Below are 57,671 nucleotides of genomic sequence, written 5' to 3' on the forward strand. Positions count from 1 at the left end.
CCTTTCCCATGTCTACGCTGCTGGCGACTTTGATGACATACAGTCGTCTTTCTAGCGAGAGCGAACTAATTGCCCTGCGAGGCTGTGGGGTGAGTGTCTATCGCATGGTGCTAACTGCTGTGATGTTGAGTCTTGTGGTTACAGGAATGACATTTGTGTTTAACGAACAAATTGCACCAGCAGCAAATTACCAAGCGGCGATGACTTTAGAAAAAGCCCTCAAATCAGACAAGCCAACTTTCAAACAGCAAAATATTTTCTATCCTGAGTATCAGGATGTTACACAGAAGGATGGCTCTAAGAATAGGATATTGACACGCTTATTTTACGCCGACCAATTTGATGGTAAACGGATGTCAGGTTTGACGATTATAGATCGTTCAACAAAAAATCTGAATCAAATTGTGGTATCAGAATCTGCCCAGTGGAATGCTTCTCAAAATGTCTGGGATTTTTACAATGGAACCATCTATTTTGTCGCTGCTGATCGCTCTTATCGTAACATCGTCAGATTTGAACACCAGCAACTACAACTACCGCGCACGCCGTTAAGTCTGGCAGAAAAAAGCCGCGACTATGGTGAGATGAATATCGCCGAATCACTAGATCAACTAGAAGTAGAATATCTTGGTGGCGATCGCGCAAAAATTCGTAAACTCCAAGTACGGATTCAACAGAAAATCTCCCTACCCTTTGTATGTGTAGTTTTTGGCTTGGTAGGTGCAGTGATGGGAAGCATACCCCAGCGAACTGGGAGAGGAACCAGCTTTGGGATTAGTGTTATTGTTATTTTTTCGTATTACTTAATTTTCTTTATTAGCGGTGCGATCGCGCAAGCAGGTGTCCTCTCTCCCTTTATGGGGGCTTGGTTGCCCAACTTTGTTTTTTTAGGAATAGGTCTATTCTTATTGATGCGAGTTGCTAAACGTTAAGGAGAAAGAAGGCAGGATGAATCCCCCAGAAAAAATTTAGTTCTGCCTTTTTGCCCCCTTTCTCTTCATCCTTACACTTCAATTAGGGATGATAATTTCGACATTCCGGTGCATCTGGGTTTTCCTTACAGTATTCTTCAAAAGAGACTTTGGCTGATACCATCCCCTCAGCTTTTTGATGAGCTGCTTCTGCTTGAAGTTCTTCTACCTCATCCCAGGCGGCTGCACAGGCTTTAGAATAAGCACCTTGTTCGGTGCAAATAGACCGAGACTGCTCAATGGCTTTTTGAATTCTTTCCTCCAGCAGTAGGGCTTTTGGCGCTTCCACAAAGTCGCTTTTGGTCAAAATATCGGTAATCGAGATGATGCCCAATAGCTTACCTTGAATTACAGGTGCTCGATGAATACCAGTGTTAGCAAATAACCGCGCTACATATTCCACACCCAAATCAGGATTTACGACAATGCAAGGCTTGCTCATAATTTCGTAAACCCACACTTGCTTTGGATCTTTACCGTAGGCTGTTACCTTATAAACAATATCTGTTTCTGTGACAATGCCATAGGCATCATTGTCATGGCGAATATCTACAACTAGCGCCCGTAGTTTTTTTTCTTTCATCAGCCCCACTGCTTCAGCAACAGTCGCCGAACCACGAATGGTAACTACGTTTTTAGTCATGATATCTTCAGCTTTCATCATTGCTGTAGTCTCCTGGTTAATAGTACGGTGCAGCACAGCGCCCTCAAAGGCGTATGTATCGAAGCATTGCAGCGCACGGTTTGCTAACTAGAAAGTAAAAAAGTTGAACTTTTGTCTTGCCACAACAATAAATTAGACCAGTTGTCAACTCCTGATGTTATCCAATGTGACCGATACCCAAAAAATAATCATAAATTATCATAACTTTCTAGAAAATCTCCTCAACGAAGAGGACAGGAGACAGGTGGTTACTGAGCGTAGCCGAAGTCAAGCAGGGAGCAAGGGGGAGAACTCCATAAATAAATGTAGGGCTGCTAAAACCCTCGATTGCAGGGGAATTTCAGAATCTTTCTACCCTGCTCCCTTGCCTCTTTGGTCAAAGAACTCCAGCCGCTAAAAAGTAAATTTTTGACTAGTATATGTCTATTGGAAATGACTAATAACTCATAGAGAAGTTAGGATGAAAGTTAATATCCAACTTCAGTTAAAATACTTCCTGTTGGAAAAAGCAAAAGAATTAAACAGCAACGCCTTCAACTTGCGTCAAGTTTTACCGATTTCGAGTAAATTTCAATAACCAATCCCATGCCAAATCGTCATTATCCCCCCGCCTACTTACGCTATCTCAAAGCCAGGTTATGGAATCTAGGGCGACCTGGTTTTTGGGGCACTGCAATTTTTTTATCAGTAGTAGGGTTAACAACTTGGGAATACTGGTCAAACCCAAATATTTTCGTTTATAAGCAAAAAAACCAAGTCGCTTCACAAAACCCTGTTGATTCTTCACTGTCAGAAGAAAACAGAGCCATTGCAGCAGATATTGATAACCTGCCAGTTTTATTTAATGACTTTCAGCAACCAATTCCTTCAGGAACGGCAAATAACCCCAAGGAAAATACTGAAGGAAATAGCCAAAACTCATTAGAGGCTGTCATTAATAAACAAAAGCCTGCTACTGATACCAAATTAAATCCTGGTTTAGCTATTAATGGTGGAACCTCCCCAGCTGTGCAAAATCCTTTTGTTGTACAAACAGAAAATTTATTGCGGACTGGCATGCTTGATCGTAATAACCAGTTTTCAGGTCTTAAGACCTTAACTACGGCATCTGAACCAACAGGGGCAGAACAAACATCTTCTAGCCCAGGAAGTGGATTCGCTAATCAAACCAATAAGAATCAAAATTCTGTCTCCATTAGCCCTCTGCAAGCAGCACTCAACCAATCCACAAACCAGAAGTTTTCTACCTTCAATGGGACTGTAACTCAGACAAATGCCTTGGGTCGAGTCTCTGAACCAGGAACAACGTTAATGCCACCCATTAACAGCTTATCCAGTCAGAATTCTCTACCAAATGGTGGGTTAACTACTGGGACAGGCTACACGTCAACGGGTACGAACTTACAGCAAAATCCCTACAGTAATTTAAATAACGGTCAGGTATTGCCTAGTAATGGTTTAAATACTGGTACAGGTTATACATCAACGGGTACGAATTTACCACAAAATCCCTACAGTAATTTAAATAATGGTCAGGTAGTGCCTAATGTAGCACCATTAACGCCCCCAAATAATATTGCACCTTACTCTAGCCAGATTCCGAGTCAAAGTGTTGTCACTCCCACAAACCCTGTAGGATATGGAAATTATGGGTTGCAGCAACCAACGCAACCACCACAATCTAATTATGGAAATTATGGGTTGCAGCAACCAACGCAACCACCACAATCTAATTATGGAAATTATGGGTTGCAGCAACCAACACAATCTAATTCCTTATATCTTCGCCAGATTAGAGATAGGTATAGAGAATCGGGTCAAAGGTGAGTTTAAGGACTTGATTGAGTAAAGTCTAGCTAAGGTGATTGTGGGCTATTTGGAATAATCGGAACTTCTGGTGTTTCAGGTTGTTGCTGTTGTCGTTGTAAATATCTACTCAATACATAAGCCATATCTCCACGGGTAACGGGTCGTAATGGGGAAATATTACCTTGAGCATCTGTATTGAGAAATCCTTCAGTAGCTACTGTAGCGATCGCTTTTCTAGCCCAAGCTGGGATAGACTTTTCATCTGGGTATGAAGCCAGAATTTCATTAACAGCCTCATCGGGAAACTGAAATACACCGTAAGCCTGAGCGAAAATAGCAAGAGCTTCAGCCCTTGTCACTCTTTGGTTAGGGAAAAATTGATTGCCCCGATAGCCTTTCATGATGTCAGTTTTTAAGACTGTCTGTATATCATTAAATGCCCAATGAGAACGAGAAACATCTGGAATAACTAAATTTTCTTTGCTAACAGCTTGCCTGTTATTTAGTCCAAATACTTTTACCATAATTGACGCTAATTCAGCCCTACTCAGTAACCTTTCTGGATAAAACTTGCCATCGGAAAAGTTTGTCATCCATTTGACAGCAGTTACTTGTTGAATCGAATCAGATGGGGTTCCAGAAGTAGTTTCTGGCACTTGGGTCTGAGCAATTGCTGGTAATTGTAATAGTGCCACTAAAGATAGAGCAATTGAAAGCTGACGCATCACCATAATCACTTTTAGCTGCTAACGTGAATTTAAAAAACTACGTTACTGAGGTTAACGTAAAATTTAGTGTTTTTAATAACCTGTAACTCAGCTAATGACGAATTTAGACTGGGCAATGTTGCTCCCCCGAAGTAGGGTGTAGCTATAAATTTTAAAAATTAGGGCTGTGTTCAGAATCCCAGCACTTCCCATCATCCCAGATTCTACCAGTGTGTTCACATTCTGATTTATCGTAAATCCAAGGAATTGAAGTAGGGTAATTGGAGCTAGATACGGGAGTAAATGAAGACACTGTAAAAGAAAATATAGTGTAGCTACAAGCCAATATAATAATTAGAAATCCTATAAGAAACAAGATATTCCCAGGTGTCCAAAAAGGATATAAACCTTTTTCAGAGCTTAAACGCACTTTAGGGCGACGTTCTTGACCTGCTAACAACACCACATAAAACCTTAATCCCGGAATTGGCACTGAAACTCTTATGTCTAAAGAATGACGAGTCCAAGTACGAGAGGCAAAACCCTTTTTTATTGCTTCTAATTGCTCCTCCGTGAAGGTGTTTGCTACTTCCGGGGCAATCTTAGCAAAAAATTGCTCAAAATTAGGCTCAGTATATTGCGAGCTTTTCATATTTCTCGTATATTAATATACATTAATATTACATTGATCATCTCCTTTGTTCCGGATACTAGGATGTTTTATTTTTTGTAAGTCCCTAAGTAAGGAAGCAAAAACCAGTAAAAACTTGTTTTTTACCTTTCATCTTTTGACGTTATCTGCCTACTACTATGGACTATGGACTATAGTCAGTTTTTTAGGAGCTTTCGGAATGACAGCAACAGATCCCGTCAAGTTGATGAAGCAAGAAGTTGGCAAAGCCGCCGCAGCCCTGGTAAAGTCGGGTTCTATTGTGGGGTTGGGTACGGGGTCAACGACAGCGTATACAATTCAGTTTTTAGGCGATCGCCTCAAGTCTGGTGAACTCCAAGATATTATTGGTATACCTACCTCATTTCAGTCAGAAGTACTGGCGAAGCAATACGGTGTACCTCTCGCCACTTTGGATGCTATTGACCACATTGATATTGCCATTGATGGCGCAGATGAAGTCGATCCGCAAAAGAATTTGATTAAAGGCGGTGGTGCAGCACATACCCGCGAAAAAGTCGTAGACTACCTGGCAGAACAGTTCATCGTCGTGGTAGATAGTGGTAAATTAGTAGACCGCTTAGGTTCTAGTTTCGCTGTACCTGTGGAAGTGATTCCAATGGCAATTACTCCTGTTACCAATGCCATCAAAAAACTTGGTGGCAAACCAGAACTCCGCATGGGTGTTAAAAAAGCTGGCCCAGTAATTACTGATCAAGGTAACTTTGTCTTAGATGTCAGATTTGACTCTATTGAAGATCCAGTCAGCCTAGAAAAGACATTGAATAATATTCCCGGCGTTCTAGAAAATGGTATTTTTGTTAACTGTGTCGATTTAGTTTTGATTGGTGAAGTCAAAGACGGTCAGCCATTAGTGCGGCAACTGTAAGACTTATAGATTTTGGATTTTAGATTTTAGATCATCTAAAATCCAAAATTAAGCAATAGCTCCTGTTCAAAGTTTTCATCGCCCCAGTGTGCGAAGCCGCTATAGACTAGAATTGAGCGCTAGACGATGACGTTAGTACCAACTACCAAATTTGTAGCAGTGAAATTATTCAAAGTTGCAAAGGTATAAAAATTATTGTCACCAAAATAGGCAAATTGAACTTCTGTAGAAGTACCCGATTGCACAAACTGTAGATAACCATCTGAGATGGGATTGCTATTACTGTAGCCTTGACTTTTAAACAAATCAGTAAGGATTAACTTATCCTCGCTTTTATTAAAGTCAGTGATTGTATCACTATTGCTAAAGGTTTGGTAGATGAACTGGTCATTACCGCTATTGCCAGTCAGGGTATCACTCAAATTACCGCTAATTAGGATGTCATTACCAGTACCTCCGACCAGGCTATTAAGGCCTGTACCATCAAGCAGCGTATCATTACCAACACCACCAAGCAGGGTATCATTACCAGCGCCACCGCGCAGCAGGTCGTTGCCACTCTTGCCGTCGATGCGGTCATCGCCCTCTTGACCATTAATAACATCTGCTGAGTTGTCAAAGCCATTGATATTGTTGTTCAGGTCATTGAGAAAGGTGACTGTGTTTTTGTTCGAGATGGTGCTTTGGGTAGAGTTGGCATCGAAGACATCAAAGCTTTCACTAATGCTGGTTTGCCCATTAAACAGGATATTGCCTACTGCCGATACGTTTTCTAGATTTTCCAAAGGAAAGTTTTGCAGAATAACTTTGTCATCAGCTACTCCTTCAAAGGTGATTTCTAGATTGTTACCATTCTGGGTGAGTAGTAGATTTTGGGCAGTCAATCCAGCACCTTGGAATTTCAGGGTATCCACTTCGGCGATGATTGCTGCTAATGGATTCAAGCCTTTACCTAGCCCACCGAAATCGGTAATGATATCAACATCGTCACCTAAGTTGTAAACAAATTTATCTTTGCCGCCGCCACCACTTAGGATGTCGTTACCTTGATTACCTGTGATGGTATCGTTCCCAGCTTGAGCGTTAATTATGTCATTGGAGTTCTTGCCCACTAAATTATCAGCGCCATTGGTTCCATTCAGCCCGTTAAACTCTAATGCACCGATATCAACTGTACCCTTAGATATTCTGTTAAATCCAGCGCCGCGTTGGTCGGTGGTGATACCTGCGGGAATCAGAGTATTATTGCCAGCATTAATAGCGGGACTATCGCTAAGTAAGGCATTAGTAAAGGTTGTACCACCATTATTTTGCAGGGGGCTGAGTTTTGCTTCAATGGGGTTGGTTCTGGTGCCGACGATGCTTTTGGCACTAAAACCAGTGCTACCAGTGCGATCGCCAATTAGGTTATTACCAGCGTCGGTGAAGTTACCGGAAACGTCGCGGGAAAAACCGATATCGCGGGGATCATCAGGATAAACTGTGTAGGAGTTGCCTGCAATGATGGTATTGGCAACGTTAACAGTGCCGCCATTATTGACAACGCCCCCACCGTTGCCAAGAACACCGTTATAGCTAAAGCCCTCTGCTATGTTATTGGTAATGGTGTCATTGGTAAGGGTGAGAGTGCCGCTATTCAAGATGCCGCCGCCAGTATAATATGCACTATTATCAGAGATAGTGCTGTTAATCAGCTTAAAAGTACCTGAGTTAAAGATGCCACCGCCGTCTGCGGCACCATTATTAGAGATAGTACTGCTAGTGATATCGAAAGAGCCTAAGTTATAAATGCCACCGCCGTAAGATGGGTAAGGGTCAGGGCCTCCCCGATTAAGACCGCTAGCGAACGCACCATTATTAGAGATAATGCTGTTCTTTATACTGACTTTGCCTGCGTTGAATATGCCGCCGCCATAGGCTGTGTTGAAACTGACGCTTGCATTATTGCTTGAGACAGTGCTGTTAGTTAGGCTAAGGTTGCCTTTGTTAAAAATACCGCCGCCTAAGGATGACCCACTATTGCCAGAGAGAGTGGTGTTAGTCAGGCTGAGGGTGCCTTTGTTAAAGATGCCGCCTACCTCCCCTTTATTGTCAGAGATAGTGCTGTTAGTCAAGCTAAGGCTGGTATTGCTATTAAGCAAAATACTGCCTAAGGGATCATTAGCATTAGCAATCTTCAAGCCATCAATGCTGGCATCTGTCCCAGAACGCGATATCTCGAACACGCCCGATGAATTATTCCCACTCACAATCAGGTTAGATGCCCCAGTTCCCAAAATGGTAATATCATCGGTAATGGTTAGTTTCCCAGAGGTGAGGGTGATGATATCTGGGGTAGCATCGGTGAACACGCCCGCAAAGGTAATTGTATCTGCCCCAACAGTCGCATTGGCATTGAGGATAGCCTGTCGTAATGACCCTGAGCCAGAATCATTGGTATTAGTCACCACTGTGCCAGCATTAACAGGTGGCGGGGTGATGGGAGGCTGGACTTCGTAAGCACCAATATCAACAACACCGTTGAATATCCGGTTAAATCTACCGCCGCGTTGGTCAGTGGTGACACCATTAGGAACTAGGGAATTCTTGCCAGCATCAATAGCAGGGCTACCCGCAAGTAACGCCTGGGTAAAGGTTGCACCACCATTATTTTGCAGCAGTCCGAGTTTGGGATTGATGGGGTTAGCACTTGTGCCGACGAGGGTGCTGGTGGTAAAGGCAGTGCTACCAGTATTATTGCCAATCAGGTTATTGCCAGAGTCAATCAGCCCACCACTCACGTCAGGGTGTATATCACCAGAGGTGGACTTGTCGAAGTTGCCTGCAATGATGGTGTTACTAACCTTGACGTTAGCAGAGGAATCAGAGGAACTAAAAACACCCCCGCCATTGCCAGTACCATTACTATCTGAGTCAGATGTATTGTTATTAATTGTAGTGCTGATTATGGTAAGGCTGTTGTCACCGACGTAGGCTCTGTCATTGTATATGCCACCGCCATCTTCTAACGCTGTATTGCCAGAGATGGTGCTGTTAGTTAAAGTAGCTGAACCGGAAGAATAACCATCATCATTTCCGTTAAAAATGCCACCGCCAGAGGTTGCCGTATTGCCAGAGACACTGCTATTGGTTAGGCTGAGAGTGCCGCCTTGGTTATAGATGCCACCGCCGGAGTTTGCCGTATTGCCAGAGACACTGCTATTGATTAGGCTGAGAGTACCAGTTTTACCAACGGAAGCGTCATTAAAAATGCCGCCTCCGGCATTGCCATTAAAAACCGTGCTTCCCCCAGTGTTGCCATAAACACTGCTTCCCGTTAAGCTAAGAGTCCCAGCATTATAGATACCGCCTTGCGTATTGCCAAAGACGCTAGTGTTAGCAAGACTGAGGATGCCGCTATTAGAGATGCCAGTTCCTGCTGTATTACCAGATACGCTGGTCTTAGCTAGGCTGACGATGGAAGTTCTATTAACCTTAATACCGCCGCTAGCGATCGCCAAGCCATCAATGGTAACACCTGTCGCTAGTCCTGATATCTCGAATACTGTAGAGGCATTATTTCCACTCACAGTAAGCTTAGATGTCCCAGTCCTCAAGATGCTCAGATCATCGGTAATCGTCAGTTGCCCAGAAGTCAGGGTGATAACATCCGGGGTAGCATCAGTAAAAATTCCTCCAAAGGCGATCGTATCGCCCCCAGCAGTAGCATTGGCTAAGTTAATAGCCTCTCGGAGTGTCGTGAGACCGTTTTTCGGATCGCCATCATCTTTGTCTCCAGTATTATTCACTGTGAAGGTAGCCAGTACCCCTGCGTAAGCCTGCCGCGTCGTTTCTGCAAACACCAAACTCACTTCCATATCAACGGTGCGGATTTCTAACTCCCAGTTGCCGCCTAATGCTGCATTACCAATTCGCTGACGAGAAGCGGCAATATTCGCTCCGGTGAGTTGGTGCAGTTTGTTTATAAATTCTGCTCCCGCATCACCCAAAGCCACATTGCAACCATAGATGAGTAAGTTCCAGGGGTTATTGCTTTTAGCAGAGGTTGAAAATATATTTTGCCATTGTTGCAGTTGCTGGCTATATTCGTCGAGGGTATCGAGTCCTAAATGGGTGTTGCCCAATTGCAAGTAACCTGGGGCAGCGTGGCACACAATATGAATATTAGTCAAATTCGGGCGATTGCAACTCGTCAGAATTTTCGTAATTTCTTCAACACCGTTCTGTGTTGAGTCAAGCACGAACACTTGGGTATTATCAAACACGCCATTGACTAAATCGCTATAGTCTTCGACTGCCATGTCAATAAAGACTAAATTATGGCTAGAGGAGGTGGAAGTTGCGGAATTTACTTGGAAGTGTGAGGTATATAGTGTTGTCATTTTTTTACTTTGAGCTAAGGCGATGAGGGAAACTCAAACTGACTCCAGCCGCGTAATTACAGGATTTTCACACAACTACCGATAGTTAAAAATACTATATTTTTACTAATTATGTTCCCTTTCGTTGCTATCATCTAGCAAGTTGATGCTTTTGTAAAGCAATAATGAGTATGTAATTTTACATGACTTTGCAACTTACATATAGCATGGGAATCAAAAACCCAATTTTATGCTGGTTAAACTTGAAAATTTAAATTTTTTACCTATAAATTAGTTTATCAATTTTGTTGGAAATCGTACCAAAATGGAGGAAATTCTATTTAAATATATATCTTTTCTGCAAATTCATACTATTAATTAACATATGTATTACAAAATGTTTAAAAATGTAACTGTTAAATATTTAAACAAAAATAACTATTGCCACGTTTTAATAGACATTAATTTTTTAATAATGTTAATCATGCAGAATCTAAAAAAATATTACAAGTAATAATATGGAAAAAAGTGTTATTAATGCCAGTCTTTCTACTCAAAACCTAACTTTTCGTCCAGGTGATGCTCCTGTTTCTTTTGAGGTAACTGTCAATAATGACAGCGATCGCTTTGTCAATTTTCAGATAGAAATGGCCGCCGCAGGAGAAACCCGGAATACAGGATATCGCTGGTATCAGCTTGAGCCAGAGGTGGCAGCAGCTAAACCACCAGGCAGTAGTACTATATTCCAAATCTTTGTATTCAATACACCCATTCCGGGATTTATCGGTACTGTCAATCTGATGGTGAGGATTTTTTCACCGCAATTAGCACAACAGTGCAGACTTGTGCTGCGCCTAAAAATCGAGCGAGACAATAGACCAACACATTTAAGTGTAGAATTGCCTGTGCGAGAGTTCCAAGTTTATCCTCGCAATTCTGTGGATATACCAGTACGGGTGCGGAACCTGGGTCAACAACCGACTGAGGTAGTACTACGTTTTACAGGCGTTGATCCATCTTGGCTAACTGGCAGTACAGAACGGCGATTATCTTTAGATCCAGGTGGTTTAGCAGAAGCCATATTTCAATGCCAACCTCCTTCTGTTGTGCAAGCGCCCAGTCAAAATTATCCTTTTACTATTGAAGCTGTTAGCAATAATGGTTATCCAACTAGTGCTGAAGGCAACATAGAAGTTTTGCCTGTGGGTTTTATAGACTTTACCATCACACAAAAACATCTCAAAATTCCAAGTAAATCAGCATGGTTACCTGACTGGAAGTCTGATACAGCTTCTTTTGAATTACTATTTAAAAATGCTAGCAACCTCAACCAGCAAATTAATGTGCAAGTACAGGGTAGAGACTGGCGAAAATGTAGTTTTAAAAAGCTTCCCAAAATTGCTAATCTCCATCTAGGAGAAACAAGTAAAGTTATCCTCGATGTTAAAACAAAACGTCCTTGGGTAGGAATCGGCAAAACTCTACTATTAGAGGCTAAATCGGAATTATCTGACCAACGTTTAGGGAGTACAGACCCAGCTACGCAGACATTAGAAGTAGAGACTCTGCCAATCATACCTTTATGGTTACAATTGGCTGCGATCGCACTATTAGCTGCACTCCTCGCATGGATACTGCAACCAAGAGGTGTAATGCATACACGTTCTGTAAATTCAGTGCGTTTTAGTGGCATTGGCTCATCTGTGCTTAGTGGTTCAGATGATTGCACTTTAAGATTTTGGAGAATCGGTGCTGATAGCTTAGACCCCGATGATACAGTAACATCCACTGAGCGACTTGCGTGTGATAAATCTCAACAGCCCAAGGGTTTGATGGCGATTACCGATGACGCAGTACAAGTCTTACGCTTCATGCCGGTACAAAATAATCGTGCTGCTGTTGGTCTAGATAATGGTGTAATTGAACTAAGAGATGTACCCTCAGGTGAAAAGATCAGTGAACTTCAAGACCTTAAAGATCATAAAGCAAAAGGCGATCGCGTCTTTGATTTAGCTTTCACCTCAAACTCACTTAACTTATTCAGTGGTTATGGCAGTGGTAAAGTTAGAGTATGGTCAAGACTAGCGACTAACAGTAATTTTCTACCAGAACCGCGAGTGATCGATGTACAAAATACATTGAAACTATCAGGTTTCCAAGTCCGGGCATTAAATCTCAGCCCAGATGCAAAAACTCTAGTAATTTCCGGAAACTTTAAGCGTTTCATGTTATGGCAGTGGAATCTAACTCAATCTGATAAACAATTCCCAAATTTATCAGTGCAAAATCTAGAAAAGCTAGACCCATTAATTGGGCGTGAAGACTATATTTGGGGGTTAGCTTTTGTTCCTAACTCAGCAGAAAAAATTCTAGCAACTTCCGATTCTGCGGGATTCATTACAATTTGGAATTTAAATCAATGCCAAACTCTCAAAAATCCGAATCTACAAGAAAAATTTAATGAACTTAATTGTTCACCACTAGACCGATGGTCAGCATCAAAAATATCTGTGCGTAGTCTGGCATTTAGTGAAGATGGTAATCTCTTAGTAAGTGGTGGCGATGATGGACGAGTGGTGGTTTGGTATTTAACCCCCGAACATAAACTCGATAAAACAAAAGCAGCAGAAGGTAAAACAATTTACCAAAGCTCTAAAAAGATCAATAATATCGACTTGAAAACTAATCAAGGAACCATGATTGTAAGTGGTGGTGAAGATTTTCAGGTCAAACTACACCGCATCAAATAAGGGAGTCGATCAGATGCAAGCTAAATTCAATCCACTGCAAGTTATTATCAACCCACCTGGAATTCAATTTGGGATGCCAGGAGATACCATTCAACTTTATGTTGTTGTAATCAATCAGGGAGATCAGAGTGCGGTTATTGACTTATATTTTGTTTTTGACGAAGTATTTCAAAATTTAACTGGCTGGTCTAGTTCTCCTAGAGAAAGTTTAGCATTAGCTCCCCAACAGAATAGCGACGAAGTAACATTTGAGTTTAAAATCGCTGCAAATGCTCTTCCAGGAACCTATGACTATACATTAGTCGTAGATTCCCCTCTACATTATCCACAAGATACTCCCATAACCTTTCCAAATGAAATTAAGGTTCTGCTAAAAGAACAGACTGCAATTCGGGCAAATGACCCGACATTTTCCATTAGACCTAACACCAATCCCAACAAGCCACTAATTTTTAATCCTAGTGAGCCTCTGCAAGTGGAGGTAATAGTTGACAATCGCTCTTATCTTGTAGACAGGTTCCGGTTGAGTTGCCCAGATATAGATGATGACTGGTTTACAATCAATTATCCTACAACTGGATTTGAGGGCTTAGGGTTAGTGTCTGATGTAACGGCACTAGAACTCAACCCTGGTACTCAAGGTCAAATATTGTTGAAATTTCACCCACCTGGAGATACCCTTGCGGGAAGCTATTCTCCAACAATCCGCTTGTATTCAGAAAGCTCTCCAGACTTAGTGCTGTTGGATTTGGTGTACATCCAAATTCCGACAAATTATCGCTTAGATATAGAACTTAATACTATTTTAGGAAAAGTTAGCCGTAGTCTTGGCAAGTACGAATTATCACTAGCTAACCAGGGTAATATTGTCCGCGAACTGATATTAAGTTTAAAAAGTCGAGACGAAGAAGAACTATATACTTACAAATTTGATCCGACTGAGGTAAGATTATTACCTAATAGAAGCGCTGTGGCTAATTTGACAGTCAAACCCAGACCTTGGTGGCGACGGCCGTGGTTTGGTGCAGGGCTAGTGGTCAACTTTCAACTAGATATCAAAGATCAACAAAATTTACCTTTACCTAACACATTGCCTCAAGGAAATTTGGTATGGAAACCCCGTCCTTGGTGGCAATTTATTCTGTTACTTTTGGTACTTTTGGGGTTACTAGGAGGGATAGGGTTCATCATTTGGCGAATTTTAAACCCCGAACCTTTGAGATTAGAAAATTTTAGTGCAAGTAACTCTCAAATTACTGAAGGTGATGAGGTAACTTTGAATTGGGACATTCACAATTATAAACAGTTACAAAAGTTGGTTTTAACAGGCAAAGGTTCGCAATCCATTCAGCCTATTTCCTATGACTTTAGCAATGGCATTCCTGAAACACTAGGCAAAGGAAGTGCTAATGAAATACCTCCTTGTCAGGTGAAAGAAAAACAAGAACTAAGTTGTAGCAATGTTAAGACTGGAGTAAGAACAAAAGGGAATTATACTTTTGATTTACAAGCTTCTTATCGGAATGGTATACAATTATTTTCTCGAAATAACCAAGTAGCCAACCAAACAACCGAAGTAGAGGTAGTTGAAAAGCAAATTGCGGAAGTCGTTAGTTTCCAAGCAAATAAACCACAGTATACAAAAGGTGAAAATATTTTTTTAAGCTGGACAATTGCTCGTCCATTTTTGTTGGAACAAATCCAAATTTCTGGCAGTGCAGATGACGGTACATCTTATAGTGAACCAATTACTTATAAATTTAATCAAGGTAATATTGCTGATCCTAAACTTCAAAAACTGTGTAAACAACAAAATACACAGATGCAATGTACAAATATTTCTATACCAGCTATTAAAGCCGGGAACTTTGCCTTTGAAATAAAAGCTTTTCCTAATAATGGAAGTGAAAAAGTTAGTTCTAAAAAGACTGATTCAAAAATTGCTATATTACCGAAACCATTTAAAATTGTCTCTTTCAGAATCAACGGTAGTGAGCAACCGAATCTGGTTTTCAACGAAGGGGAATCTGCTACTCTGAGTTGGAGAGTAGAGGGAGAAAATATTCAAGTTAAACTTCTACCATACGGCAATGATGTTAAACCAGTTGGCTCAATAAAGCTTCCAGTCAATCAAGCTTTTCCGCCTCGAATCGGACTGTTAGTGAATGATATATCAGGTAAACAGCAATCTCAGGAAAGAGGATTTGCAATCACAGTCATCAAAAAAGTAGAGCCTACTCCTACACCTAGTATTAACCCACTTGCGCCTAATCTTCCATCCAACAGTAGTCCATTTAAAAGTCCTTTACCTCTGAGATAACTTTTTGAGCGATGTGAAAAGCAGAGATATATGAAAGTTGCAGACTGCCCCCAAAATCATCTTCTATGCAATGTCTTAATCCCGAAAATAAAGGTTCTTTGTTATGTGGAGCTAATTTTATATATGGCGAGTAGGTGGTCAAAAGTGTTAAATATTCATCAGCAGTGTAGGTTACTTCTGATATAACTTGTCCTGATATCAAGTCTTTGAATTTCCCCGAATCAATAGCCATATTTCCTAATTGTCTCAAGATATATTCTTGAGTTTTTTGGTCTTCATATCGGTCAAGAGATGGAGTATGTACTTGATAGACTTGTGATAAACTTTGATACACTTCGTAGCTGGGTTGAAGTTCCTTGTTCCACAATAAAATTAGGTAGCCATTATCTTGTAAGGCATTTGCTGCTTTTGGATAACCAACTTCTGGTGATATCCAATGAAAAGAACTTGCTGCTAAAACGGCATCAAATTCAAATGGCTTGAGTTCCCACTCTTCAAACGATGTATTCTGAATCTCTACATTGGAATATGGTTGACAATTCTGTTGAGCTAAGTGGAAAAAATCTGGGTTGGGTTCTAAGCAGATTATAGAGCAACCCAATGGAGCGATCGCTACCGTTGCAGTTCCAGGCCCACATCCAACTTCTAGAATTTTGGAGTCTGTCGAGAGTTGAGCAATTTCCACAACTTGCTTAATTAGCTCCTGAGGATAGCGGGGTCTTGCCTTGTTGTAAGCTTCTGCTGCCGGGGAATACCAATTTTTGCGCTGTTCGAGGTCTGTGCTGGAGTAGTTGATTATTGTTTGTTTTAGGTCTTTCATAATCTATTGAATTCCTGCAAAGAGCTTTTGCTAGCTCAATTCCTATTTTTCTGAAAAGCTCGACTTCTACGACCACTTTCAACTAGGGGTTTTCGCAACGGTACTACCTCAGCTTCACTACTCTCGCGTGCTACCCGAACCAGCAACCCAGCAGCTATTAAGCTAGCAATCATAGAATTACCACCATAACTAAACATGGGCAAGGGTAAGCCAGTAGTTGGTAGAGAACCTGTAGCAACACCGACGTGGAGCAATGACTGTCCTACCATCAAAATTGTCACACCGATCGCCACCAATCGATGTACTGTATTTTTAGCCTTCAGAGCTACAATTAATCCGAGAGTGGCGAATGTAGCTAAAAGTGCCAACAGTACCATACTGCCGGCAAAGCCAAACTCTTCGGCGAACACCGCAAAAATAAAATCAGTATCCTGAATTGGTAAATAAAATAGCTTTTGTTGAGAAAGCCCAAATCCAGAACCCCAAGTTCTACCAGAACCCACAGCTAGTAGACTTTGCACCAACTGATAGCCATCTCCTCTCGCATCTGCCCACGGATTGAGGAATGACATCACCCGCCTACGCTGATACTCTTTAATACTAATACTAAGTAGTGCCAACATCACTCCACCAATTGCTGTTCCTCCAAGATACTTGTAAGGTAAGCCAGCTGCTAGAGCAATTAGCCAAATCGTCATGCCGCAAAGTGCTGTTGTACTCAAGTTAGGCTGGGCAAGAATTCCTAAAAGTACCAGACTGAATATACCCAACCAAGCCAAGCGAACCCGCCAACTGATTCGTTCCCACTGGCCAAAAAGCCGCGCACTTTGCAGCACCAAAAAGGGTTTAATTAATTCTGAAGGTTGAATCGGAATTGGTCCGATCGCTATCCAACGCGCTGCGTCAAAAGCCTTCTTTCCCAATCCTGGGATCAGTGTCATGAAAATTAATGTCAAAAACACTAATAAAAACCAATGGGATTGTCCCAAAATTTTCTGCAATGGCAAATTAACAATAATATTGAATCCAATTAAGGAAACTAAGACCCAAAGCAGTTGACGCTTAAAGTAGTACAAGCCATTATCATGACGGGCATCAGCGACAGGATAGGATGCTGAAAATAGCATTATCAAGCCGACGAACAGCCAAATGAACGTTAACCAGCGCAACAGCCGCGCTTCTAATGCCCAGTTGGAGACTGAACTATCAAAAATTGGAATCAGGCGGCGTAGATTCACGAGCAGTATAGGTAAAAAGTTAGGAATTAGGAGTTAACAGTAAAACTCATAAATCATAATTTATAACTCATAAGTAAGCTTTACAACCATAAATCTTAAAATAGTAAACTTCAATACACCGCTCGATCAATTTTTGCGATCGCTGCATTGAAAATTAACAGGCATAATTTAATACATCAAATACAGTAATTTAAAGAATAATTTAGACTTCTCCTGAATCTAAAGCTTCTTTACTTCAGAAGCTCGGAGAGCCAAAATAATCAAGTGGTGAGTCTTACTCCCCCACTGCAAGCATTGCTGAATTCTGGCAATTCATAAGACTCAAGGATTTAACGCAATTAACTGCTTGTTTCTCTATAGACAGGGGAATTTCAATCCAGAACTCAGTTCCTTGTCCAGGTTCTGATACACATCTCAGTGTTCCCCCATGTTTTTCAACTACAATTTGATAGCTAATTGATAAACCTAATCCTGTACCCTTACCTACAGGCTTAGTTGTGAAAAATGGATCAAACAGTCGTTCCTTAACTGCTTCTGTCATTCCTGAACCATTATCAGCAATTCGGATAACACACTGTGTTTCGATGACTTGCGTAGTAATTGTAATTTTATTAGGATTAGCCTGAATTTCTGCGATCGTTCGTTTATCGTTATAATTTTCGAGCGCATCGATGGCATTACTGATAATATTCATGAATACTTGATTGAGTTGGCCAGGGTAGCAATCGACCAAAGGCAAATTTCCATAATTTTTGACCACTTTGATCCCAGGATGATCAATGTTATTCTTAAACCGATTCTGTAAAATCAGCAAAGTACTATCCAGTCCCTGGTGAATATCAACAGTTTTCTTCTCCGCTTCATCAAGACGAGAGAAATTCCGAAGAGACAAGACAATTTCAGAGATCCTTTCGGCTCCTACTTGCATCGAACTTAGGATTTTGGGTAAATCATTTAGTAAAAAGTCTAACTCAATTTCCTCAGTGTATTCTTGAATTTCTAATACAGGATTAGCATAAAACTGTTGGTAAAGATGCACAAGCCTTAACAGAGACTGTGTATAATCTTTTGCATATTTTAGATTTCCGTAAATAAAGTTAACGGGGTTGTTAATTTCGTGAGCAACTCCAGCAACTAACTGTCCCAAACTAGACATTTTCTCAGCCTGAACTAGTTGGGCTTGAGTTTGCTGTAGCTCCTGGAGGGATTTTTCTAATTTTTTAGTCTGAGCCTCAGCAATTTCCGCTAGATTCTCCTTGATTTGCAATGCACTCCGTAGTTGTGCCCTTTGCTGTTTAAGTTCGCTTGTTAAGTTTCTAGCATCAGCCAAAGCGGTGTTCTGGGCTTGCAGTAGAAATAGGAAATCAACAATCGGGTCGTGAATCGCAAAGTCTTTGAGTTTAAGACCCAGAGGAGCCAGACTAATTGTATCTGTAATCCAGGGAGAACCTAGAAAAAATATAACTTCCTGCTCTGGTTGATACATCATCTGACCCTTGAGCTGCATTCCATTGTGGAGAAACTCTAAAATAAACAGTGCACGAGACTGTTGACTAATAGCATCAAAATCAACCAAAATTTTTGGACGATTTATTTGGAAATGCTGCTCAATCAATTTACCAACTAGTGGTTCAGGACTAATCCGCCCTAAAACATCACCAGCTTGTACAATTTCTCGATTACGGCTAAAGGCAAAGTGGAAGGGAAAAGCTTTCGCCAGAAGCTCTGGCGAAAGCGTAAGGTGAGGAGAAGCCATGCTACACTCAATTTGGTTTATAAATCACTAAAAATTCATCATGTTCAGCACCCTCATCCCGATTCTGGGTTTGAGTAATATCAACTTCTGTATCAAACCTGTTTCCCAATCCCTGAACTAGTCCAAGAATCATTGGCGTTAGCCCTTCTCTATCAGAGCGATAATGTAAGCTCAAAGAATTTTCTTCCATATCAGTACACTCAAATGATGGGGGCTGGAGGTTGGGAAAGCTAACTCCCACACGAGCATGAAGATTATCAAGGTTTTCTAAAAATTCAGGTAGTGTATCTCCACTCATATCCATCATTTCGCCATAGCCTTCTTGGGCTGTGTACTGAACCCAGAATTCTCCAAAAGCTTGCATAATTTGTTGGGTAGATAAGCTCAGAACGACACTACCAGCTTTGACGAGCTTGTGGGTCATGTCATCGGGATAGCCTTCCATATTGAGAAAAACATCTATGTCGACCTCTGCTTTGTGCTTAATTTCTTTCCAAGTCTCTTCGCCAAAGCGACTGCATACCATGTCTTGAATTGCTTTATTTACTAACCCGTACATGGAAGCCTCCTCATGACTGTACCTAATTTTGCTTTGTAAATTTAAGCGAAACTTAACAACTGATTCCCTAAAAGGGTTATTTAAATCACAAGGTTTTCTGTAGTTAAACCTTGAAATGTTTTATTACAGCTTTAAAAGCCCAAAAAATAAGGAAAACTGTTCGCATTTTAATGCTAAAAATACTCATTCTTACAACCGTATTTTCACTTATTCGGTTTTCCCACTACTTTGCTATTTTAATTTTCAAAAATACAAGCAGCAAAAAAAAGAGGTCTTTACTGACCTCTTACCAATTCTCTAAAATAATGTTTTATCTACAGTAATTACGACAAGCCAGCATTAGTACCTTGCTTACCAGTTGCCAGTTCCACCTTGATGATTGTGCCGCCTGCTTTTTGAATGCGTTGCTGTTCACGGAACCAGTTCTCATAAGGAACTAATTTAGTAAAGTAAGTATTTTGGAGTTCGCGTTGGGTACGAATTCTGGTTTGGCTGGGAACTAGAGCAGTAATTTTAAACAAACGGGACATATTTTCAAAATCTCCTGTAAACTTTGTGAAAACTTTTTTATCTCAAAATCTTGAGTGCAAATCTTTTAATTATTCAAAGGCTGGAAATCAAACATCAATACTAGACCACCAACACTCATCAATGATAATTTACCAAGATAAGCAATATAACGTTCTAGCACTCACGGTTGATTTCCAGACCTTAATAAAGTCGCACCTAAATTTTTAAGCGCAAACTAGTTCTTAGCTTAAGCCAGAAGAGATATAGTCTAGGTAAACACCCATTTCCTTACCAGCATCAGAACCAACCAAGCTAGCGGTTACTTCCTTGATTGCTTGGATAGCTTGCACGGTAGCACCAACGGGAACTCCTAAAGAGTTGTAGGTTTCCTTCAAGCCATTTAATACACGCTCATCCAAAATGGAAGGATCGCCAGCTAACATAGCGTAGGTGGCATAGCGGAGGTAATAGTCCAAATCACGGATGCAAGCTGCATAGCGGCGAGTGGTGTACATGTTGCCGCCGGGACGGGTGATGTCAGAGTATAGCAAAGATTTTGCTACAGCTTCTTTAACGATCGCAGCAGCGTTAGCGCTGATGGTGCTAGCAGCACGTACCCGCAGTTCGCCAGTTGCGAAGTAGCCTTTTAGCTTTTGTAAAGCAGAAGAGTCTAGGTATTTACCTTGAACGTCTGCGGAGTTAATTACAGCGGTAATTGCGTCTTGAGCCATGTTGTTAATTCCTTATTTCCAACCGTATTGCAATACTTCTGTTTCGGCAGAGAAACAGCATCACCTTATAGCAGGGCACCAACTAAGTAGTCGAAGTAACTACCAGCTTCAGCAGCATCATCACCAGACATCAATGTAGTAGCTACATTCTTGAGTCCACGGATACCTTCAGCAACACCATCGATAGGAGTTCCTAAGGACTTGTACATTTCGCGGACACCGATAACACCAATTTCTTCGATGGGGGTAACATCACCAGCAACGATACCGTAGGTAACGAGGCGGAGGTAATAATCTAGGTCACGCAGACAAGTAGCGGTCAATTCTTGACCGTAAGCGTTACCACCAGGAGATACAACATCAGGACGCTTTTGGAACAGTTGATCGCCAGCTTGCTTAACCAGCCGTTCGCGATTTTCTGTCAAAACTTGAGCAATCCGCACACGGCGCTCACCACTAGCAACAAAGGATTTGATCCGATCCAATTCACCAGGGCTGAGGTAGCGAGCTTCTGCGTCAGCATTCACGATAGCTTTCGTGACGATACTCATTAATGGATTCCTCCAAATACGAATGAAACCAGGATTTGATTATACTAGTGCGACTTTAAATTCGGTTCACTGAGTTCCTTTTCTCGTTCTTTTAGATACAACAGTTCAATAACTGTTACGGCTAATGAATTACGAGTTTTCTTTAGTCAACACAAGTAAACAAGCTTTGAAACTCAGTTACCTTCCGCAAAACATTTTCCGGCATTCTGTTGAGCATTTATTACTGCTCTTAACACTTTGTAATATTGTTTTTCAGAATTTCGGGTTTTAGCCCTAATCTGAGAGCAATATTACGAAAGGTTACGAAGGAGAGAGGGGGAAGGGAACAGTAAATAATTTGTACCCTACTCCCTACTCCCTACTCCACCGATATGTTACCTGCTTGATGGGAAGCGGTTGTAAGGTACAACATCTTCACCGAAGTAGCGGCTATATTCTGGGCTATCGATTATTGCTTCTACAGCAGCCGACAAACCACTATTAGCTAGCAGATTGTTATACTGGGAGATTTCTTCCTGATCTGCGGGTGTACGCCCCAACAGATGGCGGAAGAGGAACTCAATCACCTTGGCATGAGGATAAGGTAATAAGAAGCGCTGGCGATAGATTTCGGAACTAGCTAGTTCACGTACAAACTCCCGGACGGAAATTTCACCATTCTGGAGTTTGCTGTCTAAGTCAGTACGGCGGAAATTATCAGGCACTTCACTGCTAAATACATCCAATACCTGACAGTAAATGGCGTTGATTGCCTGTTGTCTTTCGGCTTGGTTTGTGTTTTCAGTTAGACGGTAAATGCGTGCATGTTTACGCACAGCCACTTCCACAGGTTGTTCGCTACCATCGTTGTAGGAACGACCCAGTTCAGCAAATGAGGGCTTACCATTTGTTTGCGCTGCTATATCTGCGATCGCCTGCACCAAAAGCGGAGTATCGTTGCTAACTCCTACACGCGGTTGCACTGGCTTAAAGCTCGGTACAACTACGTCATCGTTTTGCTTGGTAAGCTGGTTGTACAGTTTCTCCGTATTCGGGAAGTTTGCCGCAGGTAGAGTCGGGAAGCGACGGTAAGGCACCGTATCTTCACCAAATACCTGGTTATATTCCACACTATTTACCAAAGCAGCAATAAAGGCACGAATACCTTGAGTAGCCAAAATCTGGTTATACTTGCGGATTTCTGCCTGGTCTAGTGGCGCACGTCCCAAGAAATGTTTGGTTCCCAACTCAATCACCTTGGTGTTGGGGTAAGGTGTGTAGAACTCTTTCAGGTAGAGGTTAGAATAACCCAAACCTTCAATAAACTCCTTCACACTAATTTCGCCATTCCCCAGCTTGCTTTCCCATTTTGTAAATTCGTTTTTGGCGATGTAGGGTGCAACATCCCGCTCAAAAATTTGACGATATGCAGCACTGATCAAAGTTTGCACTGCAACTTTGTCACTGATATTCGCTACCAGCTTGAAGATTTTGGTTTGTTCGCGTTGCTTGCTGACGCCTTGGTTAACGCGGAACTGAACATCTGGTTCTGACCGTTTTTCTGTAACACTACCCAATGTCACAAAGCTCGGTGTTACTTCTTTCTGAACTTTCGCCGCAACATCTTCACGAATGCTACCAACGCGCAATTGCCGCCCTGATACACCACCAGGAGTCAGATACCGTTCGTAAGGAATTGTGTCTTCACCAAATGCTTCAGTGTATTCTACGCTGTCAATAATGGCATCAACCACCGCGTAAAAGCCTTGTTTTGAAGCAATGTCAAAGTACTTGTTGAGTTCTTGACGACCATAAGTCGGGCGACCCAACAAGCGACGGTGAATATACTCGATCGCTTTACAAACATAGAGCGATGTCCAGTACAGATTACGGAATACATCCGACTTAGCCAAAGCACGGATAAACTCCCGTACAGAGATATCGCCGTTTTCCAGCTTGATTTCCAATACCTTCGGACGCTGACCTTCGTAGAGATCACGACCGAAAACTTGCAAGTAAGCAGCTTTAATCACTGCCTGCGTAGAGCTTTCGGAGAATTTGACACTAGAACCTTTGGCAGCCTTTCTACCAATAGTACCAGGCAGTTGATCTAATTTGAACACCTTGGGCCCAAGAGTACCAGGAGCTTCACCCCGCGCTTTGGGATTGCTATTTTGGTTATTAATCCCTGCCCCTTGGTGAATTAGGATGCGCTTGGTATCCTTGCCAAAAGGAGCCGGACTGGTGCTGGGGTTGCGAGTTTCTTTCGGGAAAATCGCCCCAAACTGAATTTCCAAGGGGTCATTTCCAGAACCATAGGGATGTTGGTCTGGTAGTGGTTGCTCGTAAGCAGCAAATGTGGTAATAAACTGAGGTATCTTGCGGAAAGGCGCACTGTAGTTAAACAGGTCTTGCTGCGGTCCCCAGTTGCGACATTCTTGTGCCTCTTGACCAAGACCCCGGAGGTAAGGTACTGTTTCTTCGCCAAAATAGTCGCTGTATTCAGCAGAATCTACTAAGGCATCTACTAAGGCTGGCAGACCACCATTAGAAACAATCGAGAAGTATTTTTGTACTTCTTCGCGGCTACTCGGACCCCGTCCCAAAATGTGACGGAAAGCTAGTTCAATGACTCGGCTGTTAATAAAAGGCTGGTAAAACTGTTTTTGGTAAAGGGGAGATTTAGCTAGACGACGAACAAACTCCTTCATGGAAATGTCGCCATTTTTCACCTTGGATTCTAGGTCAGATATCGACAAGCTATAAGCACGGGTAATATCGCGCTCAAAAATTTGCCGATATGCAGCCTTGATTACCTCATTTTTTTCGCTACTTGACAACCCAGTTTTCATCACAAACTTGGGACGCCGTTCTGCCGCATTAAAGTAAATTTGCGGCAGTTCCAACCCTTGCTGGTCGCTAGAGGGGCGTTGGCGAACTTTAGTTGAAGGTGTGGCTGCTTTGAATTCTGTTAGCAAAACATCCATGTACTGAGACACAATTTCTGTAGCCTCAGCATCTTTGCGGAAAAAGGAAAGTGACCCGGCTTTGATTTCTTGCAAAGCTACCAGCGTTGCTTCACCAGAGCAGGCATTTTCAATGATTTCCCGCAAACCCCGTGTATTCACCGCTATGATGTTGGGGTCGCCAGCAACGATCGCATAAGTAGCGTAGCGCAAGAACCAGGATAAATCCCGCAAGCTCTTGGCCATGTTGCTTGGGCCATATCGAGCAATGTTAATTGGTCTGAAACCTGGAGGTATCGGACCACTGGGGGATGAGTTAAATATTGATCGTAAATTTTCTAGGAACCCACCACGACTTTCAACGTAGGTTACAGTTCCCAGTTGCATCCCTTGCTGAACATTAGCACCAGCACTAACAGGTATTATTTCTACTTCTCTAGGCTTTTCTAAAAAAGCCATAGGCGAACCACCGACAAAAATCCGGTTGGCAGCGCGAGATACAATAATCTCGGCATTATCCGTCAGCGTCTGGGAAATTTCTAGACGCTTTGCACCAGATGCAAAATAGCTTGCCAGTTCATTTAGTTCACCATTTCCCAAAAAGCGGTCTTGCTGCTCGGCTTGGGTAATTGTCGCTACAGCTAGGGTTTGATATAGTTGCGGACGCGCAACTGAGCTTCCACCACTTGCCTTAACACTCATCGGATTTGTAAAACTCCCATCATAATCATTTATGTGTTAAGTCTGGGTCGCTTTGAGGCTTGACACATCGGTGCGTCTGTGCTTTATCAGCTTGAGAGTAGTGCCTGCAAAACTGCCAGTAAATTAACCCGGTTAGCTTTTAGATTAGAACGTTTTGCGTTCTCAAAGCTGGTTTATTAAGAACTGTGTAGAACCGTAGCTTAGATACATCCAATCTTAAGAGTACATACTCTTGTTTGGCTGAGACAATATCTAAGTTTTGTAACCAGGTAATAGGTTAGGCATGGTCTACTAATGCCGCAAACCTCTATTTTGAAGTTTGTGCCTGTGTCTACCCTACGATTATTACAACTTATACAAAATTTTAGTTGAAATCAAATTGCCTACGGTAATGTCGGTGGACAGTAGCCATTAGCCGATGTTAAGTTGTTTTTGCTACTGGCAGCTAAATATTCATAAATAACGCCGACGGCAAATAATTCTTCAATCTCGTTGAATTCAGCTTTAGCTATCAACATTGTATATAGGGAAAATACTATGAACAAAAGTTGTAAATTTAACTATTTATTCAATGCTACACTGTCTGCGATCGCAGTTATTTTGCTTATCACTCCCGTAAATGCGCTTCCAGAGCAAAACATCAGCACCGTTGTGAAGTGGGCAAAGACCAAACCTCAACTACCAACTCTGAGATACAACAACGAAGCCCACGGCTACGACGGTACAAAGGGAAATTTATACTTTTATGCTGATGTCACTTCTCAAAATGGGACAGTGAATAAAGAAGGCATAACCGTTAGTGGTGATAAACGCCTCAAATTCACCACAAAAAATGCCAATGCAATGAAATTGTTACAAAATATTTATAATTCTAATATTGCCAATGACTTCCAGAAGTCGCGATATATCACCAAAGTTGGACGCGACCAGTATTATCGCGGACAAAAGTTTGCTTACATCGCTGCTGAAGTGCAGGGTGGCTCATCATTGCAGATAATTCCCTTGAATAAGTTGCAAGAGTTTATAGATAATGCCAAATATTGCCAAACCAATCAGTGCGACATTTAATTAAGGATTTCCAAGAAATAAACTAACCACAGAGACAAGGCAGCGCGGTCTTGGGGGTTTCCTCCATGAGCGGCTGCCGCGCAGAGAACACAGAGAGAGGAGAAATAGAGAAGATTTTTGTGTCAGTGTTGGGATATTTTTTATTTGGGAGTCTCTTAAGTCTGTAGCCTGTAATTTACATACGCATTATTAGTAAATAAAGGCACGCAATCACTTACGTTATAGGCGGCGGACAGTTCAACATCTGACTCAAAACCTTTTTCAATCAACTCTTTACCCGAACTGCATTTTTTCAAGTACCCCAGTAAATCCTGCTGGAAAGCTTGAAATGTTGTTACAGCGACTTCGGCTTCTGGTGATAGACTGCCATCTAAATAACTGAGAATTGCCCCAGCACCAATTAAATCTTCAAATGCAGGGCGGAGGCTACCATCTTCTTTCCACCTTTCACCGGCAGGAATCACAGCGATTTTATCACCATACTTTTGAGCAAACTGCGCTACAGCTTGGCAATTTCGCAAGCAACCAGCCAAAGTTGGTGTATTCCCTGTATGTAAAGTAAGAATTGAACCATTAGGTGACGGTAAAACTAGTCTAGTTCCAGTAGGAATCTGAGTCATCGATTTTGGCGAGAGAGAATATCCACTTGTTGTCCAACGTTGTCTATGACTTGCTAACTCTGCTTGCACTGATTTGGCATAATCTATGGCTGATTCATCTTTATATGCGTAGGGAAAAATTATCGCGCCGTTGCTGGTGGCAATTTCCACACAGGTAGAAAAAGAGAGAACGTCAACTATTACAATTACATTACTTACGGGAGCAAGTTGAGCAACACCTTGTGAACCCCATTCACAGCGTAAATTAAACTCTGATTGGTTGTAAATCATTGGAGCGATCGCAATTATTTGTCTACCTGAAGTGTCCAGCATTCGCTAAACTCAGAAATGCTGCGTTATTCCTCATCATGTCCGATTCCCAAACTGTTAGTGCTGCTGTTGCCAAACTCTACAATACCTACCCCTTTCCGCCGGAAGCCCTATTGGATGAACCACCCCCAGGTTACAACTGGCGCTGGAATTGGCTAGCCGCTCATAACTTCTGCATAGGTCAAAAACCCCAAAGGCAAGATATTCGGATTTTAGATGCAGGTTGTGGTACTGGTGTGGGTACAGAGTACTTGGTTCACCTCAATCCTCAAGCTTCTGTTGTAGGAATTGATCTCAGTACTGGCGCTTTAGCTGTAGCAAAAGAACGTTGTCAGCGTTCAGGGGCTACCCGCGTTGAATTTCATCACCTCAGCTTGTTTGATGTGGAACAGTTACCGGGTGAGTTTGATTTAATCAATTGTGTTGGTGTTTTGCATCATACCTCCGATCCAATTCGTGGTATTCAAGCTTTAGCGAAAAAGTTAGCCCCAGGCGGGTTAATGCACATTTTTGTGTACGGGGAGTTGGGACGTTGGGAAATTCGACTCATGCAAAAAGCGATCGCACTTCTTCAAGGTGACAAAAAAGGCGACTACCGCGATGGTGTCCAAGTCGGACGACAAATATTTGCTTCTTTACCAGAAAATAATCGAATTGTCAAATACGATAAACAGCGTTGGTCATTAGAAAACCACAAGGATGAAAACTTTGCTGATATGTACGTTCATCCCCAGGAAATTGATTACAACATTGAGACGCTGTTTGAATTAATTGATGCTTCGGGATTGGAGTTTATTGGTTTCTCGAATCCGAGTTTCTGGGATTTGGAGAGACTTTTAGGCAAAGCACCAGAGTTACTAGAACGGGCAAAAGCTTTGAGCGATGCCTGCGGCGGGCAAAGCCAACGCCAGGTTTACCGCCTGATAGAATTACTTGATCCAGAAGTAACTCATTACGAATTTTTCCTCGGTCGTCCTCCCTTAATTAAGTCCGACTGGTCAGACGATAACGCCCTACTGGCAGCGATTCCCGAACTTAATCCTTGTATTGAAGGATTTCCTAGCCAATGTTTCTTTAATTACGATTACCAGATTGTTAATTTATCTGTACCAGAGTTTGAATTTATGCAAAAGTGTGATGCTAATTCAACAGTGGCAGAGATTCTAGCAGGTGTGCAACTGGGATTGGATGGGGTAAGAACGCTTCTTCAGCAGCAGCTGATTTTATTGACACCTGTTTAATTACACTTGACGTTGATACTAAGTTAAGATTTGTCAATTTATACTCGTGGTGAAGAGCGATCGCCGATCACCACTTTTGGCAAATTAATGTAAATTAGGAAAGTGCCTAAGAAACTAGGGTATTGTACATCCCAAAAGTTGGAGCTTTCTGGAATTCAGCAGTGGTGCGATATTTAATGACTTGCCGCTACTCTACAATTTCTGATTTGCGGTACGTTCATACGCTCCTCAAGCACCAGTTGATTTTATTGACACCAACTTAATTCAAACTTTGGAGGATAATTATTCACTCAAAAAAACTGGAATTGGAAGAAATTTTGAATTTTCAGGCAGCACTTATTGATTATTCGTCCACACGCTCCCTCACATGATTAGCCGCTCTCTCGCTTCTGTGAGCGCGATTTTACTGACTGCCTGATGTTGACAAGAAGTTAATTGTTTTTTCCTAAAGTATTGTTACCGGATCGTGATATGATTCAGCTGACTGAATGTGCAGTCATCATATTTAACTGTACTGGTTTCAAGTCCCGTGAGCTTGTCAGACGAATCAATTGCGCCCACTCCGACAACGCAACAAGATGCTAAAACTGGTTCTGGAGACACAGAATCAGGTAACTCCATGCAAGAGTTCCATCAACTCTTCCAGCGATTATTGGTAATCACGCTTGTCTTGACGGGGGTTATTTTTATCTCTGTGTGGATTTTTTATTCCTTAAACATTGCCCTAAATTATTTAATTGGGGCGTGTACAGGTGTGGTTTACTTAAAAATGTTGGCTAGAGACGTTGAGCAGCTTGGTAGTGAGAAAACCAGTCTGAGCAAAACTCGTTTTGCTCTGTTTATTGGAGTGATGATCGTGGCAAGTCGATGGCGTGAGCTACAGATTCTGCCCATTTTTTTGGGATTTCTAACTTACAAAGCCACGCTCTTCGTCTATATGGTGCAAATTGCGTTCATTCCTGATTCTTAAAAAGTCAGGCTCACAAAGATAGTAATCCCATCCTCGCTCGTTGGGGAAAATGCTTGAAGAATGCAAATGCTTAGTGTCTTAAACGCCTTTAATTCTTTTCCCCTCGCCGCATTAGAAGTAGGTCATCATTTCTATTGGCAGTTGGGCAATCTTAAAATTCATGGGCAAGTTTTTCTCACCTCATGGTTTGTGATTAGTATTCTAGTAGTGGCTTCAATAGCTGCTACTCGCAACGCACAAAGAATTCCCAAGGGCATCCAGAATTTGATGGAATATGCCTTAGAATTTATTCGTGATTTGGCAAAAAACCAACTTGGTGAGAAAGAGTACCGCCCTTGGGTGCCATTCATTGGCACACTGTTCTTGTTTATTTTCGTATCGAACTGGTCAGGCGCACTAATTCCCTGGAAGCTCATCAGGCTACCTTCGGGCGAATTGGCAGCTCCCACCAATGACATCAATACGACTGTTGCATTGGCATTGCTAACCTCCTTAGCGTATTTTTACGCAGGTTTTAGCAAACGGGGTTTAGGCTACTTTAAGAAATATATAGAGCCAACACCTGTTTTATTGCCGATCGCAATTCTAGAAGATTTCACCAAGCCCCTCTCCCTAAGCTTCCGTCTATTTGGTAATATTTTGGCGGATGAATTGGTAGTAGCGGTACTGGTGCTGCTAGTTCCTCTATTTGTACCTCTGCCTGTAATGGCCTTGGGTTTATTTACCAGTGCCATTCAAGCCCTGGTTTTTGCCACCCTAGCCGGAGCATACATTCATGAGGCAATGGAGGGGCATGGCGGAGATGAACATGAGGAGCATTAAACTTCTCAGTTGATAGCACAGTTCCAAGAGCATATTCGCTCAAAACATCGCAAAGCGCGATCAAAGCACTTATGTGCAGCGTGAAAACCACGTTTCTAATCGTTAACGTACTTTTGTTAGTTTTGTAATCAAAGCAAGGAAAATCAACATGGATCCATTAGTTCAGGCTGCTTCAGTTCTCGCTGCTGCTTTAGCGATTGGTTTAGCTGCAATTGGCCCTGGTATTGGTCAAGGAAACGCTGCTGGACAAGCAGTAGAAGGTATTGCTCGTCAACCTGAAGCAGAAGGAAAAATTCGCGGTACTCTGCTATTAACCTTGGCATTCATGGAATCCTTGACTATCTATGGTCTAGTAATTGCCCTGGTATTGCTGTTTGCTAATCCTTTCGGCTAATATCTGAAAATTTTTGCGAGTGTGGAGACGTGAATCATCACGCCTCTACAATCGAGAAATGTTTTGGGTATCTCAATAGTTATAATGTTCAGTTGACCCTTGTTGGCTATGGGTCTCTAAAATTATGAAAGGTTGGATGATGTTGCTAGCCATGAAAACTGCTACTCCAGCCAAAGAGGAGACAAATGTTTGATTTCGATGCTACCTTGCCCTTCATGGCATTGCAATTCCTGCTATTAGCAGCTTTGTTGAATGCAATTTTCTATAAGCCACTGACCAAGGTACTAGACGATCGCGATAGTTACATCCGAACGAATACCCTTGAGGCGCGGGAGAGCTTGGCTAAAGCCGAGCGCTTGGCTACCGAATATGAGCAACAACTCGCAGACGCTCGCAGACAATCGCAAGCTACCGTAGAAGCAGCTCAACTTGAAGCTAAGAAAATTACTGCCGAGAAAATTGCTGAAGCCCAAAAGGAAGCTCAGTCTCAACGAGAACAAGCTTCTGTTGAAATAGAACAACAAAAGCAAGAAGCTTTTAGCACCTTAGAGCAACAAGTTGATGCTCTAAGCAGGCAGATTCTAGAAAAACTATTGGGGCCAACTCCAGTTAGATAAGCTAACTAGACTGGCTCTGTGAAAGCATACGCGCAACTGGGCCCTAGTCCAGAGCGCAAAATTTAAGTGTCAAATAAAGGCACTTTTTCCCTTCTGGGGAAAGATACTTAATTTCCTTACGGGGAAAAGATACTTAAAATCTCCTTCCCTTGGAAAAAATACAACGTATTAGCAAGCGAGCAGCGCACTTGTAAATGGGTATCATGGGGACATTCTTATTACTTGCCGCAGAAGCGAACGCTGTTCACTCTGAATTGGCAGAAGGCGCAGCAGAAGGTGGTTTCGGTCTAAACCTAGACATTTTTGAAACCAATCTGATTAATCTAGCGATTCTGGTTGGCATCTTATTCTACTTCGGACGTAAAGTTTTAAGCAATATCCTGAACGAGCGACAATCCAATATTGCCACCGCAATTCAGGAAGCAGAAGGGCGCTTAAAAGAGGCAAAGATATCTCTTTCCCAAGCGCAAGAGCAGTTGAAGCAATCTCAGGCAGAGGCAGAACGCATCCGCCAATCGGCTGTAGAAAACGCCCAAAAGACGAAAGAAGCCTTGTTAACGAAGGCAGCGCAAGACGTAGAACGCTTGAAACAAACAGCAGCAGCAGATTTAAACACCGAAACAGAGCGAGCGATCGCTCAACTACGGCAACGAGTTGCTACACTAGCATTGCAAAAAGTCGAATCGCAACTCAAAGGCGGGATTGCCGACGATGCTCAACAAAGTTTAATTGACCGCAGCATCGCACAACTGGGAGGCAATGTATGACAAGTCAAGTAGCGGCAGCCGAAGTAGCCCAACCTTACGCACAGGCACTTTTGTCAATAGCGCAATCGAAAAATTTGACAGAAGAGTTCGGGGAAGATGCGCGTACTTTCCTGGGACTGCTCAGAGCAGACAAACAGCTACACAACTTCTTCAGCAACCCGTTTATTCAGGCTGAGAACAAAAAAGCTCTCATCAAACAAATACTCGGTGAAGGCTCTAACCCCTACTTACGCAACTTTTTGTTGATATTAGTAGACAAACGCCGCATTGCATTCTTGGAATCTATTTTTCAACAATATCTGGCGCTGTTGCGGCAGCTGAATCAAACCGTATTAGCGGAAGTAATTTCAGCCGTTCCCCTCACAGAAGCTCAACAGCAGGCAATCATTCAAAAGGTTATTGCCATCAGTAATGCTCGCCAGGTAGAACTAGAAACCAAGGTAGACAGCGAGTTAATTGGTGGTGTGATCATTAAAGTAGGCTCGCAAGTAATTGATGCCAGTATCCGGGGTCAGTTGCGTCGCCTTTCATTGCGCTTAACTAATAGCTAGAAAGTTAGGAGTTAGAAGTTAGGAGTTAGGAGTTAGAAGTTAGGAGTTAAGAGTTAAGTAAACAATAATTTATTTTGACTTTTAACTTTTAACCTTTGCTTTTTTAACTCATCGCTCTTAACTCATCACTCTTAACTCATCACTCCTAACTATTGAATTTTCCCGTCTCGAAAGCAAACAAGATAGACACATGAGCATATCAATTAGACCTGACGAAATTAGCAGCATTATCCAACAACAAATCGAGCAATACGATCAAGAGGTCAAAGTTGCTAACGTTGGTACTGTCCTACAAGTAGGCGACGGTATTGCCCGGATTTATGGTCTGGAAAAGGCTATGTCTGGGGAACTTTTGGAATTTGAAGATGGTACAATTGGCATCGCCCAGAACTTAGAAGAAGACAACGTAGGCGCGGTGCTTATGGGTGAAGGGCTAGAAATTCAAGAAGGTAGCTCTGTAACCGCTACCGGTAGAATTGCCCAAGTACCCGTAGGAGAAGCCTTAATTGGACGAGTTGTAGACGCTTTGGGTCGCCCCATTGATGGTAAGGGAGACATCAAATCCTCAGAAAGCCGTTTGATTGAATCTCCAGCACCCGGTATCATTGCTCGTCGGTCAGTACACGAACCCATGCAAACGGGTATCACAGCTATTGACTCAATGATTCCTATCGGTCGTGGTCAACGGGAATTGATTATTGGCGACCGTCAAACAGGTAAAACTGCGATCGCGATCGACACAATCATCAACCAAAAAGAAGAAGATGTAGTTTGTGTATACGTTGCGATCGGTCAAAAAGCTTCCACCGTAGCTAACGTGGTGCAGACATTGCAAGAAAAAGGCGCAATGGATTACACCATCGTTGTCGCAGCTAGTGCCAGTGAACCAGCAACACTACAATACCTAGCTCCTTACACAGGCGCAACTATTGCTGAGTACTTTATGTACAAAGGCAAAGCTACCCTGGTAATTTATGATGATCTTTCCAAGCAAGCCCAAGCTTATCGCCAAATGTCACTACTGCTGCGTCGTCCACCCGGACGCGAAGCTTACCCCGGAGATGTATTCTACATTCACTCCCGCTTGTTAGAAAGAGCCGCCAAGCTGAGTGATGAATTAGGTAAAGGCAGTATGACCGCCCTACCAATCATCGAAACCCAAGCTGGTGACGTTTCGGCATACATCCCCACCAACGTAATTTCCATTACCGATGGTCAGATATTCCTATCTTCTGACTTGTTCAACGCTGGTATTCGTCCAGCTGTGAACCCAGGTATTTCTGTATCCCGCGTGGGTTCTGCGGCGCAAACCAAGGCAATGAAAAAAGTTGCCGGTAAGATTAAATTGGAACTAGCCCAATTTGACGACTTGCAAGCCTTCGCTCAATTTGCTTCTGACTTAGATAAAGCCACTCAAGACCAGTTGGCACGGGGTCAACGGTTACGCGAACTTCTCAAGCAGCCACAAAATTCGCCACTCTCAGTATATGAGCAAGTAGCAATTCTTTACGCTGGTATCAATGGTTATTTGGATGACGTTCCCGTAGATAAAGTCACAACCTTTACCCAAGGTCTGCGGGAGTACTTAAAGACTGGTAAAACCCAGTATGCCGAAGGAGTAAGAGCCTCCAAAGCACTAGGTGATGCAGAAGAAACTGCCTTGAAGGAAGCACTTACCGAATACAAGAAGACCTTCAAAGCAGCAGCGTAATTAGTCATCAGTCATTAGTCATTAGTCATTGGTAAATAACTAATGACTAGTGACAAAGCGCAAAGTCTGAGCGGAGGTTTCCTCCGTTCCCCGAAGGGGTTGCCGCAGGCATCAGAACTTTGTAAGAGAGGACAAATGACAAATGACTAAGGACTAAGGAAAAAAATATGGCCAATCTAAAAGCAATACGCGATCGCATTCAGTCGGTCAAAAATACCAAAAAAATCACAGAAGCCATGCGTCTCGTAGCTGCGGCTAGAGTGCGGCGAGCGCAAGAACAAGTGCTAGCGACTCGCCCCTTTGCCGATCGCTTGGCACAAGTATTGTATGGTTTGCAAAGCCGTCTGCGCTTTGAAGAAGCAAACCTGCCACTGCTGAGAAAAAGAGAAGTTAAGTCAGTCGGGCTATTGGTAATTTCAGGCGATCGCGGTCTATGCGGCGGCTACAATAATAACGTTATCCGTCGTGCAGAAAACCGCGCCAAAGAAATCAAGGCAGAAGGTTTAAATTATAAATTTGTGTTAGTCGGACGCAAATCTACACAATACTTTCAACGCCGTGATCAGCCTATTGATGCTACCTATAGCGGCTTAGAGCAAATTCCCACCGCAGCAGAAGCAAATCAGATTGCCGACCAACTACTTTCCTTGTTCCTTTCCGAAGAAGTAGACCGCATCGAATTAATCTACACCAGATTCCTTTCCTTGGTTAGCTCCCGTCCTGTGATACAAACCTTACTGCCCCTCGATCCGCAAGGTCTAGAAGCAGCCGATGATGAAATCTTCCGCTTGACAACCCGTGGCGGTAAATTTGAAGTCGAACGGGAGAAAGTGACTAGCCAAGTCCGCCCGTTAGCCCCTGACATGATTTTCGAGCAAGATCCAGTGCAGATTCTCGATTCACTGTTGCCCCTGTATCTTAGTAACCAGCTATTGCGAGCGCTCCAAGAATCGGCAGCTAGTGAACTAGCAGCCCGGATGACAGCTATGAGTAATGCTAGTGAAAATGCTGGTGAATTGATTAACACCCTCACGCTGTCTTACAACAAAGCCCGACAAGCTGCAATTACCCAGGAACTCTTAGAGGTTGTTGGTGGTGCTGAAGCACTAACTTAGGTACAGCTAATTATTTATTTGTAGTGCTTTGTAATATATAGCCAATTGCTAATTATTTTAAGATTAGTAATTGGCTGTTTTTAGTATTTGGGACTTTTGATAGATCACATTGACGATATATGGTAATATGCTCAACTCAACCTACGCCGATTTAGCTTTTAGCCTTAACCCAAGCGTAGTGCGGGATATAGATATAGGTCGCCAATACGCTTGGATTAAGCAAATTTATCTGTTAAGGCAGGTAGAGAGAGTAGCGGAGGCTGGCATTGCAGGGGGAGAAAAAAAGCTTAACTGAACTGTATTGGTATATAGGCAATTATGCACTGAGGTTTATAAAGATACCCTGTATTTCTCAGCAGTGCTGGCATTAACCAAAAATTTTTTGTCGGTGACACATTTCCCAAACTGCGTATTATAATTGAATTATGAAGCGCATGGGTCCGTCACGGTTTCGACAGGTTGGCGAACGCTGCTCTGTGATTCAGGTCGAGAGTGAGTCTCCTCTCGGAAATCAAAGGCTCAAACAAAAAGTAAATGCGAATAACATCGTTAGCTTTGCTCGTAAGCCTGCTCTAGTAGCAGCTGCCTAAAAACCTCTTACAGGTTCGAGCGTCTTTAGTTTGACTCCGTTAAGGACTGAAGACCAACCCCCAACGGATGCTCTAGCAAGCGTTCTCTGGTTGGCTTGTTAGCTAAGATTAAATCAGAGCATCCTACGTTCGGGATAATGAACGATTCCCGCCTTGAGGGTCAGAAAGGCTAAACCTGTGAATGAGCGGGGGGTCAATACCCAATTTGGACAGCAGTTCGACTCTGCTCGGATCCACTAAAAACAGTTAACAAGTCCACCTGGTATCTACTATCCAGGTGGATTTTGTTTTTTGCCATGTAAAGACAGCTAGTTATACAGCAGTTTTCCTTTGCATAAAGTGCAAAGCTACGGGCTTTGAGGCAGGAGGTAGAAACTTTTTATATTTAAACCTTAAGTCTTGCATTTTGTACCTTACTTACTTGCAACCTGCTGTATTTCCCCTTATTGACCTGACTTCAACCCCATTGAAATGTTATGGTCACAACTAAAAGCTTTTCTGTGTCGTTTTGCACCAAAGACTTCGGAAGTGATTCATAAGTTGCTAATTGCTATGTTACTCAGCTTTCCTCAACACTTCCAAAATTGGTTTACCTATTGTTGTTATTGTATCTCCTAACAGCAAAATCCTCTGTAAGTGGGATAAATTCTAGGATAGATTTAGGCTTTAATTATTCTGTTCCTGGGGTTGTTTACGTGGGCTTCCAAACCTTCTTCCCCTTGTTTTAAGTACCCGTCTTAATCGGTCTGCACTCAAGCTTACTTGACGCTCAGATGCCAGTTTTTTTGCGAGTTGTTTTGAATTATAACTCTGCGGTTCTTGGGCTAAACAATTTTCTAGATAGACCAAGTCTGATTCCGAATATCGGGGTTTTCCTCCTCGACCAGGAGCGTCCCACAGACCTGCTAAACCCATCTTTTCCCAACGATGAAGGGTTTGACGTACTGTTGAAATTGCCCAGTTCAAGCCTTTAGCAATTTGCTCATTTTTTAAGCCACGAGTATTCAGGAGTAAAACTTGAGCACGATCCTTGGTGCGTTGAGGAACATCTTTGGCTTTTCTTAACTCTTCTAAAGTCAGCTTTTCTTCTTCAGTTAAAAAGACTTTCAATCGGCATCCCATAAAAAATAACCTTTCACACAATTAATTTTTGTCATTTTTATGCCTATTCACTGAACAAGGCAAAAATTAAAATTTAGAAAAAGGAGAATTCAATCTATCTGAAAAACCTAAATTTATTTGTGGTGATTTTTTTTACTTTTTAATCCATATACTCATTCTATTGGTATTTAATAACACACTAGAGGCACTAGGCTACAAGTATTAAAGATGCCGACACTTAAAAGGCTACTATTCAATAAGTATTGCCTTGAGAACGCTATCAGAATTTGCCATATATCATTAGTAATAGATTGATGTAAAAAGGTAAGCATATCAAAAATGATGTTATTAGACTGTTTAGGCATATTTATTTAATAGCCAAGCCTCTAGCCTATGCCTACAACGTCAATAATTTGCTGACTTTACCTGATTAATCTCTAAGGTCGATAATACAGAACTGTATCATTAAATTTCTTGGATTATTCGTATGGTTACGGGGATTCATCGAAACTTTAAAAATGGTTTTTACCCTAGTTTAGAGGTTGGATAACCAAAATAAAGATATACAAGCCTAGTTCCTTTTTATTTAAATCAGCTCTGGGAATGTACTTTCATCATCTCCAAAAAAAATCTCTGTTTTCTCAAGTTTACATAAAATTTATATTTTATGTAGCAAAATCCTTATTTGAGGCAAAAACTGTTAAATAGTTATTGAAAGAACAATGCTATCAGCCTATTCTATGCAGATTGAAAACGTGGAGGCAACTTGTCCTACTTTTCCTACTTTTCCTACCTTTCCTACTTTTCCTACTTTTTCAACTTAGTGATAGGAGAGTAATTAAAAAAAATTATTTTTCTACTTTACATATAAACCTATTTTGTTAAGACATTGATTTTGCAATTGCCCAACATTTTGCGTCATAATTACAGGGTATTATTGCGGCTTTTGCTAATTTCTGAGGGTTTATAGGTTATTTGTAAAAATCAATATAGTTATAACAGCCTTGGTTTTTTAAGATATTTTTAATTTTACTTTTCTTAGTGTTTCATGCTAAAACCATAGAATTATGACAATTTTTGACTATAAAATATAAGATAATTAGCATAAATAAAGGGTCAGTATGTATCGGTGAATAAAATAATATTTAGTATATTTTTGGAGTTACAAATATTGCTAAAAAATTGCAATATTTGATACAAGTTAATTTTTTCAAAAACTGACATTCATTACAACTTAAAATAAAAATAATAGGGACAATGGGGGCAGAAGAAAAACCTGTTAATTTGCGCTCGGAGACGAATAATGGTAGCGATGTCTACGACCGGCAATGCCCACGCAGAGAACGTTCAGCATCGGTTAACTATACAAACTGTAGAAATTGCTCCTAATACAACAGCGATTCGCTCTCTTGATTGGGATCGCGATCGCTTCGATATCGAATTCGGACTGCAAAACGGCACAACCTACAATTCATATCTAATTAGAGGCGAACAAACAGTTTTGATCGATACTTCTCACCAGAAGTTTCGCGATCTATATTTAGAGACTCTAAAAGGTCTTGTTAACCCCAAAACAATTGATTACATAATTGTCAGCCACACAGAGCCAGACCATAGCGGCTTGGTGGAAGATGTTCTTCAATTAGCTCCTAGAGCTACCGTTTTAGCATCAAAAGTTGCGCTTCAGTTTTTAGAAGGTTTGGTACACGATCCATTTTCTAAGCGAGTTGTCAAAACCGGCGATCGCATAGATATCGGCAAAGGACACGAAATGGAATTCGTGAGTGCGCCTAACCTGCACTGGCCAGATACAATCTTTAGCTTTGACCGCAAAACCCAAATTCTTTACACCTGTGATGCTTTTGGGATGCATTTTTGTGACGATCGCACCTTCGACGAAGATTTAGAAGCGATCGAAGCTGACTTTAGATTTTACTACGATTGCTTAATGGGCCCTAATGCTCGTTCATTGCTGAATGCGATGAAGCGGATGGGTGATCTTGGGAAGATTAATATTATCGCCAACGGTCACGGTCCGTTATTATACCACCATTTAGATGTTCTAACCGGGTGCTACGAAAATTGGAGCCAAAAACAAGCTAAAGCAGAAACAACAGTTGGCTTGTTTTTTGTCTCAGATTATGGGTATGGCGAACGCCTTGGTCACGCAATTGCCGAAGGTATACTGAAAACTGGCATTGGGGTAGAAGTACTGGATCTGAGTACTGCTGAGAGCCAAGAAATTCAAGAACTAGCCGGGAGAGCAGCTGGCATTATTATTGGTATGCCTCCAACTACTTCTGCCGCCGCCCAAGCTGGTATCAGTTCGGTGTTAGCTGTCGCCAAGAACAAGCAATTGATTGGGCTGTTTGAATGTTACGGTGGGGATGATGAACCCATTGATACACTCCGCAGACAATTTCTCAATTCTGGCATCAAAGAAGCTTTCCCGCCCATTCGGATTAAAGAAGTTCCCACCGCATCAACATTCCAGTTATGTGAAGAAGCGGGTAAAGACATCGGACAATTGCTGGTGCGCGATCGCAACATCAAGCAAATCAAGTCCCTTGATGTCAACATGGAAAAGGCATTGGGTCGGATTAGTAGTGGACTGTATATAGTCACCACTAAAAAAGATAATGCCTCAAGTGCAATGTTGGCGTCCTGGGTAACGCAAGCGAGTTTGCAACCCTTGGGATTGACAATTGCCGTTGCGAAAGACCGCGCCATTGATTCCTTAATGCAAGTAGGCGATCGCTTCGTCCTCAACGTTTTGGAAGAAGGCAATTATCAAGAACTCAAAAAACACTTCCTGAAGCGCTTGCATCCTGGTGCTGATCGCTTTGCTGGGGTAAAAACTCAAACCGCGAAAAACGGTTCCCCAATTCTAACTGATGCTCTGGCATACATGGAATGTGAAATACAGAGCAGCATGGAATGCAGCGACCACTGGATTTTATATTGCACCGTCCAAGAAGGTCGTGTCTCCAAAAACGATGGATTGACAGCCGTTCGCCATCGCAAAGTAGGTAATTACTACTAAGAAAGAGGCAAGAGGTAACAGGAAACAGGGGACAGAAAAGAAAACTATCCCCTGTTTTCTATGATTTATACCCTATAACCTATTCCCTGTTCCCTAACTTTACCCAACAGCTATGACCAATTCCAAGCCACGCGACGTACAAGTTTTACCAATTGCTACAAATACTAAGGCGATCAGAGCACGTAGTTGGTCACGTCTGCGGTTTGAAATTGAATACGCACTTGAAAGAGGTACTACCTCCAACTGCTATTTAATTGAAGCTGATAAAACCGCAATTATTGATCCACCGCCAGAAAGCTTTACCGAAATTTATTTAGAGACATTGCGGCAGACTTTAGATTTGCAAAGTTTGGATTATATAATCTTGGGTCATTTTAGCCCCAATCGAGTTGCAACTCTCAAAGCAATTTTAGAACTGGCACCACAGGTAACTTTTGTCTGTTCTCTTCCCGGTGCGAACAATTTGCGTGCTGCTTTCTTAGATTGTGATTTGAAAGTCTTGGTGATGCGGGGGAAAGAAACTCTGGATTTAGGCAAGGGTCATATTTTAAAATTTTTCCCTACTCCCAGTCCACGTTGGCCAGAAGGGCTTTGTACCTACGATCAGCAAACCCAAATTCTCTACACAGATAAGTTATTTGCAACTCATCTCTGTGGTGATGAAGCGTTTGACGATAACTGGGAAGCGCTTAAAGAAGACCAGCGTTATTATTTTAACTGCTTGATGGCTCCCCAAATTCCTCATGTGCAAGCAGCTTTGGAGAAAATATCAGATTTGCAGGTGAGAATGTATGCTGTGGGTCACGGGCCCTTAGTACGCACCAGCTTAATCGAACTTACCAAAGCTTATGCAGAGTGGAGCCGTTCTCACAACGATCGCGAAATTTCTGTTGCCCTACTTTACGCTTCAGCTTACGGGAATACAGCGACTTTAGCACAAGCGATCGCTCTGGGATTAACTAAAGGTGGAGTCGCAGTCAAATCGATTAACTGCGAATTTGCTACCCCTGATGAAATTCGCATCAACCTAGCACAGTCAGAGGGTTTTATCATTGGTTCTCCTACCATCGGTGGTCATGCGCCAACTCCTATTCATACAGCTTTAGGTATTGTGCTATCAAGTGGTGACAACAGCAAACTCGCTGGGGTTTTTGGTTCCTACGGCTGGAGTGGCGAAGCATTTGACTTAATTGAAGGTAAACTCCGAGATGCTGGATATCGCTTTGGTTTTGACACTCTGAAGGTCAAGTTTAAACCTGATGATGTCACTCTCAAATTTTGTGAAGAATTAGGCACAGACTTTGCCCAAGCACTGAAAAAGGCTAAAAAGGTACGCCTACCACAACAAGCCGCTACTCCAGTGGAACAGGCAGTTGGTCGGATCGTTGGTTCCGTCTGCGTGATCACAGCGAAACTTGGAGAAGTGTCTACTGCAATGTTAGGCGCTTGGGTTTCTCAAGCTACTTTCAACCCACCTGGACTAACTGTTGCGATCGCCAAAGATCGAGCAATTGAATCTTTGATGTATCCAGGCGGTAAGTTTGCCTTAAATATTCTACCTGAAGGCAATCACCAAGACTACATGAAGCATTTCCGTAAATCTTTCGCGCCTGGGGAAGACCGATTCTCCAACTTTAGTACAGCAGTTGCAGATAACGGCTGTACCGTTCTCACCGACGCTTCAGCATATTTGGAATGCTCAGTCAACCAACGTCTGGAATGTGGCGATCACTGGGTTGTGTATGCAACTGTAGATGAAGGTAAATTACTCAAGCCTGATGCTGTGACTGCCATTAACCATCGCAAAACCGGCACTCATTATTAGATAGTGAGAAACTTAACCTAACGAAACCGCTTTAGCTTAAATATAGCCAAGGCGTTTTATAACAAAAATTCTCTTTTTTCTTGTGGGATAGGCATCTTGCCCGTCCCATTTTTTTGTAGATATGCAGATTACTACTTTGTCAAGTTAGTTTTGAGGGTTTGTAACAAGGACTAAAGTTTTTACACGAACTTGCTTATAGCATTTCCAAAATCTTTGCAATTTTAGTACACCCAAGCAAATTTTAGTTATCTACTAGATTATCTATCTAATGATACTATTAAGGGGAGCAAGGTCTTGCTCCCCTTAACATTAAACAATTTTTGTAGAACTAGCCTTCTCATCAAATTGGCTATAAATTTAGAGTTAGTAACAGAAATTACAAGCGTTTTGGAAACCATAACTCCACCCCTCAACGTCAGACTACCCAATTTACTAACAGGCCACCGAGTTAAAATTCTAAATGGTAATGCGATCGCTTCCAAAAATCTTTGTAACAAATAAATTGACTGTAGGGCTATAGATTTATATGCTTTTACCAACGTATCTGTACTAGAAATGTTGTGAAATGGTATGACCTGTTACAGAATGCGAAATCAGAAAAATGCTGTGTGCGATTTCAGTATTAAAGCGGAAACAAGATAAATTCACTTACTGAAATTCCGCAATTGCCGCCAAGACAATTGCAAAAACGCAGTGTAGCCTTTAACTAGAAAAACAGTATGGCACTTGCTAAACAAAATGCCAACTATGGCCGCTAAACTTTTATAATATTTGTTGTTCTTATGGCTCCAAAACACACCAAAATTCAATTTCCTCTTTGGCAGTATCTAAACCAGCCTTTATTTAGTCAGGATACTAAATTAGTATTGAATCCCCAACGCTTTGCATTTATCTGGCGTCTTCGACTTCTAGAACGTTGCTGGGCTAAAGAATGTGATGCCAAAGGGCCTCAACAGCATTAAGTACCTGAAAAGCCGTAAAACTAAGCCTCGTCTACAGAACGAGGCTTTTTACCGTCAAGTAAAGCACTGACAGTTATACCTCCAATAACATTACATTAATTGCAGTACGGCAGCGATCCAAAAACCAGTCTATGGTGACTAGCAAAGCAATGTACTGGGTAGGTAAGCCTATAGAAGTGAACACCAGTATCATTGTTACCAGCCCAGTATTGGGAATATTCGCTACACCTACAGATGCAAAAATCGAGGTAAAAATGACAATTAACTGCTGTTCTAGGCTCAGATGTTGCCCAATCAATTGAGAAATATACAACGCAGACATTACTTCATAGAGGGCAGTACCATCATTATTGAAATTTGCTCCTACTAATGCCCCTAAGGCAACAGAAGATTCCCTTAAACCAACTTTTTTCCAAAACTTCAGAGGTTATGGGCATTGCCGTCGCACAAGAAGAAGTTGAGAAAGCTGTCAAAAAGGCATCAGAACCGCTAGCGAACAATTTTAGTGGGTGTACCCAAGAACCAAATTTTACTCTGGTGAGGTAGTAGCACGCCTGTAATGCCAGTACTAACAGCACCGCCACGATAAATGCATCCAAAGATTTAAACGGTGCAAATCCTTGCATAGCAATTGTACGCAACGCTTGTCGCAGAGGGGAAGGGCTTGCTTCCCCAGCTAATAGCCCCCTTCCCCTCTGCCTCTTTGGTGAGGGGGATACGCTGCCACCAAGGGCTAGCTTTGGTTTCAGGCAAAGAAGTACTCTCTATTTCGCTCATTAGTCAGATGCTGATTAACTGCTGTAAGTATTAAAACAACATTGATGACAGTGGCAATTTCGGAAAAAGAACAGCTTTAATTTTAGGTAAAAACTGCTAATGTAATATTCCGTTGCTTTGCAAAATCCGGCTTGAAAGGGTATACCACAAGGTAGGCCCCTAGAGATATCTTGGCTTGTGGTTGGAGATGCTTATGTCCTTTGTACCTTTACATATTCACAGTGACTACAGTCTACTCGATGGGGCAAGTCAGCTACCAGAGTTGGTAAATCAAGCGATCGCGCTGGGGATGAAAGCGATCGCCCTTACCGATCATGGTGTCATGTATGGAGCCATTGAACTAATCAAAATCTGCCGTAGTCAAAATATTAAGCCGATTATCGGCAATGAAATGTATATAATTAACGGCGATATTGAGAAACAAGAACGCCGACCCAAATATCACCAAGTTGTTTTAGCTAAAAATACTAAAGGTTACAAAAATTTAGTTAAAATAACCACAATTTCTCACCTCAAAGGTGTTCAAGGAAAAGGAATTTTTTCCCGTCCTTGTATTAATAAAGATTTACTGAAACAATATCATGAAGGCTTGATTGTCACTAGTGCTTGTTTAGGTGGAGAAATTCCTCAAGCGATTCTCAGTAATAGACCAGATGCAGCCCGGAAAGTTGCTCAGTGGTATAAAGACGTATTTGGTGATGACTATTATTTAGAAATTCAAGACCACGGCTCCCAAGAAGACCGAATTGTTAATGTTGAAATCGTCAAAATTGCGCGGGAGCTTGGCATTAAAATTGTTGCCACTAATGATTCTCATTTTATTTCTTGTTTTGACGTTGAAGCCCACGATGCTTTGCTATGTATTCAAACTGGCAAGCTAATTATTGAAGATAAGCGGATGCGTTATAGCGGTACAGAATATCTCAAATCTGGTGAGGAGATGCAGCAGCTATTTCGTGACCATTTGCCGGATGATGTGATCAGCGAAGCGATCGCTACTACTGAAGAAGTTGCTGATAAAGTCGAGCCTTACCATATTATGGGTGAGCCTCAGATTCCTACACCTCCAATTCCCTCTGGTCATACTGCTGACACTTACGCCGAAGATGTTGCATGGAGTGGACTTTTAGAACGCTTAAATCGCAAATCTCGCCAAGAAGTCGATTCCGTCTATAAAGAAAGATTGGAATACGAACTGAAAATGATTCAGCAAATGGGTTTTTCCAAATACTTTTTAGTTGTATGGGACTACATCAAATTTGCTAGGGATAATAACATTCCTGTAGGGCCAGGTCGTGGTTCTGCGGCTGGTTCGTTAGTTGCTTATGCGATGCGAATTACTAATATTGACCCTGTGCATCATGGACTACTATTTGAACGTTTTTTGAACCCAGAACGAAAATCCATGCCTGATATTGATACAGATTTCTGTATTGAACAACGGGATAAAGTTATTGATTATGTAACTGAAAAATATGGTGCAGATAGAGTTGCCCAAATTATTACTTTTAACCGCCTCACGTCTAAAGCAGTTTTGAAAGATGTCGCCAGAGTATTGAATATTCCTTATGGGGAAGCTGACAAAATGGCGAAATTAATTCCTGTAGTTCGGGGGAAACCAACGAAACTCAAGGTGATGGTTTCCGATAAAACTCCAGAACCAGAATTTAAAGAGAAATATGATAGAGAACCCCATGTTCGCCATTGGCTTGATATGGCGATGCGAATTGAAGGAACTAACAAAACCTTTGGTGTTCATGCCGCAGGCGTGGTAATTTCAGACGAACCACTTGATGAAATTGTGCCGCTACAGAAAAATAATGACGGTTCTGTAATTACCCAATATTTCATGGAAGACTTGGAATCAATGGGTTTATTGAAAATGGATTTCCTGGGTTTGCGGAACCTGACCCTGATTCAAAAGACTGTTGATTTGATTCAAGAAACAAGAGGATATCGGGTTGATCCTGATGAAATTCCTCGCCAGGAACGAAAAGCCCAGAAGATATTAGCTAAAGGTGAACATAGCAGTTTACCAAAAGATGTCCAAAAAACTTATGAGTTATTAGAAGCAGGTGAATTAGAAGGGATATTTCAATTAGAATCTTCTGGAATGCGTCAGATAGTGCGAGATTTGAAGCCTTCTAATATAGAAGATATTTCTTCAATTTTGGCACTTTATCGACCGGGGCCATTAGATGCAGGGCTGATTCCTAAATTTATTAACCGCAAACATGGTCGAGAAAATATTGATTATCAACACACTGTTTTAGAACCAATATTAGACGAAACTTATGGAATTATGGTCTATCAAGAGCAAATCATGAAAATTGCTCAAGATATGGCTGGATATTCTTTAGGACAAGCTGACTTGCTGCGTCGCGCAATGGGTAAGAAGAAAGTTTCTGAGATGCAAAAGCAGCGAGAAAAATTCGTAGATGGCGCAGCGAAAAATGGTGTTCCGAAAAAAGTTGCGGATGAATTATTTGAGCAAATGTTGAAGTTTGCTGAATATTGTTTAAGCTATGATACGGAAATATTAACAGTAGAATATGGATTGTTGCCGATTGGTAAAATTGTAGAAAAACGCATTGAATGTACTGTGTACAGCGTTGATAATAATGGAAATATTTATACGCAACCTGTAGCACAGTGGCACGATCGCGGACAACAAGAGGTGTTTGAATATTGTTTGGAAGATGGTTCAATAATTCGGGCGACAAAAGACCATAAATTTATGACTGTTGATGGTCAAATGTTGCCAATTGATGAAATTTTTGAACGTGAATTGGATTTGATGCGGGTTGATAATTTGCCGAGTTAGCTAGAATAAAACTGAAGTCAGCAATTGGGGATTTGAAAAATGCTCTCATTCAACACCGATGGCAGGGTTATAAGCAGTTTTTTAAACGCGATCGCTCCATTGATGGATAGAACCCAGCGAGATGTTACAAAAGATATTACGAGTTTTAAATGACTTGGATCAAGTAATACCAATTCTGTATGAAGATGCACATAATCAGTCCCCCCAACGCATCGGGGGGACGGCGTAGCCGGGGGTAAATATATGCAGCTTCACAAAGAAACGGTATAAGTAAGAAAATTTACCGATGTGATATTTTTAAATGGGTTTATACAGGTAGTAAATACGAGTCGTTTACATCGATAAAAATCAATCCCTAAAAAATTATATACATCGATCGAGAATAGTGAAAATAACTGAGGCTCACAAGGATTGAGGTCTGATATTGAAAAAGTTTTTATTTGTCGGTGGCGTGCTGCTAATTCTTTTTATTTATTTTGGTTTAAACTATTCTGGCTTCTGTTTTGCAGAAATGCGTTACCTAAGTAACGAAGAAAAAATTAGAGCAGTATTTGATTATCAAAATAGCCGGGATACATTACCGATAAAAAACTTCCCAGATCCCAAGCACATCAAGTATAAAAGCTTCGATGAATATATAGCATTGTATACAAAATGCTGTTCCGTCAATCCCGGCGGTCCTTATGAAGTTCCTCCTACAAAATTTCTCGATCGCATTCTTGGATATGATTCGGGCGATGTTGTAGTTATTAACTTTAAAGTACGTTATTTGAATGAAAACGGCTCACTCGAAACAGCAGAAGTTCGCTTTGATAACTACTTGCAAAACTGTGGTAAGCCTCGCTGATAATTCCCTCGGACATTAAAGCAGAAGCATCGGAGAAAAATTATGGTTCAACTAAATAGAAACAATATAACAAATCAATATTGATACAGGCAATTAACCACTCCAACAAATTTTGCAGATGAGAGTTTGATTCGCTTTAAAGATGCTACTACAGAGATAGAAAATCTATGAGCGATCGCTTTGAAAAATGGTTCAACAAAATTTTAGCAATGGAAGCGCACCTTTGCTACATATTATGCCTATAGGTTAGAAGCATAAGGTTACATTTGCTGACATGATCAAAAAAGGTCATGTTTTTATGTTGTCGTATGAAGATATTGGTGCTGAATGCCGGATCGAGCAGCCAAAAGAGTTGTCTGTATAAGATTGCAGATAATGCTCTCCCCACCCAAGCAGCCCAACCCGTTTGGGAAGGGAAAATCAACTGGACTCAAGATCGGGGTGTGGCAGAAATTGAAGTAAAAACTGGTACGGGTGCAACACTGCAAAAATCAATTTCTGGTGATTCTCCACAGGCACACCTCTCTTATATACTCAATACACTTAGTGATGGTGATACCAAGGTAATTGATCAGTTATCAGAAATCGATGTGGTGGGGCATCGGATAGTACATGGCGGACAGGATTACCGAGATAGTGTGGTAATTACGGAGGATGTTAAAAAAGCGATCGCTCGTTTATCTAATCTCGCTCCCGCACATAATCCAGCCGCTTTATCAGGCATAGAAGCAATTGAAAAAATCTTAAAAGATGTCACTCAAGTAGCAGTCTTTGATACTGCTTTTCATGCCACTCTACCCGATGCCGCAGCAATCTATCCTGGCCCATATCAGTGGGTAGAGCAAGGTATCCGTCGCTATGGGTTTCACGGTATCAGTCACCAATATTGTTCTCAACGTGCTGCCCAAATTCTCGGTCGAGATGTTCCCCCTGAACGGTTAATTACTTGTCATTTGGGTAATGGCTGCTCTTTGGCGGCAATTAAAAACGGTCGCAGCATTGATACCACAATGGGATTCACACCCCTAGACGGATTGATGATGGGTAGTCGTTCTGGTTCAGTTGATCCGGGAATTTTGATTTACCTGTTGCAGTACTGCAATTACTCCGTCGAGAGGTTGGATCATATATTAAATAAAGCCTCTGGGTTAAAAGGAATTTCGGGTGTAGCTAGCGATATGCGTGAGGTAAGAGAAGCGATTGTTCAAGGTAATTCCCGCGCTCAACTGGCGTGGGATATCTACGTACACCGCCTGCGTTCTGGTATCGGTGCAATGCTTAGTAGTTTGGGCGGATTAGATACTTTGGTGTTCACAGCAGGCGTAGGTGAACACTCTGCGGAAATTCGCCAAGCCGCCTGTGAAGCCTTTGGTTTTTTAGGATTGAAACTTGATATTGAGAAAAATCAACAGCAGCCTGTTGATGAGGATATTGCCACACCCGATTCAGCAGTGCGAGTATTAGTTATCCATACTCAAGAAGATTGGGCGATCGCCGAGCAGTGTTGGCAATTATTAAAAAAGAGTTATTGAGCTACAAATAGTTTGACTAGGGCGACATTAACAAAAATCTTCAGGCAACAAACCTATCTCACCTACTTGATTGAACTGCTCTTGTAGCCAAGCTGCGAAAAGTTCACTCAAAAGTCGCTGGCGCATGAGATCATCAAACTGTGCTGGAATCAACTTTTCCATTCTGACGATCGCCATCGATTCCCCTAAGCGAGTGGGAGGCCAAAGTTGACCAGGTTGGCTAACTGATAGCATCTTTGCCAGCGTTTGGTGACAATTACTTAGAGAAACTGGCCCGATTAACCCGCCATTAGACGCATTGGCATCTTGAGAGTACTTGCGGGCGAGTTCAGCAAAATCTGCTTCTTTTTCTAGGATACGAAAATAGAGTTCTTGGGCAGCCAAATCATTAGTCTGAATCAAAGAAAAAAGCACCTGATCAAACTCCGACTTGCGGCTTCGGAAGTGAGATTCCAGTTGGTTTCCCCAAGTACCCTGCTTAAATTTTTCAATTTTTAGCGATCGCCTGACATAGGTTTGTAGTTGTTGTGTCGTCATGCCATTGCGTTTTAGCCAAGTTTGAAGTTCTGTATTTGAATTCAAGTGATTTTTTTGACAAAACTTCTGATAAGCACTCTCTTCTTCCTCAAGCGTATGGGTAAAAGGAGCGATCGCTTCATCAATAATTAATTCAAATAACAACCGAGGCAGCAATTGATAACTAGCTAGTAAAGGGACGATTTCTTCAGATGTGATAGTGCGGTTCCCGACTTGTAAAACTACAGTCATATTAGATTGGCTCTGTCATTTAGTTTTAGCTTTGGGATTTTAAATTCATTCTCATGTTGAAATTCGCTTGCTCTCAGACCTTTTTAAATTTTGGATTTTGAACCTTCAATCCAAAATCCAAAATTTAAAATCTAAATTCTGTGAGTATATCTAAACCGGAGTCAAAAAGTTATTAAACACGGAACTGGCGACATTCCTACCTACTCCTACCCCGTCTATAGTGGCCGCTTCGATATGAACACCACCATAAAGCCTGCTATCGGCATCCTCTTGGGCTGCCTGCGAAAAGCTGCCGTAATAGCGAGCAACACCAGGTAATTCTTGTGAAGGAATATCAAAACTGATGTTATCAGTACCGTAGAAAAGTTTCAGAATTTCGGCTGATGCACCACCAAATACAGAATGCCCAGATATGTAGTCGGGGAATGGTGGGGTATCTAGTAACGGCTCCCAATTAGGATCGGCAATCGTGTCGGAATTGTTGTCTTGATCCGCATTACGGATTGCAGTAATTGGACGCAATTGCTCATAAACATACTTGGTGTCCCAGGCAACAATACCCGCATCAGCTTGGGCAATGTTCAGCAGTGCGAATAAACGGGCATTCTCCTCCAGAGTATTGTTTTGAGCCAGTGCTACTTCTTGGGCGAGTTCGTTAAACTGACCTGGTGGCCTGAAAGTATCGCCGCGATCGTAAGCCCAGAATTGGGCAATTTCCGTCTGATCTGCGGTGCGAACAGTGCTGTTTTCAGCACCAAGCGCCTTAACTTGATTAAAATCTCTCGTATACTGAGGGCTACCATATTCAGGGAAAGTATCTGGACGGAAAAGGGTAACACTGTCTATAGCAAAGGGAGTTACTAGACCCCACTGGGGTAATGCTGCTGATGCAAAATTGGTAGTATTATTTGTTGTTTCACCATCGGTAAAAGTTGGCTTCCAATCACCAAAGCCAGTTCCCGGCGTGTATGATCCTTGTGCAGTACTTGAACCATCATTTTTCCGGTTATCCAGTATTTGCTGGGCAACCTTTTGTCCGATCTCAATGCCGTTTTTCTTAGCCGTACCATCCGGGATTTCTGCAAGAGACCTTTGCCGTTGTTCATCAAATATAGGTATAAGTTTTTGATCTTCTTGGAATAAATTGACCAGCGTTCGGTAGGCTGCTTCAACTGCCGCAGCTTCTTTTGATGCTCCAGCAGCTTCCGATGGGTCGATGTTGACTAAATAAGGCTTGTAACTCCGGTCAATTGCATTGACGGCATCAAAAACTGCCGCCTGAACGATCGCCTGATTACGTGCCGCCAGTGGAGGTGCTGTTCCCGATGCTTGTATGGCATTTAAGAGAATTGAGTTCCATTGAATCACAACGTCACCTCCAGTAATTAACTGGCTGGCTACATTGTTGACGGTATTACTTTCAGTAACATTATTACCTGACTCTACCTGTCCAATCAGATAGTAGAGTCCTGGAGAGACAACACTTGCAGTCCGGAACTCAGATCCGGCAAAATCCACAGTAAATGTTTTAGATTGACCAGGCGCTAAATTAACTATTTGACCATTCAAACTGCCCAAAATCTCATCTTTGCCCTTGAGTAAATCGCTTGCACCTCTTGATTGTTCTAGTGTGTTTAGGGAATTGAGGTCAAGAACTTTATCCGTTGATCCATACAATTTGAGGTTTACAGGCCCATTGAACCCTGTATCACCTTGATTTTTAACAACAATTTCCAGTTTTCCCTGTTCATCGGGAAAGATTGTCGGATTTTCGAGTATTTCAGCAAACTGGATAACAATATCTGAAGCCATAAAGCTTTTGTTCCTTTTTTTTTGCAAGTAGGAATAAGGTAGTTTTTTGCCTTTTGCTATTAAAGGACTACCAAAAAATAAATCATCCAATCTTAATTTGTAGGGTGCATTAATGTTCCTATAGAGTACCGTAGGCAAGTAATGCACAATCTTAATCTAATCAATCATGGTGCATTCACCGCAGATATAACGCACCCTACAAGTTGGATATTTTTTTAATTGGAAGCCTTTAAGACGTGCAGTAACGCTCAGATAATATTTTGGTCTAATACCCTGAGTCTGAATTTCTAATCAAACAAAAATGAATTGATCGTTATTAGAAAGACTTAGATCGGAGACTGAAATTCCCTCAACAATACCAAGGAGTTCCGACTCAGATTGGCTTGGGGTATAAAATATTCCCGTACCAGATATCGAGCTATCAGGAGATGCACCCAGGAAATAGTCACTTGCTGACCCTGCTAGCTGAATTTTATCTACACCACGGATAACACCGTCGTTAATGAAACCAAAATCTTTAATTAGAGCGTAGTCTTGAGTACCACTGGCGTTACTATTGCCATCATTGTATAAAAGTACATAAAAAATAACACTATCAACACCATTTACATCTCTAGCATTTGCTTTTTCAAGCCCAAGAACAAATGTATCGTTATTTTTTCCACCGATTAAGACATCTTTTTCGCCAAAGCCAAATCCTTGTTGCAGTTGACCAGAGAATCCTGTATCACTACCAATCAATACATCGTTGCCGTCACCACCATTAAGAGAGTCGTAACCCTGCTCACCAACTAGTAAATCTTTTCCAGCACCACCTTCGAGGGAGTCGTTACCTCGACCACCATAAATTTTGTCGTTGCCATTGTTACCAAAGATTGTATCGTCACCACTTACACCGGGGCTGCCCTCTATGTTATCACCGTAAAGTATATCGTTGCCATCGTCACCATTAATTTGATCGTTGTCTGTCCCACCTTCAATATAGTCATTGCCAGAATCACCATAGATGCTGTCTTGACGGTCTTGACCATAGAGTTGATCGTTTCCTTCACCACCAAAAATGCTGTCATTGCCACTTGCAATGAAGCCTGAATCTGCACTGGGACTAGAGTCTCCAAAGACAACATCTTTACCAGCATCACCCAGGAGGTAATCGTTTCCACCTCCTCCACTAATGAGGTCATCTCCATTGCGACCTGAGACTATATCATCGACACCTAAACTAGTTATGATGTCATCTCCATCAGCACCATTGAGTGTATCCGCATTAGGCGTGCCTATTATTATTTGAGTATCATCCTTATCTACACTCCCTGTTATTTGCTCAACATTGGCACTAAATGTATCCAACGATGCACCTCCGGAGGCGATGGAGTCTGTGAAGCCAATGTTTTTAACGCCAGTGGATGACGTAGTTTTTGGTGGGATATACGTACCTTTTTCTAGCTGTTCTAGTGTTGCTAATCCAGTATTTTCATTTGTAGAAAATACTGGTTCAATTATTTCTGCTTCTGAAGTATCGAATGTGCTTGCTGTCGGGTCTTGGAGTTCTTCTAATTCTTGTTCTTCTATGCTGAGTATTGCCATTTTTTTGACCTCATTTCGTTAAATAACTTGGATGACACAACTATTTTTGCTCAATTAAGAAAGAGCTACTTTTGTCTAGCAGTAATGTTGCAGAAAAGAGTGAGCCTTTGAACTAACAAAAGTATTTTTAACTTGATGAACTCTTTATGGAGGTGTATAAATCATGGTTGCACTATATAAAACAGCAACATAGCTATACTCTCTATCGGGTTCAAACTGTGAGTTTTACGCGAAGTTCTAGTTATTGTTACAATTGTTTATATAAGCTAGAAAATACTATGCTAAAGATACATTGCTTAAGTAAAATACAATATATTTTATACTTGCTCAAATAGACAGAATTAGGACTATCGGATTCCGCAGTACGGGTATTAGTGATAAATACTCAAAAAAATTGAGCGATCGCTCAATTGATCCTGGAGGCTATTGAAAAAACTTTGTAATATGTAATTTGTAATTAGAAAGTCTTATTTAGTTTGGGTAACATTGTTTGAATATACAGTTCGCTTATATCCTCACACCTCTACATCCTTAGCCTTTTTATGAAAACAATCTTTCACAGGAGAATCTCTTTTTTAATGCCCATTGCCCTATACCCAATTTTCAAGCTAGTAACCAACGCAGAAAACCTTTACCAACTTGCCCTAATAAAAAACTAAAAATCCATTGTAATAGCGGGCCAAGTAGTGACAAAAATAGCAAAAACAAGAAATTAGTGGGACTAAGAAAAATACCAGAAGTAACACAAGTTAATCCCCACGCTAGCCAATTTCGATAGTAAGTACCAATAGAAGTCCATCTCGGAAGTTGATTAACAAGCCAATAGCGAATAGTAGCAAATACAAATGATATTACTAGCCCAGCGAGTATTGATAATGAAATTGTAAGTGATTGTACTAAAGGTAATTTCCAAGCTAAAAAAGCCCCAGGGAATAGCGAAGCTAGCTCCCAAGCTAGTAGATTTAATTTAGTCCGAAGATAGCCTAATATTTGTTCAATAAGCCAATAATGCACATAAACAACATTTAAACACTCAGGATTTTGGATAAAGTTATTTTTGATTTTGTGAATGATGTCGCCGTAGAATAAAACATTACTTTGTAAAACAATATCTTGTTCTTTCCAAAAATATAAAGCTGATGTATCTTCTGTATAATAAAAATTAAAAGTAAGTCCATATTGTAACGTCGATTTTTTTTGTAATGATTTACTCCATAATAATTTGACAAAATTTACTATAAAAGTATTGTCAAAAATTTGGAAGCTTTTTTTAGAAATTACTAAATTATTGTATGGTACAGTATTCTTCCTAAAGGAAATGTTATCGCTAAAACAGTTGTAATACCAAAGATAAGCTAATAATTTTGGCGGAATATACAGAGAACCGCCTATTTTTCGCGCTGCCTCAATTTGTTTTAAAACTATTTTATTTAGATAAAAACTATACTGTCCTGACTCAACCTTAATTTTAAGTTCAATAGGAGTGCCTTGAGGGATTTGTACAAGAAAAGATAGTTGAACATCAACTTCAGGATCTGTGTATGTTTTATAAGCGTTCATTGTCGGGATAACTTTGCGATACTTTGTACAATACCAATCAGAAAATCTAGTGTTCCACGCCACTGTTTTTCTCCAGCAACTATCCCTTCATTATGGATTTTTAGGATTAAATCTCTATCCGCTTCAGGTAATTGAAATAGGTTTTTATGATAACGGCTGATAATATCTCCATCTAACTGCATAACAGTTTGAGCATAAATAACGTCAATATCTACACTTGTAATCTGACCACCATCAAGTGCAGCTTTAAGTTCAGACATTTTTCGCAAGGTACGAATAAATTTACCATTATTCAAAAGTTCTTCAATCTCTTGCCACCTTTGTCGCAATTTTTTTTGATTATCTTGTTCATCTGCAACAGGAGCTGGAGCAGGCAATATTGGTCGAGCTAGCTTTATATATACCTGATCCGTTGGAATAATATTTGCTTTATGTTCCACCTGATATTTAAGACGTTCTTGATATTGTATTATCCTGGAGTCTGGCTCATTAGCTTCAGTACTTTTTTCAAGGAGAATATAAAAATATTCTCTTTCAAGTTGCGAGAATAGACTTGTATAACGTTTTCGTAATTCATCAGCTTGAGTTTTTTCTTGTTCTGTTAAATTTAAATTGTCTGGATTTGGAATTCCTTTGACATCAAAGTAGTCTTTGTCATTTATTGAATAAATCTCTTCATATGCTTGCCAAGCATTAAACTTTGCGCCAGTAATTTGCTCCACAACCATTGTATTTACTTCTAAAGCTGTAATATCATCGACTAATCCATTTACAGATGAGACTAATTTCCCCAGCAAATCTCTAGCCTGCTCTTGAATTCTGTTAGACATAGTAATAATTTCCTTTATTTATTTAAAACAAATTAACCTACAGGTTTAGACAAGTTCCTATGCTGTAGGTGTTTTAGTGTGACTATTAATAAATAACTACTATGGACGAGATGGCGACTGTTGTGAAGTTTTTCGAGATTTCATAATCTCTATAAAAAATCCATACAACTTCTGCAAACTTTCTATATTTTTTTGCATAATCTCCCGACTTTCCTTGATTTGACTTAGATGAAATTCGCGGAGTTCTGTATATGGGCCACTACCAACAAACTGGCTACCAACTTCATTGTTTATATCACCATCAATTAGATTTATTATGGTATGCATTCGATTACCTGGTTTAGCAATTTGTTGCTCTTGCAGTTGTTCAGAAGACTCTGGGACCCAAGTTGTAATTTCTAATTCGACAACTTCAACTATTGCTGTTTGAATAGCATCAATAATGTCATCAATATTGAATTTTTCTCCATTAGTATTCAGTTTCTTAACTTTTCTTTTAAATTCATTACTTGGTTTGCTAAAATGACTATTAGTTTCAGCAATATCGCTAAGAACATTACTTTCCGTGTTTTCGTTAAGCCTATTATTTACCATGACACTTTGAAGGTTACAGATTTAAATATAAACAAATATGATTATATGTTATATCAAAAATTTCACAAACTTTACTTAATAAAATTAATTAAACTAAAAACAACTTAATAATTTAAGAAAATGTTTTATAAAGAAATGTAAACTGGCAATTTTTTAAAGCCAAATTTATCTTAGACAAAGGACAATAACATTTTAGCTTTTGGAGTTACTGCGTTAGGTTTCTTAAGCGGCATGACTCTGAAATAATTCTTGAATTAGCTTTTGGGCGGTTCGTTATCAATCGAGATAAATTAGTTCCTACTTGTAGACAAAGTGTCATAAGCATATTTCTGATCAAAGACAAAGAACAAAGTATAATGTTATACTTGCTAATAAATTTATTTTAGTCAACTTGTTTTGTATTTGACCTAGCAAAGCGTAGACGTGCAATTGCTAGCAGACTTTTCTCATGCCACTATATATAAAATTATGTGGCTGTGCTGAAAAAACTAAAGAAATAGGGATGAATATGTTGTTATCGCGTCAAGATTTTACTACACCTATAGTAGCTTGTGTATGTATATTAGGAGTTGGGTTGATTCAATTCCCGCAATTGCAAAAACTAATAAATAGTAAACAATCTGCCTCTTTAGAAACTCTAGAGAAAGAAATAAAATCAGAAAATCTCCGTCTTAATTTTCTCAAAAAAACACCTAGTTTTGGTTATGATAATTTCATTGCAGACTTGGTATATCTGAATTTTTCACAATATTTTGGAGATGATGAAGTTCGAGATAAAACAGGTTATAGTTTAAGTCCAGAATATTTTGAAGTCATTCTAGAACGTGACCCACGATTTTTAGCAGCATATCGGAGTCTTTCTATTAGCACTTCATTGTATGCTGCTATGCCAGAACGTGCGATCGCACTATCAGAGAAAGGGCTAAAATCACTATCTCCCTTCGTTCCCGAAAAGTCTTATTACGTATGGCGATATAAAGGAATTGATGAATTACTATTTTTAGGCAATTATCAAGCAGCTCAAAAGTCTTTTGCAACGGCGGCAGACTGGGCTAGTAACTTTTCAGATGCAGAGAGTCAGGGTGTAGCTAATAGTTCCCGAAAAACTGCTGAATTTTTGAGTCGAAATCTTAGCAGTAAATATGCTCAAATTTCTACCTGGTCAATGGTTTTAAATAATCAAGTTGATGAAAGAACTCAGAAACGAGCAATCAGGGAAATAGAAGCTTTGGGAGGAAAAGTAATTACAACTCCTGAAGGTACTCATAAAATTCTATTTCCACCAAAGGATTAAGTTGTCATTCCTAGCATATTGCTGCAAACAAAGAAAATTTTGTGAAATTGCTATCCTCTCCATACTTTACACGCAATATCATTAGGAGCAATAGTGATATCAATACAATTGGCAGAATCTGACTGTAAAATATTAGAGTGTTTTCCTGTTATGTCCCAGCTGCGTCCTCATCTTAAACAAGCTAAGTTTATAGAACAAGTTCGATATCAAATGAAAGAAGGATATCAACTTGCATTCTTGGAACTTGAGGGACAAGCTGTGGCAGTGGCTGGATTTCGCATTTCTACGTGTTTAGCATCAGGTAAGTTTTTATATATTGATGACTTAATTGTTGATGAGTTGAAGCGATCACAAGGTTATGGTCAACAGTTATTTCAATGGCTAATTGAATATGCAAAAAATCATGACTGTGAACACCTTAGTCTTGATTCTGGTGTTCAGCGATTTGCAGCTCACAGATTTTATCTCATGGAGCGCATGAACATTACAAGTCATCACTTTGGAATACAGTTATAACAACAGGCAATCTGGTTGTGAAAAATGATATTTTTTGGTATAATGGCAAACTAATTAAGTCCCAAACTTTA

The 57,671-nt window shown here is 41.1% G+C and carries 46 protein-coding genes, 1 other RNA gene and 1 pseudogene (2 of these 48 cut by a window edge); 26 read left to right on the forward strand and 22 right to left on the reverse strand.

Translation table 11 applies throughout. The features are described from left to right. Positions 1-932 carry the 3' portion of an LptF/LptG family permease gene (locus H6G26_RS14490; RefSeq protein WP_190729967.1) on the forward strand. The gene continues 184 nt to the left of window position 1, outside the view, so the window shows 932 of its 1,116 coding nt (coding positions 185-1,116); its start codon lies off the left edge, out of view; its stop codon occupies positions 930-932. 82 nt (positions 933-1,014) lie between these two features. Here H6G26_RS14490 and H6G26_RS14495 read toward each other — a convergent pair whose 3' ends face one another. Continuing rightward, positions 1,015-1,635: a CP12 domain-containing protein gene (locus H6G26_RS14495; RefSeq protein ID WP_190729927.1), complete on the reverse strand. Its 621-nt coding sequence runs from the start codon at positions 1,633-1,635 to the stop codon at positions 1,015-1,017. Between the two features lie 585 nt (positions 1,636-2,220). Here H6G26_RS14495 and H6G26_RS14500 point away from each other — a divergent pair. Continuing rightward, positions 2,221-3,462, forward strand: coding sequence for a hypothetical protein (locus H6G26_RS14500; RefSeq protein WP_190729928.1), 1,242 nt, complete (start codon positions 2,221-2,223; stop codon positions 3,460-3,462). Positions 3,463-3,491: 29 nt separating this feature from the next. On the opposite strand, the gene H6G26_RS14505 is transcribed toward H6G26_RS14500, so the two are convergent. Further along, positions 3,492-4,169 (reverse strand): S-layer homology domain-containing protein, encoded by a 678-nt coding sequence (locus H6G26_RS14505; protein ID WP_190729929.1) that lies wholly within the window; start codon positions 4,167-4,169, stop codon positions 3,492-3,494. Between the two features lie 154 nt (positions 4,170-4,323). Next, on the reverse strand, positions 4,324-4,803 hold the full coding sequence (locus H6G26_RS14510) for a hypothetical protein (protein WP_190729930.1): 480 nt from the start codon (positions 4,801-4,803) through the stop codon (positions 4,324-4,326). Between the two features lie 199 nt (positions 4,804-5,002). Here H6G26_RS14510 and rpiA point away from each other — a divergent pair, with 199 nt between their 5' ends. Next, positions 5,003-5,710, forward strand: a complete 708-nt coding sequence (gene rpiA / locus H6G26_RS14515; RefSeq protein ID WP_190729931.1) for a ribose-5-phosphate isomerase RpiA — start codon at positions 5,003-5,005, stop codon at positions 5,708-5,710. 119 nt (positions 5,711-5,829) lie between these two features. Here rpiA and H6G26_RS14520 read toward each other — a convergent pair whose 3' ends face one another. Beyond that, entirely contained in the window at positions 5,830-10,092 is a 4,263-nt protein-coding gene (locus H6G26_RS14520; protein ID WP_242053718.1) for a DUF4347 domain-containing protein, read from the reverse strand. 497 nt (positions 10,093-10,589) lie between these two features. Between H6G26_RS14520 and H6G26_RS14525 the strand changes: the two genes are divergently transcribed. Further along, positions 10,590-12,821, forward strand: coding sequence for a hypothetical protein (locus tag H6G26_RS14525; protein ID WP_190729932.1), 2,232 nt, complete (start codon positions 10,590-10,592; stop codon positions 12,819-12,821). 13 nt (positions 12,822-12,834) lie between these two features. Further along, the gene (locus H6G26_RS14530; protein WP_190729933.1) at positions 12,835-15,141 is read left to right on the forward strand and encodes a hypothetical protein; all 2,307 of its coding nucleotides are present in this window, start codon (positions 12,835-12,837) and stop codon (positions 15,139-15,141) included. Here the strand turns inward: H6G26_RS14530 and H6G26_RS14535 are convergent. The 9 genes from H6G26_RS14535 to H6G26_RS43765 form a co-directional block, all read right to left on the reverse strand. Continuing rightward, the gene (locus H6G26_RS14535; protein WP_190729934.1) at positions 15,116-15,961 is read right to left on the reverse strand and encodes a class I SAM-dependent methyltransferase; all 846 of its coding nucleotides are present in this window, start codon (positions 15,959-15,961) and stop codon (positions 15,116-15,118) included. The genes H6G26_RS14530 and H6G26_RS14535 overlap by 26 nt on opposite strands. 35 nt (positions 15,962-15,996) lie before the next feature. After that, entirely contained in the window at positions 15,997-17,199 is a 1,203-nt protein-coding gene (locus H6G26_RS14540) for an FtsW/RodA/SpoVE family cell cycle protein (RefSeq protein WP_190729935.1), read from the reverse strand. Positions 17,200-17,473: 274 nt separating this feature from the next. Further along, positions 17,474-18,955: an ATP-binding protein gene (locus H6G26_RS14545; RefSeq protein ID WP_190729936.1), complete on the reverse strand. Its 1,482-nt coding sequence runs from the start codon at positions 18,953-18,955 to the stop codon at positions 17,474-17,476. A gap of 7 nt (positions 18,956-18,962) precedes the next feature. Further along, a complete protein-coding gene (locus H6G26_RS14550; RefSeq protein ID WP_190729937.1) occupies positions 18,963-19,514 on the reverse strand; it encodes a heme NO-binding domain-containing protein in 552 nt (183 codons plus the stop codon). Positions 19,515-19,837: 323 nt separating this feature from the next. Beyond that, positions 19,838-20,044: a phycobilisome linker polypeptide gene (locus tag H6G26_RS14555; RefSeq protein ID WP_190729938.1), complete on the reverse strand. Its 207-nt coding sequence runs from the start codon at positions 20,042-20,044 to the stop codon at positions 19,838-19,840. 222 nt (positions 20,045-20,266) lie between these two features. Next, positions 20,267-20,755 (reverse strand): allophycocyanin subunit beta, encoded by a 489-nt coding sequence (gene apcB / locus H6G26_RS14560; protein ID WP_100899351.1) that lies wholly within the window; start codon positions 20,753-20,755, stop codon positions 20,267-20,269. A 65-nt stretch (positions 20,756-20,820) separates the two neighbouring features. After that, positions 20,821-21,306, reverse strand: coding sequence for an allophycocyanin subunit alpha (gene apcA / locus H6G26_RS14565; protein WP_100899350.1), 486 nt, complete (start codon positions 21,304-21,306; stop codon positions 20,821-20,823). A gap of 374 nt (positions 21,307-21,680) precedes the next feature. Continuing rightward, entirely contained in the window at positions 21,681-24,953 is a 3,273-nt protein-coding gene (locus tag H6G26_RS14570) for a phycobilisome rod-core linker polypeptide (protein WP_190729939.1), read from the reverse strand. A 383-nt stretch (positions 24,954-25,336) separates the two neighbouring features. Continuing rightward, positions 25,337-25,471 carry a hypothetical protein gene (locus H6G26_RS43765; RefSeq protein ID WP_277883873.1) on the reverse strand — a complete coding sequence of 45 codons (135 nt, stop codon included), beginning with the start codon at positions 25,469-25,471 and terminating at the stop codon, positions 25,337-25,339. A 19-nt stretch (positions 25,472-25,490) separates the two neighbouring features. On the opposite strand from H6G26_RS43765, the gene H6G26_RS14575 reads away from it, so the two are divergent. Beyond that, positions 25,491-26,021 carry a hypothetical protein gene (locus H6G26_RS14575; RefSeq protein ID WP_190729940.1) on the forward strand — a complete coding sequence of 177 codons (531 nt, stop codon included), beginning with the start codon at positions 25,491-25,493 and terminating at the stop codon, positions 26,019-26,021. A gap of 155 nt (positions 26,022-26,176) precedes the next feature. On the opposite strand, the gene H6G26_RS14580 is transcribed toward H6G26_RS14575, so the two are convergent. Further along, a complete protein-coding gene (locus H6G26_RS14580; RefSeq protein ID WP_242053719.1) occupies positions 26,177-26,953 on the reverse strand; it encodes a 2-phosphosulfolactate phosphatase in 777 nt (258 codons plus the stop codon). A 35-nt stretch (positions 26,954-26,988) separates the two neighbouring features. On the opposite strand from H6G26_RS14580, the gene H6G26_RS14585 reads away from it, so the two are divergent. The 11 genes from H6G26_RS14585 (at position 26,989) to ssrA (ending at position 35,967) form a co-directional block, all read left to right on the forward strand. Next, positions 26,989-28,191 carry a class I SAM-dependent methyltransferase gene (locus H6G26_RS14585; RefSeq protein ID WP_190729941.1) on the forward strand — a complete coding sequence of 401 codons (1,203 nt, stop codon included), beginning with the start codon at positions 26,989-26,991 and terminating at the stop codon, positions 28,189-28,191. Between the two features lie 529 nt (positions 28,192-28,720). Beyond that, positions 28,721-29,161, forward strand: a complete 441-nt coding sequence (locus H6G26_RS14590; RefSeq protein ID WP_190729970.1) for an ATP synthase subunit I — start codon at positions 28,721-28,723, stop codon at positions 29,159-29,161. Between the two features lie 60 nt (positions 29,162-29,221). Continuing rightward, on the forward strand, positions 29,222-29,983 hold the full coding sequence (gene atpB / locus H6G26_RS14595; protein ID WP_181984851.1) for a F0F1 ATP synthase subunit A: 762 nt from the start codon (positions 29,222-29,224) through the stop codon (positions 29,981-29,983). Positions 29,984-30,131: 148 nt separating this feature from the next. Next, entirely contained in the window at positions 30,132-30,377 is a 246-nt protein-coding gene (atpE, locus tag H6G26_RS14600) for an ATP synthase F0 subunit C (protein WP_012411162.1), read from the forward strand. Positions 30,378-30,562: 185 nt separating this feature from the next. Continuing rightward, positions 30,563-30,994, forward strand: a complete 432-nt coding sequence (locus H6G26_RS14605) for a F0F1 ATP synthase subunit B' (protein ID WP_190729942.1) — start codon at positions 30,563-30,565, stop codon at positions 30,992-30,994. 194 nt (positions 30,995-31,188) lie between these two features. Continuing rightward, the gene (locus H6G26_RS14610; protein WP_190729943.1) at positions 31,189-31,761 is read left to right on the forward strand and encodes a F0F1 ATP synthase subunit B; all 573 of its coding nucleotides are present in this window, start codon (positions 31,189-31,191) and stop codon (positions 31,759-31,761) included. Continuing rightward, positions 31,758-32,312 carry an ATP synthase F1 subunit delta gene (gene atpH, locus H6G26_RS14615; RefSeq protein WP_012411165.1) on the forward strand — a complete coding sequence of 185 codons (555 nt, stop codon included), beginning with the start codon at positions 31,758-31,760 and terminating at the stop codon, positions 32,310-32,312. The genes H6G26_RS14610 and atpH overlap by 4 nt, the downstream gene beginning before the upstream one ends. A gap of 190 nt (positions 32,313-32,502) precedes the next feature. Further along, complete coding sequence (atpA, locus tag H6G26_RS14620; RefSeq protein WP_190729944.1) at positions 32,503-34,023, forward strand: F0F1 ATP synthase subunit alpha; 1,521 nt, start codon at positions 32,503-32,505, stop codon at positions 34,021-34,023. Between the two features lie 167 nt (positions 34,024-34,190). Continuing rightward, positions 34,191-35,138 (forward strand): F0F1 ATP synthase subunit gamma, encoded by a 948-nt coding sequence (locus H6G26_RS14625; protein WP_190729945.1) that lies wholly within the window; start codon positions 34,191-34,193, stop codon positions 35,136-35,138. Positions 35,139-35,265: 127 nt separating this feature from the next. Next, positions 35,266-35,433: a hypothetical protein gene (locus H6G26_RS14630; protein WP_190729946.1), complete on the forward strand. Its 168-nt coding sequence runs from the start codon at positions 35,266-35,268 to the stop codon at positions 35,431-35,433. Positions 35,434-35,574: 141 nt separating this feature from the next. Beyond that, positions 35,575-35,967: a transfer-messenger RNA gene (gene ssrA / locus H6G26_RS14635) on the forward strand. 427 nt (positions 35,968-36,394) lie between these two features. On the opposite strand, the gene H6G26_RS14640 is transcribed toward ssrA, so the two are convergent. Further along, the gene (locus H6G26_RS14640) at positions 36,395-36,838 is read right to left on the reverse strand and encodes a helix-turn-helix domain-containing protein (protein WP_190729947.1); all 444 of its coding nucleotides are present in this window, start codon (positions 36,836-36,838) and stop codon (positions 36,395-36,397) included. A 1,294-nt stretch (positions 36,839-38,132) separates the two neighbouring features. On the opposite strand from H6G26_RS14640, the gene H6G26_RS14645 reads away from it, so the two are divergent. The 3 genes from H6G26_RS14645 (at position 38,133) to H6G26_RS42550 (ending at position 42,659) form a co-directional block, all read left to right on the forward strand. Next, entirely contained in the window at positions 38,133-39,872 is a 1,740-nt protein-coding gene (locus H6G26_RS14645; RefSeq protein ID WP_190729948.1) for a diflavin flavoprotein, read from the forward strand. 112 nt (positions 39,873-39,984) lie between these two features. Beyond that, on the forward strand, positions 39,985-41,697 hold the full coding sequence (locus tag H6G26_RS14650) for a diflavin flavoprotein (RefSeq protein ID WP_190729949.1): 1,713 nt from the start codon (positions 39,985-39,987) through the stop codon (positions 41,695-41,697). 782 nt (positions 41,698-42,479) lie between these two features. After that, complete coding sequence (locus H6G26_RS42550) at positions 42,480-42,659, forward strand: hypothetical protein (RefSeq protein WP_229561381.1); 180 nt, start codon at positions 42,480-42,482, stop codon at positions 42,657-42,659. A 20-nt stretch (positions 42,660-42,679) separates the two neighbouring features. On the opposite strand, the pseudogene H6G26_RS14655 reads toward H6G26_RS42550, so the two are convergent. Further along, positions 42,680-43,297: pseudogene (locus H6G26_RS14655) on the reverse strand (cation:dicarboxylase symporter family transporter); the annotation flags it as partial. Positions 43,298-43,629: 332 nt separating this feature from the next. Between H6G26_RS14655 and H6G26_RS14660 the strand changes: the two are divergent. The 3 genes from H6G26_RS14660 (at position 43,630) to H6G26_RS14670 (ending at position 48,639) form a co-directional block, all read left to right on the forward strand. After that, the gene (locus H6G26_RS14660) at positions 43,630-46,260 is read left to right on the forward strand and encodes a DNA polymerase III subunit alpha (RefSeq protein ID WP_190729950.1); all 2,631 of its coding nucleotides are present in this window, start codon (positions 43,630-43,632) and stop codon (positions 46,258-46,260) included. 424 nt (positions 46,261-46,684) lie between these two features. Beyond that, complete coding sequence (locus H6G26_RS14665; protein ID WP_190729951.1) at positions 46,685-47,107, forward strand: hypothetical protein; 423 nt, start codon at positions 46,685-46,687, stop codon at positions 47,105-47,107. 308 nt (positions 47,108-47,415) lie between these two features. Next, positions 47,416-48,639 (forward strand): acetate kinase, encoded by a 1,224-nt coding sequence (locus tag H6G26_RS14670; RefSeq protein WP_190729971.1) that lies wholly within the window; start codon positions 47,416-47,418, stop codon positions 48,637-48,639. Between the two features lie 27 nt (positions 48,640-48,666). Here H6G26_RS14670 and H6G26_RS14675 read toward each other — a convergent pair whose 3' ends face one another. The 6 genes from H6G26_RS14675 to H6G26_RS14700 form a co-directional block, all read right to left on the reverse strand. Further along, entirely contained in the window at positions 48,667-49,407 is a 741-nt protein-coding gene (locus tag H6G26_RS14675; RefSeq protein ID WP_190729952.1) for a peptidylprolyl isomerase, read from the reverse strand. A gap of 150 nt (positions 49,408-49,557) precedes the next feature. After that, positions 49,558-51,219 (reverse strand): CARDB domain-containing protein, encoded by a 1,662-nt coding sequence (locus H6G26_RS14680; RefSeq protein WP_190729953.1) that lies wholly within the window; start codon positions 51,217-51,219, stop codon positions 49,558-49,560. Between the two features lie 291 nt (positions 51,220-51,510). Next, positions 51,511-52,806 carry a calcium-binding protein gene (locus H6G26_RS43770; RefSeq protein WP_190729954.1) on the reverse strand — a complete coding sequence of 432 codons (1,296 nt, stop codon included), beginning with the start codon at positions 52,804-52,806 and terminating at the stop codon, positions 51,511-51,513. A gap of 603 nt (positions 52,807-53,409) precedes the next feature. After that, a complete protein-coding gene (locus H6G26_RS14690) occupies positions 53,410-54,429 on the reverse strand; it encodes a hypothetical protein (protein ID WP_190729955.1) in 1,020 nt (339 codons plus the stop codon). Then, the gene (locus H6G26_RS14695; RefSeq protein WP_190729956.1) at positions 54,363-55,196 is read right to left on the reverse strand and encodes a hypothetical protein; all 834 of its coding nucleotides are present in this window, start codon (positions 55,194-55,196) and stop codon (positions 54,363-54,365) included. Before H6G26_RS14695 ends, H6G26_RS14690 begins: the two co-directional genes overlap by 67 nt. Positions 55,197-55,295: 99 nt before the next feature. Beyond that, complete coding sequence (locus H6G26_RS14700) at positions 55,296-55,790, reverse strand: hypothetical protein (protein ID WP_199326877.1); 495 nt, start codon at positions 55,788-55,790, stop codon at positions 55,296-55,298. Positions 55,791-56,298: 508 nt separating this feature from the next. Between H6G26_RS14700 and H6G26_RS14705 the strand changes: the two genes are divergently transcribed. The 3 genes from H6G26_RS14705 to H6G26_RS14715 form a co-directional block, all read left to right on the forward strand. Next, entirely contained in the window at positions 56,299-57,084 is a 786-nt protein-coding gene (locus H6G26_RS14705; RefSeq protein ID WP_190729973.1) for a hypothetical protein, read from the forward strand. A gap of 150 nt (positions 57,085-57,234) precedes the next feature. After that, positions 57,235-57,600 (forward strand): GNAT family N-acetyltransferase, encoded by a 366-nt coding sequence (locus H6G26_RS14710; protein ID WP_199326879.1) that lies wholly within the window; start codon positions 57,235-57,237, stop codon positions 57,598-57,600. Positions 57,601-57,617: 17 nt separating this feature from the next. Next, on the forward strand, positions 57,618-57,671 hold the 5' portion of the coding sequence (locus H6G26_RS14715) for an aminotransferase class IV (RefSeq protein WP_347242464.1). The gene runs 741 nt beyond the window's last position; only the first 54 of its 795 coding nucleotides appear in the window; it begins with the start codon at positions 57,618-57,620; its stop codon lies beyond the right edge, outside the window.

Source organism: Nostoc sp. FACHB-888, from assembly GCF_014696655.1.
In the GTDB taxonomy this organism is placed as follows: domain Bacteria; phylum Cyanobacteriota; class Cyanobacteriia; order Cyanobacteriales; family Nostocaceae; genus Nostoc.

Coding starts and splice junctions, on each gene's coding strand:
- atpA (WP_190729944.1), top strand. CDS start 32,503: ATGAGCATATCAATTAGACCTGACGAAATTAGCAGCATTATCCAACAA.
- rpiA (WP_190729931.1), top strand. CDS start 5,003: ATGACAGCAACAGATCCCGTCAAGTTGATGAAGCAAGAAGTTGGCAAA.
- apcB (WP_100899351.1), bottom strand. CDS start 20,755: ATGGCTCAAGACGCAATTACCGCTGTAATTAACTCCGCAGACGTTCAA.
- H6G26_RS14550 (WP_190729937.1), bottom strand. CDS start 19,514: ATGTACGGGTTAGTAAATAAAGCAATTCAAGACATGGTATGCAGTCGC.
- H6G26_RS14495 (WP_190729927.1), bottom strand. CDS start 1,635: ATGATGAAAGCTGAAGATATCATGACTAAAAACGTAGTTACCATTCGT.
- H6G26_RS14530 (WP_190729933.1), top strand. CDS start 12,835: ATGCAAGCTAAATTCAATCCACTGCAAGTTATTATCAACCCACCTGGA.
- H6G26_RS14570 (WP_190729939.1), bottom strand. CDS start 24,953: ATGAGTGTTAAGGCAAGTGGTGGAAGCTCAGTTGCGCGTCCGCAACTA.
- H6G26_RS14605 (WP_190729942.1), top strand. CDS start 30,563: ATGTTTGATTTCGATGCTACCTTGCCCTTCATGGCATTGCAATTCCTG.
- apcA (WP_100899350.1), bottom strand. CDS start 21,306: ATGAGTATCGTCACGAAAGCTATCGTGAATGCTGACGCAGAAGCTCGC.
- H6G26_RS14670 (WP_190729971.1), top strand. CDS start 47,416: ATGAAGATATTGGTGCTGAATGCCGGATCGAGCAGCCAAAAGAGTTGT.
- atpE (WP_012411162.1), top strand. CDS start 30,132: ATGGATCCATTAGTTCAGGCTGCTTCAGTTCTCGCTGCTGCTTTAGCG.
- H6G26_RS14500 (WP_190729928.1), top strand. CDS start 2,221: ATGCCAAATCGTCATTATCCCCCCGCCTACTTACGCTATCTCAAAGCC.
- H6G26_RS14695 (WP_190729956.1), bottom strand. CDS start 55,196: ATGTCTAACAGAATTCAAGAGCAGGCTAGAGATTTGCTGGGGAAATTA.
- H6G26_RS14660 (WP_190729950.1), top strand. CDS start 43,630: ATGTCCTTTGTACCTTTACATATTCACAGTGACTACAGTCTACTCGAT.
- H6G26_RS14710 (WP_199326879.1), top strand. CDS start 57,235: ATGTCCCAGCTGCGTCCTCATCTTAAACAAGCTAAGTTTATAGAACAA.
- H6G26_RS14705 (WP_190729973.1), top strand. CDS start 56,299: ATGTTGTTATCGCGTCAAGATTTTACTACACCTATAGTAGCTTGTGTA.
- H6G26_RS14630 (WP_190729946.1), top strand. CDS start 35,266: ATGCTCAACTCAACCTACGCCGATTTAGCTTTTAGCCTTAACCCAAGC.
- H6G26_RS14555 (WP_190729938.1), bottom strand. CDS start 20,044: ATGTCCCGTTTGTTTAAAATTACTGCTCTAGTTCCCAGCCAAACCAGA.
- H6G26_RS14585 (WP_190729941.1), top strand. CDS start 26,989: ATGTCCGATTCCCAAACTGTTAGTGCTGCTGTTGCCAAACTCTACAAT.
- H6G26_RS43770 (WP_190729954.1), bottom strand. CDS start 52,806: ATGGCAATACTCAGCATAGAAGAACAAGAATTAGAAGAACTCCAAGAC.
- H6G26_RS14505 (WP_190729929.1), bottom strand. CDS start 4,169: ATGCGTCAGCTTTCAATTGCTCTATCTTTAGTGGCACTATTACAATTA.
- H6G26_RS14535 (WP_190729934.1), bottom strand. CDS start 15,961: ATGAAAGACCTAAAACAAACAATAATCAACTACTCCAGCACAGACCTC.
- H6G26_RS14510 (WP_190729930.1), bottom strand. CDS start 4,803: ATGAAAAGCTCGCAATATACTGAGCCTAATTTTGAGCAATTTTTTGCT.
- H6G26_RS14575 (WP_190729940.1), top strand. CDS start 25,491: ATGAACAAAAGTTGTAAATTTAACTATTTATTCAATGCTACACTGTCT.
- H6G26_RS14680 (WP_190729953.1), bottom strand. CDS start 51,219: ATGGCTTCAGATATTGTTATCCAGTTTGCTGAAATACTCGAAAATCCG.
- atpB (WP_181984851.1), top strand. CDS start 29,222: ATGCAAATGCTTAGTGTCTTAAACGCCTTTAATTCTTTTCCCCTCGCC.
- H6G26_RS14675 (WP_190729952.1), bottom strand. CDS start 49,407: ATGACTGTAGTTTTACAAGTCGGGAACCGCACTATCACATCTGAAGAA.
- H6G26_RS14520 (WP_242053718.1), bottom strand. CDS start 10,092: ATGACAACACTATATACCTCACACTTCCAAGTAAATTCCGCAACTTCC.
- H6G26_RS43765 (WP_277883873.1), bottom strand. CDS start 25,471: ATGTTGATAGCTAAAGCTGAATTCAACGAGATTGAAGAATTATTTGCC.
- H6G26_RS14700 (WP_199326877.1), bottom strand. CDS start 55,790: ATGGTAAATAATAGGCTTAACGAAAACACGGAAAGTAATGTTCTTAGC.
- H6G26_RS14580 (WP_242053719.1), bottom strand. CDS start 26,953: ATGCTGGACACTTCAGGTAGACAAATAATTGCGATCGCTCCAATGATT.
- H6G26_RS14650 (WP_190729949.1), top strand. CDS start 39,985: ATGACCAATTCCAAGCCACGCGACGTACAAGTTTTACCAATTGCTACA.
- atpH (WP_012411165.1), top strand. CDS start 31,758: ATGACAAGTCAAGTAGCGGCAGCCGAAGTAGCCCAACCTTACGCACAG.
- H6G26_RS14645 (WP_190729948.1), top strand. CDS start 38,133: ATGGTAGCGATGTCTACGACCGGCAATGCCCACGCAGAGAACGTTCAG.
- H6G26_RS42550 (WP_229561381.1), top strand. CDS start 42,480: ATGGCTCCAAAACACACCAAAATTCAATTTCCTCTTTGGCAGTATCTA.
- H6G26_RS14545 (WP_190729936.1), bottom strand. CDS start 18,955: ATGGCTTCTCCTCACCTTACGCTTTCGCCAGAGCTTCTGGCGAAAGCT.
- H6G26_RS14525 (WP_190729932.1), top strand. CDS start 10,590: ATGGAAAAAAGTGTTATTAATGCCAGTCTTTCTACTCAAAACCTAACT.
- H6G26_RS14610 (WP_190729943.1), top strand. CDS start 31,189: ATGGGTATCATGGGGACATTCTTATTACTTGCCGCAGAAGCGAACGCT.
- H6G26_RS14625 (WP_190729945.1), top strand. CDS start 34,191: ATGGCCAATCTAAAAGCAATACGCGATCGCATTCAGTCGGTCAAAAAT.